General features: G+C 69.0%; 53 protein-coding genes (1 of these 53 only partly in view). 37 read left to right on the plus strand and 16 right to left on the minus strand.

What is annotated here, in order from left to right:
• Positions 1-195 precede the first annotated feature (195 nt).
• The 17 genes from AB0I71_RS18530 to AB0I71_RS18610 all read left to right on the plus strand — a co-directional run bounded on the left by AB0I71_RS18530 (position 196) and on the right by AB0I71_RS18610 (position 15,727).
• Entirely contained in the window at positions 196-525 is a 330-nt protein-coding gene (locus AB0I71_RS18530) for a hypothetical protein (protein WP_357586108.1), read from the plus strand.
• Between the two features lie 74 nt (positions 526-599).
• On the plus strand, positions 600-884 hold the full coding sequence (locus tag AB0I71_RS18535) for a hypothetical protein (protein WP_357586110.1): 285 nt from the start codon (positions 600-602) through the stop codon (positions 882-884).
• Between the two features lie 224 nt (positions 885-1,108).
• A complete protein-coding gene (locus AB0I71_RS18540; RefSeq protein WP_357586112.1) occupies positions 1,109-2,686 on the plus strand; it encodes a ParB N-terminal domain-containing protein in 1,578 nt (525 codons plus the stop codon).
• A gap of 505 nt (positions 2,687-3,191) precedes the next feature.
• A complete protein-coding gene (locus AB0I71_RS18545) occupies positions 3,192-3,824 on the plus strand; it encodes a DUF433 domain-containing protein (RefSeq protein WP_357586114.1) in 633 nt (210 codons plus the stop codon).
• Positions 3,825-4,181 carry a DUF5615 family PIN-like protein gene (locus AB0I71_RS18550; RefSeq protein ID WP_357586116.1) on the plus strand — a complete coding sequence of 119 codons (357 nt, stop codon included), beginning with the start codon at positions 3,825-3,827 and terminating at the stop codon, positions 4,179-4,181.
• Positions 4,182-4,259: 78 nt separating this feature from the next.
• The gene (locus AB0I71_RS18555) at positions 4,260-4,694 is read left to right on the plus strand and encodes a helix-turn-helix domain-containing protein (RefSeq protein WP_357586118.1); all 435 of its coding nucleotides are present in this window, start codon (positions 4,260-4,262) and stop codon (positions 4,692-4,694) included.
• A 489-nt stretch (positions 4,695-5,183) separates the two neighbouring features.
• A complete protein-coding gene (locus AB0I71_RS18560) occupies positions 5,184-6,104 on the plus strand; it encodes a hypothetical protein (protein WP_357586120.1) in 921 nt (306 codons plus the stop codon).
• A gap of 71 nt (positions 6,105-6,175) precedes the next feature.
• Positions 6,176-6,652 (plus strand): hypothetical protein, encoded by a 477-nt coding sequence (locus tag AB0I71_RS18565; protein WP_357586122.1) that lies wholly within the window; start codon positions 6,176-6,178, stop codon positions 6,650-6,652.
• A gap of 343 nt (positions 6,653-6,995) precedes the next feature.
• Positions 6,996-8,756 (plus strand): DUF2637 domain-containing protein, encoded by a 1,761-nt coding sequence (locus AB0I71_RS18570; RefSeq protein WP_357586124.1) that lies wholly within the window; start codon positions 6,996-6,998, stop codon positions 8,754-8,756.
• Positions 8,757-9,133: 377 nt separating this feature from the next.
• On the plus strand, positions 9,134-9,664 hold the full coding sequence (locus AB0I71_RS18575; protein ID WP_357586126.1) for a hypothetical protein: 531 nt from the start codon (positions 9,134-9,136) through the stop codon (positions 9,662-9,664).
• Positions 9,665-9,838: 174 nt separating this feature from the next.
• Positions 9,839-10,069, plus strand: coding sequence for a helix-turn-helix domain-containing protein (locus tag AB0I71_RS18580; RefSeq protein ID WP_018790599.1), 231 nt, complete (start codon positions 9,839-9,841; stop codon positions 10,067-10,069).
• A gap of 19 nt (positions 10,070-10,088) precedes the next feature.
• Positions 10,089-11,501, plus strand: a complete 1,413-nt coding sequence (locus AB0I71_RS18585) for a hypothetical protein (protein ID WP_357586128.1) — start codon at positions 10,089-10,091, stop codon at positions 11,499-11,501.
• A 36-nt stretch (positions 11,502-11,537) separates the two neighbouring features.
• Positions 11,538-12,518 (plus strand): hypothetical protein, encoded by a 981-nt coding sequence (locus AB0I71_RS18590; protein ID WP_357586130.1) that lies wholly within the window; start codon positions 11,538-11,540, stop codon positions 12,516-12,518.
• Complete coding sequence (locus AB0I71_RS18595) at positions 12,515-12,973, plus strand: DUF4913 domain-containing protein (protein ID WP_038849187.1); 459 nt, start codon at positions 12,515-12,517, stop codon at positions 12,971-12,973. Before AB0I71_RS18590 ends, AB0I71_RS18595 begins: the two co-directional genes overlap by 4 nt.
• Complete coding sequence (locus AB0I71_RS18600; protein WP_357586133.1) at positions 12,973-13,797, plus strand: phosphoadenosine phosphosulfate reductase; 825 nt, start codon at positions 12,973-12,975, stop codon at positions 13,795-13,797. The genes AB0I71_RS18595 and AB0I71_RS18600 overlap by 1 nt, the downstream gene beginning before the upstream one ends.
• Before the next feature lie 122 nt (positions 13,798-13,919).
• Positions 13,920-14,312, plus strand: a complete 393-nt coding sequence (locus AB0I71_RS18605; RefSeq protein WP_357586135.1) for a hypothetical protein — start codon at positions 13,920-13,922, stop codon at positions 14,310-14,312.
• The gene (locus AB0I71_RS18610) at positions 14,309-15,727 is read left to right on the plus strand and encodes a hypothetical protein (protein WP_357586137.1); all 1,419 of its coding nucleotides are present in this window, start codon (positions 14,309-14,311) and stop codon (positions 15,725-15,727) included. Before AB0I71_RS18605 ends, AB0I71_RS18610 begins: the two co-directional genes overlap by 4 nt.
• 99 nt (positions 15,728-15,826) lie before the next feature.
• Here AB0I71_RS18610 and AB0I71_RS18615 read toward each other — a convergent pair whose 3' ends face one another.
• From AB0I71_RS18615 to AB0I71_RS18650, 8 genes are read right to left on the minus strand one after another with little or no spacing between them, the layout of a single operon-like run.
• A complete protein-coding gene (locus AB0I71_RS18615) occupies positions 15,827-17,896 on the minus strand; it encodes a toprim domain-containing protein (protein WP_357586139.1) in 2,070 nt (689 codons plus the stop codon).
• Positions 17,886-18,092 (minus strand): hypothetical protein, encoded by a 207-nt coding sequence (locus tag AB0I71_RS18620; RefSeq protein ID WP_357586141.1) that lies wholly within the window; start codon positions 18,090-18,092, stop codon positions 17,886-17,888. The genes AB0I71_RS18615 and AB0I71_RS18620 overlap by 11 nt, the downstream gene beginning before the upstream one ends.
• Complete coding sequence (locus AB0I71_RS18625; RefSeq protein WP_357586143.1) at positions 18,089-19,960, minus strand: TraM recognition domain-containing protein; 1,872 nt, start codon at positions 19,958-19,960, stop codon at positions 18,089-18,091. Before AB0I71_RS18625 ends, AB0I71_RS18620 begins: the two co-directional genes overlap by 4 nt.
• The gene (locus AB0I71_RS18630; RefSeq protein WP_357586145.1) at positions 19,957-21,411 is read right to left on the minus strand and encodes a hypothetical protein; all 1,455 of its coding nucleotides are present in this window, start codon (positions 21,409-21,411) and stop codon (positions 19,957-19,959) included. The genes AB0I71_RS18625 and AB0I71_RS18630 overlap by 4 nt, the downstream gene beginning before the upstream one ends.
• A gap of 26 nt (positions 21,412-21,437) precedes the next feature.
• The gene (locus AB0I71_RS18635; RefSeq protein WP_357586147.1) at positions 21,438-22,934 is read right to left on the minus strand and encodes an SCO6880 family protein; all 1,497 of its coding nucleotides are present in this window, start codon (positions 22,932-22,934) and stop codon (positions 21,438-21,440) included.
• 5 nt (positions 22,935-22,939) lie between these two features.
• Positions 22,940-24,283 carry a hypothetical protein gene (locus AB0I71_RS18640; protein ID WP_357586149.1) on the minus strand — a complete coding sequence of 448 codons (1,344 nt, stop codon included), beginning with the start codon at positions 24,281-24,283 and terminating at the stop codon, positions 22,940-22,942.
• Positions 24,284-24,285: 2 nt separating this feature from the next.
• Entirely contained in the window at positions 24,286-25,059 is a 774-nt protein-coding gene (locus tag AB0I71_RS18645) for a hypothetical protein (RefSeq protein WP_357586151.1), read from the minus strand.
• Positions 25,056-25,352 (minus strand): hypothetical protein, encoded by a 297-nt coding sequence (locus tag AB0I71_RS18650; RefSeq protein ID WP_018790585.1) that lies wholly within the window; start codon positions 25,350-25,352, stop codon positions 25,056-25,058. Before AB0I71_RS18650 ends, AB0I71_RS18645 begins: the two co-directional genes overlap by 4 nt.
• Before the next feature lie 358 nt (positions 25,353-25,710).
• Here AB0I71_RS18650 and AB0I71_RS18655 point away from each other — a divergent pair, with 358 nt between their 5' ends.
• The 4 genes from AB0I71_RS18655 (at position 25,711) to AB0I71_RS18670 (ending at position 36,956) form a co-directional block, all read left to right on the plus strand.
• Complete coding sequence (locus AB0I71_RS18655; RefSeq protein ID WP_357586153.1) at positions 25,711-26,250, plus strand: hypothetical protein; 540 nt, start codon at positions 25,711-25,713, stop codon at positions 26,248-26,250.
• A gap of 5 nt (positions 26,251-26,255) precedes the next feature.
• Positions 26,256-27,374: a M23 family metallopeptidase gene (locus tag AB0I71_RS18660; RefSeq protein WP_357586155.1), complete on the plus strand. Its 1,119-nt coding sequence runs from the start codon at positions 26,256-26,258 to the stop codon at positions 27,372-27,374.
• Between the two features lie 1,003 nt (positions 27,375-28,377).
• On the plus strand, positions 28,378-28,632 hold the full coding sequence (locus AB0I71_RS18665; protein ID WP_357586157.1) for a hypothetical protein: 255 nt from the start codon (positions 28,378-28,380) through the stop codon (positions 28,630-28,632).
• 41 nt (positions 28,633-28,673) lie between these two features.
• Positions 28,674-36,956, plus strand: a complete 8,283-nt coding sequence (locus AB0I71_RS18670; protein ID WP_357586159.1) for an SNF2-related protein — start codon at positions 28,674-28,676, stop codon at positions 36,954-36,956.
• Between the two features lie 220 nt (positions 36,957-37,176).
• Here the strand turns inward: AB0I71_RS18670 and AB0I71_RS18675 are convergent, their stop codons facing one another.
• On the minus strand, positions 37,177-37,695 hold the full coding sequence (locus AB0I71_RS18675) for an SLATT domain-containing protein (RefSeq protein ID WP_357586161.1): 519 nt from the start codon (positions 37,693-37,695) through the stop codon (positions 37,177-37,179).
• 75 nt (positions 37,696-37,770) lie between these two features.
• Here AB0I71_RS18675 and AB0I71_RS18680 point away from each other — a divergent pair, with 75 nt between their 5' ends.
• The 4 genes from AB0I71_RS18680 (at position 37,771) to AB0I71_RS18695 (ending at position 40,441) form a co-directional block, all read left to right on the plus strand.
• Entirely contained in the window at positions 37,771-38,934 is a 1,164-nt protein-coding gene (locus tag AB0I71_RS18680) for a nucleotidyltransferase (protein WP_357586163.1), read from the plus strand.
• A gap of 13 nt (positions 38,935-38,947) precedes the next feature.
• Complete coding sequence (locus AB0I71_RS18685) at positions 38,948-39,355, plus strand: hypothetical protein (RefSeq protein WP_357586165.1); 408 nt, start codon at positions 38,948-38,950, stop codon at positions 39,353-39,355.
• An 82-nt stretch (positions 39,356-39,437) separates the two neighbouring features.
• Entirely contained in the window at positions 39,438-39,896 is a 459-nt protein-coding gene (locus tag AB0I71_RS18690) for a helix-turn-helix domain-containing protein (protein ID WP_357586227.1), read from the plus strand.
• A gap of 176 nt (positions 39,897-40,072) precedes the next feature.
• Entirely contained in the window at positions 40,073-40,441 is a 369-nt protein-coding gene (locus tag AB0I71_RS18695; RefSeq protein ID WP_357586167.1) for an ImmA/IrrE family metallo-endopeptidase, read from the plus strand.
• Between the two features lie 460 nt (positions 40,442-40,901).
• Here AB0I71_RS18695 and AB0I71_RS18700 read toward each other — a convergent pair whose 3' ends face one another.
• Positions 40,902-41,243 (minus strand): hypothetical protein, encoded by a 342-nt coding sequence (locus AB0I71_RS18700; RefSeq protein ID WP_357586169.1) that lies wholly within the window; start codon positions 41,241-41,243, stop codon positions 40,902-40,904.
• Between the two features lie 157 nt (positions 41,244-41,400).
• Entirely contained in the window at positions 41,401-41,718 is a 318-nt protein-coding gene (locus tag AB0I71_RS18705) for a hypothetical protein (RefSeq protein WP_357586171.1), read from the minus strand.
• 617 nt (positions 41,719-42,335) lie between these two features.
• On the opposite strand from AB0I71_RS18705, the gene AB0I71_RS18710 reads away from it, so the two are divergent.
• The 12 genes from AB0I71_RS18710 to AB0I71_RS18765 all read left to right on the plus strand — a co-directional run bounded on the left by AB0I71_RS18710 (position 42,336) and on the right by AB0I71_RS18765 (position 53,131).
• Positions 42,336-42,758: a hypothetical protein gene (locus AB0I71_RS18710; RefSeq protein ID WP_357586173.1), complete on the plus strand. Its 423-nt coding sequence runs from the start codon at positions 42,336-42,338 to the stop codon at positions 42,756-42,758.
• Complete coding sequence (locus tag AB0I71_RS18715) at positions 42,752-43,669, plus strand: hypothetical protein (protein ID WP_357586175.1); 918 nt, start codon at positions 42,752-42,754, stop codon at positions 43,667-43,669. The genes AB0I71_RS18710 and AB0I71_RS18715 overlap by 7 nt, the downstream gene beginning before the upstream one ends.
• Positions 43,666-44,328: an SAF domain-containing protein gene (locus AB0I71_RS18720; protein WP_357586177.1), complete on the plus strand. Its 663-nt coding sequence runs from the start codon at positions 43,666-43,668 to the stop codon at positions 44,326-44,328. Before AB0I71_RS18715 ends, AB0I71_RS18720 begins: the two co-directional genes overlap by 4 nt.
• 2 nt (positions 44,329-44,330) lie before the next feature.
• A complete protein-coding gene (locus tag AB0I71_RS18725) occupies positions 44,331-45,128 on the plus strand; it encodes a ParA family protein (RefSeq protein WP_357586179.1) in 798 nt (265 codons plus the stop codon).
• Entirely contained in the window at positions 45,115-46,644 is a 1,530-nt protein-coding gene (locus AB0I71_RS18730; protein WP_357586181.1) for a CpaF/VirB11 family protein, read from the plus strand. Before AB0I71_RS18725 ends, AB0I71_RS18730 begins: the two co-directional genes overlap by 14 nt.
• 2 nt (positions 46,645-46,646) lie before the next feature.
• Entirely contained in the window at positions 46,647-47,543 is an 897-nt protein-coding gene (locus AB0I71_RS18735; protein WP_357586183.1) for a type II secretion system F family protein, read from the plus strand.
• Entirely contained in the window at positions 47,540-48,427 is an 888-nt protein-coding gene (locus AB0I71_RS18740; RefSeq protein WP_357586185.1) for a type II secretion system F family protein, read from the plus strand. The genes AB0I71_RS18735 and AB0I71_RS18740 overlap by 4 nt, the downstream gene beginning before the upstream one ends.
• 21 nt (positions 48,428-48,448) lie before the next feature.
• Positions 48,449-48,658 carry a hypothetical protein gene (locus tag AB0I71_RS18745; RefSeq protein ID WP_357586187.1) on the plus strand — a complete coding sequence of 70 codons (210 nt, stop codon included), beginning with the start codon at positions 48,449-48,451 and terminating at the stop codon, positions 48,656-48,658.
• A complete protein-coding gene (locus AB0I71_RS18750; RefSeq protein ID WP_357586189.1) occupies positions 48,655-49,092 on the plus strand; it encodes a TadE family protein in 438 nt (145 codons plus the stop codon). The genes AB0I71_RS18745 and AB0I71_RS18750 overlap by 4 nt, the downstream gene beginning before the upstream one ends.
• Positions 49,089-49,517 carry a TadE/TadG family type IV pilus assembly protein gene (locus AB0I71_RS18755; RefSeq protein WP_357586191.1) on the plus strand — a complete coding sequence of 143 codons (429 nt, stop codon included), beginning with the start codon at positions 49,089-49,091 and terminating at the stop codon, positions 49,515-49,517. Before AB0I71_RS18750 ends, AB0I71_RS18755 begins: the two co-directional genes overlap by 4 nt.
• Positions 49,518-49,585: 68 nt before the next feature.
• Complete coding sequence (locus tag AB0I71_RS18760) at positions 49,586-49,945, plus strand: hypothetical protein (RefSeq protein ID WP_357586193.1); 360 nt, start codon at positions 49,586-49,588, stop codon at positions 49,943-49,945.
• A gap of 3 nt (positions 49,946-49,948) precedes the next feature.
• Positions 49,949-53,131, plus strand: a complete 3,183-nt coding sequence (locus AB0I71_RS18765) for a peptidoglycan-binding protein (protein ID WP_357586195.1) — start codon at positions 49,949-49,951, stop codon at positions 53,129-53,131.
• A gap of 17 nt (positions 53,132-53,148) precedes the next feature.
• Here the strand turns inward: AB0I71_RS18765 and purF are convergent, their stop codons facing one another.
• The 5 genes from purF to AB0I71_RS18790 all read right to left on the minus strand — a co-directional run.
• Positions 53,149-54,576, minus strand: coding sequence for an amidophosphoribosyltransferase (gene purF / locus AB0I71_RS18770; RefSeq protein WP_357586197.1), 1,428 nt, complete (start codon positions 54,574-54,576; stop codon positions 53,149-53,151).
• 74 nt (positions 54,577-54,650) lie between these two features.
• Positions 54,651-55,496 carry a class I SAM-dependent methyltransferase gene (locus AB0I71_RS18775; protein ID WP_357586199.1) on the minus strand — a complete coding sequence of 282 codons (846 nt, stop codon included), beginning with the start codon at positions 55,494-55,496 and terminating at the stop codon, positions 54,651-54,653.
• Positions 55,496-56,500, minus strand: coding sequence for a hypothetical protein (locus AB0I71_RS18780; protein ID WP_357586201.1), 1,005 nt, complete (start codon positions 56,498-56,500; stop codon positions 55,496-55,498). Before AB0I71_RS18780 ends, AB0I71_RS18775 begins: the two co-directional genes overlap by 1 nt.
• Entirely contained in the window at positions 56,497-57,498 is a 1,002-nt protein-coding gene (locus tag AB0I71_RS18785) for an aminotransferase class I/II-fold pyridoxal phosphate-dependent enzyme (RefSeq protein ID WP_357586203.1), read from the minus strand. Before AB0I71_RS18785 ends, AB0I71_RS18780 begins: the two co-directional genes overlap by 4 nt.
• On the minus strand, positions 57,491-57,671 hold the final stretch of the coding sequence (locus AB0I71_RS18790) for a radical SAM protein (protein ID WP_357586205.1). The gene runs 920 nt beyond the window's last position; only the last 181 of its 1,101 coding nucleotides appear in the window; the start codon falls outside the window, past its right edge; the stop codon is at positions 57,491-57,493. Before AB0I71_RS18790 ends, AB0I71_RS18785 begins: the two co-directional genes overlap by 8 nt.

The following is a 57,671-nucleotide window of genomic DNA, read 5'->3' on the forward strand; positions in this document are numbered from 1 at the left end:
GCGACGATCAGCGTCGCTTGCGGCGTGACGAGGAGAGGCCACGGGCGCCCGCCCGATCGGACCCGTGGCTCTCCTGCCGCGAATCGCCTCGCCGGACTCGCACCGACCCTGACTCTTCGACGTGTGGCCCTGGGTGTCGCTACCACCCGGCGCACGTCGTCATCGACAACCGCCAGATTGATCGAAGGAAGCTCCGTGACTGCCCAAGGCAAGAAGACCACGACCCGCTTGACGCGGGGCGATCGAGTCCTCATCACCGACGACGCGACCAAGGCATCGACCCGTAACCCGGGCACCTGGCACCCGAGCCGGGTCAAGACCGGCGCGACCGCTGCGACCGTCCTCGACAAGCAGGCCCTCTCCGGCCGGCGCACCCGGTACAACGTCGTCACCGACACCGGCACGGTCCTGGACCTGTCCGGCGGACAGACGTTCCTGCTCGCCCCGCCAGCCCACTCACCTGAGCCGGCTGAGGCGGCAGCGGAGGCTATGACCGATGGCGAACAGCCCGGCGGTGCGCAGTGACCGGCCAGCAGCCGGGCGACGCCGGGAACCCGGGCCTCGTGTCGGTCGAGAATCCCACGCCCACTCGGCAGTCCGTGGCCTACATCGTTCTGACCACGCTGCGCCCCGACTCTGGCCTCATCCTCGGAGGCGTGCGGGCGGTCGCCCACGCGGAGATCTCTCGACGGCTGGGTGGCCCAGGCGGCCGTGACGCGCTGGTCGCTGCCTACGTCCGGCTGGCCGACGAACTGGTGCCGGTCGATGTGGAGACCATCGAGCTACCCGCTGTCGATGGGCTGGCCCGGTACCAGATTCGTACGTGGCTGGGACAGCAACTGATCAGTCAGTGCGAGCTGGAGACTCCGTTGCGCCGGAGGTGACAGCGCCGGCCCGCGCGGTCTCGTGCCACGCGGGCCGGCCACCGGGGCTCCAGGCCGCTACAACCCGAGCCCGACGTACCGCCAGACGGTCCGCACCGGCCAGCGTAGCCGCTGCGGCTACCCGTAGCGCCGCTCGTCGCCGAACCACCCCTTTCACCAACCGCCGCCGACGCGGTGGGCCAGCCGTGCCCGCTGCTCGTACATCCCTTGGAAGGACCTTCACCGTGACGCTCTCTGCTCCCACGACGTCCACGGCCACCGCACCTCACGCCCTCGATGACGAGCAGTTCGAGGAGGAGCTACTCCGCGTCGACCCCGCGACACTAGTCGTGGGCGCCAACGTGCGCCTGGACCCCCGACTGCGCAAGACCTACGTCGACAACGTCCGCCAGCGTGGCGTGCTGGAACCGGTCATCGCCTACCGCGACGACAACGACCGCTTGGTGGTGCTGCGCGGGCAACGCCGGACCCTGGCGGCCGTGCAAGCCCAGCGCCCGTGGGTACGGGTGATGGTCGTTCCGAAGCCGGACGAGGCCGACCGGCTGACCGACCAGGTGAACGAGAACGATCACCGGGAACCCCTCACCGTCGCTGAGCGTGTGGCCGCGTACGACCAGCTCGCTCTGTGCGGTGTCCCGGCCGGGGAGATCGCCAAGCGGATGTCCACGAGCCGGCCCGTGGTCGACAAGGCGCTGTCGGTGGCTCGCAGCAAGCTCGCTCACGGCGCAACGAAACGGTGGGAGTTCCTCACCATCGACCAGGCCGTGGTGGTCGCGGAGTTCGAGGACGACGCGGAGGCGGTCAAGCAGCTCGTGGTCGCCGCCCAGCGCGGCGGGTTCGACCACGAGGCGCAGAAGTTGCGTGACGCTCGCGCGGAGGAGGCGGCGAAGGCCGAGACTGCCGCTGCCCTCGCTGCCGCCGGGATCAGCGTGGTCGACCGGCCAGTGTGGAACGACGAGAAGGTCAAGCGGCTGTCGGAGCTGAAGCACGGCGAGGAACAGCTCACCGAAGAGAACCACGCATCCTGCCCCGGGCACGCCGCCTTTCTCGACGACGAATGGGTCCACCCGGACGAGGGCGATACCGACGAGGAGGAGGACCCGTGGGGCGATGACACGTCGACCGAGGCAGACGAGGACGCGCAGGAGCCGGAGCCTGCTCGCCCGTACAGGATCTGGGTGCCTGAGTACGTGTGCACCGACTTCGCCGCCCACGGACACGCACTGCGCTGGCGGGGGCACGACTCCGGCAGCGGGCGCAAGACCGTCGCGGAGATGACCGACGCCGAACGGGAGGAAGCCCGCGCCCAGCGCCGTGACGTGATCCAGTCCAACAAGGCGTGGGACAGCGCCGAGACGGTACGCCGGAACTGGCTACGCACGTTCCTCGCCCGCAAGATCGCGCCGAAGACGGCCGCAGGCTTCATCGCCGGCAGCCTCGCCCGTGCCGACCACGCCGTCACGTCGGCGCTGACCGGCGGCAACCGGCTGGCCAATGACCTGCTCGGGCTGCCGGACCAGGCTCCCACGCTCGGCCGGCGAGCCCCGGCGATGGTCGAACTCGTCGGCAAGGCCAGCGACGAGCGCGCCCAGATGATCGCGCTGGGCCTGCTGCTCGCCGCGTACGAGGAAGCGACGAGCCGCAACTTGTGGCGCAGCGTCAGCGACAGCACCACCCGCTACCTGCGCTACCTCGAAGCCAACGGGTACGAGCTGGCCACGGTCGAGCTGCGGGCATGCGGTGAGGCACCGCTGCCGGCCACCGACACCAACCCCGCAACCCTCGCGGCCGACGAGGCATAGCCGACGCGACCCTCCGGCCGCCGCCGTCCGGCGGCGGCCAGAGGAACCGGCGACCAGCGCCGCGCCAATGGCGCCCAGGTCGACTTGCCCAGGGCGGCGACTCGCCCGCTCACACCCCTCGAACAGATCCACCGGGAAACACCATGCTTGAACAACTCTCCCTTTTCGACCCTGTCTTCTGCCAGCGGTGGCGGGGCGGGAACCACACTTGGCGGCTGGTGCACGAGGGCGGCTTCGACCACCGTCGCTACCGGCTGGAACCGGTACCGATGGCTGCGGCCTGAGTGACACCGCACCGGTCGGTGCGTCGGTACGGTGCCCCGACTGGCTCGACCCTCTCGCATCGTCGCCCTGGCCTCCGCTTGGCCCTCACGCTGACCGCCGACAGGCCGACCGGCGTATGCGGCACATGTGCCCCACGGCCGAAAGGCGGGCGCGAGAAGCTGATCTACGAATTGGCTGGAACGAGAGTTGAAATCTGTGGCGAATGTGCCACGCTTCGAACATGCGCGACGACCTGGACGACCTCATCGCCTTCCCAGAGAAGCGCGCAGCCGAGCTAGCGGGGGTCAGTGTCGGCAGGCTTCTGTACTGGGACCTGACGCAAGTGGTACGCCCTGGCATCCAGCGGCGACTCAGCCTCCGCACGAACGTGCGACTGTACGGCTTCGAGGACACCGTCGCCCTGCTCATTGTTGCCCAACTTCGAGCGCGCGGGATGTCGCTTCAAAACGTACGTAAGGTGGTAAACCACCTTAGATCGCGCGGTTACGAACGCCCCCTCAGTGAGCTGCGCTTCGCCACTCTCGGCAGAGAGATCTACTTCCAGCACCCGGACGGCACTTGGGAAGGCGGAGCGAAGCCCGATCAACTGGTCCTGCACCAGGTGCTTAACCTGGATGCGATCCGGAGCATTGTGCGAGCGGGCACCGGTAGGCCGGCCCGCAGCTACGGCAAGATCGAACGGCGGCGCAAGACGATGGGCAACAAGCCCGTCTTTGCCGGAACCAGGGTTCCGGTCGAGACCGTGACCCGCTGGCTTGCAGATGGTCGCACTACGGAGCAGATTCTGGCCGCATATCCAGATCTTGTGCCTGAGGACGTTGATCAAGCACGCCGGTATGCGGTGAGCGCCTGAGTGTTCTTCCTACTCGACCACGACGTCGATGCCGGCGTCGCCTCGGTACTTCGTCGCCGAGGGCACCGCTGCATCACGGCAAGCCAGGCCGGACTGGCCACCGCCGACGACGACCAAGTGTCAGTGTTCGCGGACAACCACAACGCCATCTTGCTAACACACGACAAAGAGGCGATTAGCCGGCGGCGCAAGAACACCTTCGGACGTCATGTGCTTCTGGCCTGCATCGACACGGAAGCCGTTACCGTCGTAACACAGCAGTTGGACGTCATCATCGAGATGATCGATACGAGGGACGCAATCGTCCTTCGCGTCTCCAAAGATGGCGTCTACCCGTATCCCAACCGGTGGAGCTGACTTAGAACCACGACCGTTCTACTCGGTATGACCTCTGCGCTAGATCCTCGTTCGCTGACCGCGCGCGAAGTTCACATCATGCTGATCAAGGTGTTCGACGAAGTCCACCGGGTCCTCTGGGAACGCAAGGAGAGAGAGGCGTTCGAAGAAGCTCGAGCGGCAGTACGGGCGGAGGTCGAGTCGCTTCTGCAACTCGCCGAGCATACCGCTGGCGAGGGCATCCCGCCCGCCGCCGAACGGCGCCGGAAGTTGCTGTACAACGCAAAAGAGGCCGCCGAACAGCTTGGCGGAATCAGCATCCGCACCCTGTACTCGCTGATGCGAGCCGGTGAAATCGAGTCGGTGACAATCGGTTCGCGGAGGATGTTCCCAGGCGAAGCGCTGGAGGCGTACGTGGAGAAGCTTCGGGCCAAGGCCGCAGAGGTGCTGCCCACTGAGCGTGAGATCGCAATGGCGAAGGTCGGCCAAAGGGTGATGAGACAACGGCAGCGGCGTCGGCCCACACGCGAGTGAGGGCGGCTACGCCGGCACGGTACGGCCCGCCAGGATCGAGAGCCGCGACGGCTACCGCCAGGCCCGCGAGTTCCACGCGGCGGGCGATTCGGCCCTGCGGACGGCGTACCCGCAGCCCCTTGCCTTTCGTTTCCGACATTGCCTGTGCCCTCCGATATAGAGCAGAGGCCGGGGCGGTGCGTCGTGTCAGCGGTGCACTGCCCCTTTCCGGCCCCCGCCAGACCTTGTTGCCCGGCGGAGCGATCAACGAAGGGGCATGTGAATGACGGTCGCACAGGCGGTGCGATGGTCACCGCTTGTCAAAGGAGCCTGCTTGCGCTATGTCCAGCCGATTGACGACGGGCGCGATCTGTACTCGATACCGCCGGCTGGGCGACCCTGGCGGGCCGCACCATGTTGGTGGTTACCAGTTGGTTCCTACCGTTTTTGTACATCACCGCCAAGGTCAGCGATGGTCTCGCGCAGCACAGGCACCAGATCGAATTACCCGTGCCGCTGTTCCTCTCGGCGACCACCCTCGCTCGCTACCGGCGGCGCGGCGACGACTTCCCGGTCCGGATGAACGGGGGACCGTGGGCCGGCGACTCCGGCGCCTACGCAGCGCTGATTCTGCGCGCCGACCCGGAGGGGCATCTCTGGTTCCCGCACCCGGACGAGTACGGGGCCATGTGGACCCGCTTCCAGGAGAACGTGGGACCGCCCGATGTCGTCGGCATCCAGGGCTGGCCCTGCGAACCGCAGTGCCTGCGCCGCACCGGAACCACCGTCCGGGAGCACCAGGAAGCGACCCTGACCAACTACCTCTACCTGGCCGAACAGTTTCCCCACGTCCCGTGGCTGCCGACCTTGCAGGGGTGGCATCCGTGGGAGTACGTCGAGCACCACCGCATGTACCAGGCCGCGGGGGTGGACCTGGCCGGCATGCGCGTTGGTGTCGGCAGCCTGTGCCGGCGCGGCTCCCAGCGCGAGGTTGCCCGCGTCCTGGGCACCCTCGCGCCGCTCGGCATGCGGATGCACGGATTCGGCGTGAGCATCAACGCGCTACGGCTCGTCGGCCCGCTGCTGGCCAGCTCCGACAGCCAAGCCTGGTCCGCCACCGCCCGACGGGAACGCATCCGCCTCCCAGGTTGCACGCACCTGAGCCGTCCGGACCCGCTGACTGGCTGCCGAGTTCCCACCGACTGCCGCAACTGCTTTCGCTACGCCCTGGTCTACCGGGAGGAGGTGATGGACGCCCTTCGGTACGCCGCACGCGCGCCGTCCGCTCCGCCGACACCGCTGGTCGACCTGCCGTCGATCCCGCCCGTGGCGCCAGCGAGCAACCGGTGTAGCGCGCCGGCCCGACGCTCCCGGGCTCCGCACCCTGACCAGCTCACACTTTTCGATGATCCGGGCGGCAACACCGACTAAGTGCGGTATCATTACAAGTCATGTCGGGCGATGCTGCCGGTGCCCGACGCCAAGTCCTCGGGAGAGAACTCATGACAACGCGCGTGACAAGCCACCTCGACGGGGCCGGCCGCCTCGGCGGTTGGCCCGGTGACCCGCTCGCTGCCGCCGACCTCGGTGAGGTGTGGCTGCACCTGCCGACCGGGGCCGCCGGCCTGATCGGCATCCGTCCCCACCACGACAACGGCCCGGTCCCGGCCTGCGGGTTCAGGTTGCTGGAGGCGACCACGCCGGTACCGCTGCCGGCCGGGCATCCCTTCGCCCGGCGGACGACGGCCGAGGTGGAGGCCGTGTTGCGGGCGGAGGGCTGGCGCATCATCAGTCGCGCCGACGCCGCCACCCGGCTTCGCGCCGCCGGGTACCGGCTCGGCACCCGCCGGGCCGCCGGGCACCTGCTCTACGACGATGACGCCGACGACACCACCTGGAGGGAGCACTGCTCCGGCTACTGCGTCAAGGCGTTCACCGCGCCGATCCACCCCCCGCCCGGCCAGCCGCCGGCGCGCTGAGCGGCGTCAACCGCTGCGTGCGGTCAGGGCGACCCGTCGGCCCCTGCCGGAAGGGAAATCCGAGCACCGTATACCAGGCGCGTTACCCGTAGCGCTGCCGATAACCCGTAGCTCTCACGATGAGCCGGATGATCACCCACCGTTGGTGCCCTATCCGGCCCGTAAACGCAGGCGGTCCCGGCCGGTGGAGGCAACCCACCGGCCGGGACCTTGATCGGACAACGGAGGTCCGACTGATGACAGACCTTACGGCGCCGATACCGCCGCGCCCTCGGCCCCGGACTCGCCACCTGCCGGCAGGGTCGGTGCCGACGCGAGGGGTGCTGGAAGGCCCGGTGGCGCGATGAGCACCGACCTGACCGACCTGGCCAGGGCCGACCGGCGGGTCGCCCGTGAGCTGGCGACCGCTGAGCGGGAACGGCTGGCCGGCGCGCAGCGGATCGCGGACGAGGACGCGGCGGTGCAGCGACGCCTGCGCGAACAGGAAGGGCGGCTGCGCCTGGACGACCAGCGCGATCGGCAGAAAGCTGACCGCGCCGAGCGTCGCCGCAAGGAACGCGAGAACAAGCGCGAGGCGAGGCGCAAGCGGCGGCAGGCCCGCCGGCAGGACACGGCGGCGTGGTACGCGCGTCGCGTCGAGTACGTACGGGCCAACGCCGCCGCGGTCTACTCCGGCGTGATCTACGGCCTCGCCGTAGCCGGCGCCGTGTATGGGCAGGTCGACGCTGCCAGGATCAACGGTCTGCCCACGCCGATCGGCGTCGTGGCGGCGGTCGCCATCGAGGGCACGGGCCTGGCGATGGCCCTGACCGCACAGCAGCAGCGCCTCGCCGGGGAGCGGGCGCTCGCAGCGCGGGCGCTGATCTGGATCTGCACGGCGGCGGCGGTCGCGATCAACGCCATCGGCCACCACACCGACCCGGTCAAGGCGGTCGGGCTGTCGTTCCTTTCGGCGCTCGGCATCATCGTGTACGAGGTCCGCAGCGGAGCCAAGCACAGGCCGACGCTGCGCGACCGGGGCATGCTGCCGCCACCGCCGGAGCGGTTCGGATGGCGGCGGTGGCTGGTGGCCCCCCACTCGACCCTCACGGCTTGGCGGCTGGACGTGCTGGACCGGCTGAGCCCCGGCGCGGCTGCCCTGGTCGCTCGTGCCGATGCCGCTCGCCGTGAGCGCCGCCGGCTCGCCGCCGTCGAGCGCGACCGGGAACGGCGGGAGGCGCTCGCGGCAGACGTGCGGAAGCAGGCGCGCACCGCCGCCCGCAACGCTGCCCGTGCCGGGGAAACCGGCAAGGCCCTGACGCTGCTGCTGCACCTCGCCCAGACCGGCACCTCGGTACCGTCACTGGCGCTACCCGGGCCGGCGCGTAAGGAGATGGAAGCGGCGCAGGAGGCTGCCCGCCTGGCCCGCGTGGCGCTGGGGGAAGCGGAAGCGCGGCTGGCCGCAGAAGCGACGCGGCGCGCTCAGGCGGAAGCGGAAACCCGGGCGGCTCGGCAGACGGCGGAAGCGGAAGCAGCGCGGCGAGCGGAAGCAGCCGAGGAGGCGCAACGAGCGACGCGGCGGGCGGAGCACGAAGCCGTCCTGCGGGCGGCGGCCGAGGAAGCAGCAGCGACTGCCCGAGCGGAAGCGGAGCAGGCGGCCCGAGGTCGGGGGCAGGCGGAAGCGGAAGCTCAGCAGTGGCGCCGGCGCGGCGAGCTGGCGGAAACGGAGGTCGCCAACGTCCGGCTCAAGGGCAGGGAGCAGGCGCGGGTACAGAAGGACCTGGAGGTGCGGGCGGCAACCGCTGAGCGTGCCCTCGCTGACGAACAGCAGCGCCGCGAGGCCGCGGAGGAGCAGCTTCGCGGGCTCATGGAGCGGATGTCGCCGCGCCGTCGCCGGACGACGTCGAACGCGCCAGCGGGCGAGCCGCTGATGTTCGACGGGCGGCCGGTACCGCAGGTCGACCGGGTCAGCCCTGCCACCGTCCTGGCGGTGCTCGAAGCGCACCGGGATCACCCGGACGCGAAGCAGCAGGAGTTGGCGACCTTGGTGGGCGTCACCGACCGGACGGTCCGGAGCGTGCTTTCTGCGGCATCGCGGAAAGAACTCGTCACCGCCGGCACCTGATCTGCAAGTCCCCGCAATTTGGCAACGCCTCCCGGTGTCAGTCCGGGAGGCGTTGCCCGTACTTACACCGAGCGCGGATGCCATCTCCTGCCCGCACAGCCCTCTTGCCCCACTGGATCAGCCGCCCGGCCACGCCAGAGCCGAACCTCGCCGGGCTCCTGCGGATGCTTATTGCACCTGCCCACGTTTGCAGAGGACGGTTCATGATGCGTACTGACGTGGTGCTTCCGGAAGCAGCGGAAGCAACCGGCGACGTTGCTGCCGGTACAGTGACCCTTACCCGCGACCGGAGCCGCCCGGCTGCGGCGAGCGGAAGCGGAAACGGCTGCCTGGCGGGCGACGCCGGGGCACATCGGGACGTGAACGCAGGGGGTTGCGTGGAGCTACGGGTGGTCAACGACCGCCTCTGTACGAACCGTCGCGGGGCCGCGGAGTACCTCAACCGGAGCCTGGAGACCATCAACCGGGTCGCCTCACCGAAGCATCGTCCTACCACCGGCTGGCGCGAGCCGATCGACGTGGTGGACGGCCAGGAGTGGTACGCGCTTGAGGATCTCGACGTGTTCAACGCCGCCTACTTCCAAGTGAAGCGGACCGCTCGTATGGCGAGGGTGCACCAGGTCAGCCTGGAGGGCGACCCGGACGAGTTGATCAACGCCAAGGAATTTCGCACCCTGATCCGAGTCACCCACGGAGCCTGGTCCAAGTACGTGGAGAAGAGCGTCCCGGCCTGGGAGCAGGACCGGGACGGCTACCTGATCAAGCCAGATCTGGAGGAGCCCGGCCGTCGCGGGATCATCCGCTCCTGGAAACGTCACCGTGTCGAAAGCTGGATCAACAGCCGCACTGGTTCAGCGTCGAGCACCGGTCGACCGAAACAGGACGCGCAACCGGACGCCGGAGGATGAGCCCGAGCTACCCCTAACACCGCGGCTGGCTGGGATGCCGGCCCTTTGGCCCGGCTGCGCTACGCCTAGCGCAGGACATCGCAGGGGTAGCCCTGGCGCCACCCCGTCATCGGCACCGTCGCTGTTGTCGCAGACCCACAGGTCGGCACCAGACAGCAGCGGGAGGACTCACCGATGACGACCAGCACCGCGACCACACCGCAGTCCCAGGTCTGGACCGAACAGGCCGTGCGTGCCCTCGGCATGACCACCGACGTCGAGACCGCCGGGGAGATCCTCGGCATTGGCCGCACGAAGGCGTACGAGCTGGCCAAGACCAACGAGTTTCCGGTGAAGATCCTGCGCATCGGTCGCCGCTACCTCGTCAGCGTCCCGGCCCTGCTCAAGCTTCTCGGCGTCGACTAGCCGCGACCCGGATCACTCGATGATCATCCGAGTGCACGCCCGTGGCGCCCTCGTGGTCGCCGCGATCCGCCGCGCGTACGCCGCCCGCGCTGTGACCGACCCGGCACCCCAGTTGGTCGCCGCGTGGGCCGGTAGCGGCGAGCTGGCTGATTTGGAGCCGGCACCCCGACCAGGTGGGTACGACACCACTCGCCTGGCCGCACTGCTCGCCGAACCGATGAGGGCAGGCGCCACCACGCCGACCCGGCCCGTCTGGCGGTGCACCCTCGAACTCGACCCCACCGAACGGCGGCTCACTCACCAGGAGTGGGCCGCCGCCGTCCGGGATCTCCTCGACGAAGCCGGCCTGGCGCCCCACGGCGACCGCAACGCCGTGCGGTGGATCGCCATAGCGCACGGACACGCACGGGTCGACGTCGTCGCCACTCTCGTGCGTCAGGACGGCCGGACCGAACCGGCCAGCGACGACCGGCACCGGTGCGCGCACGCCACCCGCAACCTGGAACACCGATTCGGACTCGCAACACCTCCGCCGGGACCAGACACCACCACGCCCGGCACTCCGCGCGCCGCTGCGACTCGCCGGGCCGCGCCCCCCTCGGCCCGTGAGCGGCTGCGCCGCCAGGTCCGCTCAGCCGCGGTCGTCGCTACCGACGAAGACGACTTCGTCCACCGGCTACGGGCCGCCGGGCTGCGGGTGCGGCTACGGCGCAGCCGCGCCGACAACAGCGTCACCGGCTACGCCGTCAGCCGTCCCGCCCTGCCCGGCAGGGACCATCCGCCCTGGTTCGGCGGCGGTCAACTCGCCCCCGACCTGACCCTGACGCACCTGCGTGCCCGCTGGGCCCAGACACCCCGACCGTCCGAGACCTCCACACCCACCACGGCGGAGCAGCGGCAACACCTGTGGCAGGAAACGGCCGACGCGATCACCAACGCCGCCGACGACCTGGCCCGGCCAGCGCAACCGTTGTCCGCACAGGCGGCCCATGCCGTAGCCGACATCCTGACCGCCACCGCGATTACCGTCCCGCAACCGCAGGCACACCGCCTGGCCCACGCCGCAGAACTGCTCCACCGCGCCATCGGTGGGCGGCGGGAAACCCCGCTCCCGGCTGTGGATGCCCGTGCGGTGCACCTTCGTTCCCTCGCCCGGCTGGTCGGGCTGATGGGACAACTCAGCAGCGACCGCACCGGTGCGGCCGCGCTGCAACTCGTCTACCTGCTGGCCGGCTTCGCCGACAACCTCGCCGCTCTCCGGCAATCCCAGCAGCGCCGTAGCCAAGCTGCGGCGGCCTCCACCGCCGCCGCGCGCCTGCACGCCTCGGCTGGCAGGCACGGCCCTCCGCCCGCGACACCGGCACCCGACCAGCCGCTACCCGTAGCCCCGCTACGGTCGGCCCGGCCGTCCGCCCGTAGCCGCTCCCGGTAGCGCCGCCGACAACCCGTGCCCCGCAGCGTCGCCGACATGGAACCCGAGCATCACGATCCCTGGAGCGAGGGCAACCAGCGCGCGATGGAACGGCTCATGGCCCTCGGCGTACTCGTCGAGGCCGGGTCGCGGCTGGCAGCTGAGAACGCCCGCGCCAAAGCCAACCGAGCCGAACAGGAACTACGCGACCAGACACGCCGGAACCAGGACGAGCAGAAGGCGAACCGGAAAGCCGAGCGGCTCGCCGCAGCGGACGCCTCCCGGCGCAAGCGGCAATGGGCCCGTCTCGTCGGGGACGAGGGCCGGCTACGCGGCTACCTTGCGGACCTGCCCGTCGTGGAGGTGGCACGGCACTGGGGACAGGCGGCCCAGAACGCCGACCGCAATCCCACCGACGCCACCGTGCTGACCGCCGCCGAAGAGGAACTGCGCCGCCGCGCCCCGAGCCTGATCGACTTCTACCACCGGGGCCGCGACGCCGGCCTGTCACGCAAGGACGCGATGGCGGACGCGGCCCGCTACGTCTGGTCCGGATCCGGCCCCGCCCGGCCACATGGCGGCCGGGCGCCCACCGCCGGCGCGCTCACCCAAGTTGGTGAAGAACTCGACCAGGAAATCACCCGGCTCGCCGGCACGCTGGACCCGGTTGGCCGGGCCCGACTGCTGCGCAACCTCGAAGACAGCGGCTGGTCCGCGCAGTCACTCGCCCACATCGAGACCCTCCTCGACCGGGCCGAGGCCGAGCAGCGCACCGCGGCCACCACCGCAGCCACCCCTGACGACCCCGCCACCGCCGTCAACGAACACCAGACGGCTCGCGCCGCCGCCGCAGCGGCAACCGGCCGCGCCGGTGACCTCGCCGCCGATGCCAGCGCCCACGACGCAACCACGCCAGCAGCGGCACGGCTGGCAGCCGAGTCCTTCGCCCTGCCCGCGCAGCGGGCACTCACCGCTTACCCGAGCGCCATGCCAGCCCCTACCCCGACCGCGCATCCCGCCCAGAGGAGGACCCGGTGACCAGCCGCCGTGACGAGGACCTGGCCGGAATGGTCGCCGCCTTGCAGACCCAGGTCGCGGAACTCACTCAGCGGCTCGACGACCAGGCACCCGGTGCCACCGAAGCGCCGGCCGCCTTGAGGTTCCCGACCGTCGAAGCCTGGGTCACCGGCTTGTTCCTTCCGATGTTCGCGTGGCGCGTCGACGGGCAACGCTGGCACTGGTGCCCGCAGTGGTGGCGCCACGCAGAGGCCATCTGGCGCCTCGAACTGCTCTGGCGCTCCTGGGAAGTCAGCCGCCTCGCCCCGACCGGCATGTCCGGCTGGTCGGTCGAGGTCGACCGGCACATCCACGAACTACTCGGCGACGACGGACCTTTCAAACAGTGCCGGGCCGCCGACGAAGACCGCACAGCCCGTCACACCGAGCTGCCGTCGGCGACCGCCGACTCCGCCCCCGACGGGTGGTGGGACTGATGACCGCCCCGATCCGAGCGGTCGCGTTCGGCGGCGGCGTCCAGTCGACGGCGCTGCTGGTCCTCGCCGCCACCGGAAAGATCAACTTTCCCACATTCCTCTTCGCCAACACCGGTCGCGACTCCGAGGACCCAGCAACTCTGGAGTACCTCCAGCGGTACGCCAAGCCGTACGCGGCGGCGCACGGCATTGAGCTTCACGAACTGCACCGCACACGCCGCGACGGCACCGTCGAGACCCTGTGGGGCCGACTCACCCGCGAGGGGTCCCGAAGCCTGCCCATCCCGGTTCGCATGTCGAACGGCGCACCCGGCACCAGATCGTGTACCGGCGACTTCAAGATCAAGGTACTCGGGAAGTGGTTGAAGCAGCACGGCGCGAGCCGTGACAGGCCGGCGACGGTGGGCATCGGCATCAGCCTGGACGAGATCGAGCGGGTCAACAGACGCCAGGCGATGCCGTACGAGATCCCGGTGTACCCCCTGCTTGACCACGATCCTCCACTACGCCGCCACGACTGCGCGGGCATTATCGCCAGGGCGAACCTCCCGGTTCCGCCCAAGTCCGCGTGCTGGTTCTGCCCTCTCAAGACGCCCCGAGGCTGGGGCGAGATGCGGCGCGATCGGCCGAGCCTCTTCCACTCGGCCTGCGACCTGGAAACTCTCCTGAACGCGCGGCGGAGCACGCTCGGCAGAGATCCGGTCTGGCTGACGCGGTACAACCGCCCTCTCGCCGAAGCGATCCCCGAAGCGCAGCAAACCCTGCCAGGGCTCGACCTTGAACCTGGCGACGGCCTCTGCGACAACAGCTCTTGCTTCACCTGACCAGCGCCGACAACTGCTCGGTACGAGCACCTGAGGGCGGACGCGACGCCGCTTCGGTCGGTTATCCACAGGACTTCGCTGCCGTTGTGGACAGAGTTCTGGGCCGTGGGAAGGATCCGGGAATGGACTACATCACCGCGCTGCAGCAGGCCATTACTCGTGTGGAGGAACGGGGAATCGTCGACGAGACGGAGGCGCAAGCCGGCCTGCGACTGGCCTGTCTGGCCTTCGACTCTCCGGATGTGCCCTCCCAGCAGTGGGCACTGCTCGGGTTCGAGTTGCTCACCGCGCTCACCGAGCTGTACCCCGAACCGGCACCGATCGCCGTCACCGTCACCACGGCGCGGTCCTCGATCACGTCCACCACAACGCAACGGACCCTCATCCGCCTCGTCTCCGTGCTGGGGGATGGCTACGACCAGGCGAGCCAGCAGCCGGAGGTGTCGGCCCAGCGCCGCTTCGCCTACGCCGCGACAGCCGAGCGATTGAACGCTGCGGTGCGAGGTCTGGTGTGACGTACGGAAACTGGCTGTCGCGGGCGCACGACGAGCTCACCCGCGCGCAAGCACGCCTACCGTCCGATCCGGCGGTCACTCTCGACGACGTCGGAGCGACCGTCGTGGCCCGGCAGCGGGTCTATGCCCGGCTGGCCAAACTCGTGGAACTGGTCGTCGGCGGCCAACCGGCTCGTGCCGACATCGACCGCGGAACCATCGATGTCGCTCTGCGGATGCAGGCGGGGGATCACACGACACGGCTCTACCTGGGACTCACCGCTGCGGCTCGCAGCGACCGGCAGGCTGCCCCCGCCACGGCCCCGATCTGCCGGGTCGGGCGCCATCTGGAGTCGGCGGCGGAGGCGATCGCGGTGGCCGGGGAGATCCTGGCCGGTCACGCGCCGCCGGCCCGGGAGCCGCTGACGCCGGAGGGCGTGGCGATTCGTGCCGGTGCCGGGCGAAAAGCCGGCTTGGCCGACATCGCCGTACTGACCACCGACATGCTGGCCATCGACGCAGGGCTACCTGAGTGGCTGTCCGGCGGCCATCGACTCGCGTACGGCGCTTTCGAGACGGTGGCGGACGAGGCCCGCTGGACCAGCAACGGCTATCTGACCGAGGTCGTGCATCAGCTGATCTCGGACGCCGGCGACGCTCCATCACTGCTGCACCTGCTGGAACCGCCGCCACCGGTCCCGGTAGGTCGCCGGGCGATCAGCGATGGCGCGTCGGCGCTGCGCTCGCTGGTCGCGACGCGAGACTGGATGCACCGCAACCCCGGCGAGGTGCGCGTCATGCACCTGGCCAAGGCGACCCAAGCGGCACTCGCGGTCAGCGCACTCGCCTCACCCGGCGCTGTTGGAGCGGACTGGCGATCGTGGAGCGCAGCGGCCCACGCGGCCGGTCAGCTACACGGCACGCCCCCACACGGCCCGGCGGCAGCGCAGACAGCCCGTGAGCTTGATCTGGTGACAAGATGGGTCCGTCCCGGGCTATCGCGACCAGGCCATGTCACCAGCCGTGGGTCCCGACTCGAAGCGATCGACAAGCTGGCGGCGGTGCTCCCGTCACTGTCGGAGGTTCTGCGGGTGGCAACCCAGACGGCCGCTCGAAACCGCCACTTCTTCGTTCTCGGCCGCCGGGAACTCGAACGCGTGCCCAGGTCGCTCGTGTACCACGCTGTCGCCCGATGGTGCGTTGCGCAGCCAGACGACGAGCAGGTCTACCGGTTGAGGTCAGCGCTCGCCGCTGTGGGAGCCTCCGCACTCGCATCGACGCCGTCGCACCTACCCCGCGCCGCACCACGCCTGGCCAAGCTCGCCTTCGCGGCGCCGGTCGACGCCGAGCCGAGCCAGCAGGCGAAAGGCGCGATAGGCCGGGCTGCACGGGAGGTCCTGTCACGTCCGAGCCGCCACGATCATTCGCGCCGGTGAGTCAACGGCTAGGACGCCGGAAGCAAGGCGTCAATCGGTTCCTGGTCTTTCCCGGGGACCGATTGCGTTTTCCGATCGGACGCACAGGGCCGCAGTCGGTCAGCGTCGCCGGCCGGCGGCCGGCTGACCGAACCCTCGCACCGACTCGGCCTGCGGCGTCGTGACCGCCGCAGGACCGGTTCCTGCGTCCGTGAAGGAGGTCTTGGCCAGGGCCGCCGGGGATCCTGACGCCGTCACCGTCGCGTGGGCGTTGGTTCTGGTTGTGGTGACCAGAGCCGGTGGTGCGGATCGGGCGTGGATGAGTAGGACTGTCGCATCTCGCGCGTTGTGCTGCCCGACCCCGCGGGCGAGCCGGTCGGCGCTGGCTTGGGCATCGCTCATGCCCGCCAGCTCTGCCGCGAGCTGGCGCTCGGGGATCGCGCGGTGCACGCCGTTGTTGCACAGCAGCAGCGGCCCTTCGTCAAGAGGGCACACGCTGATGTCGCCGGCGCGGATGCTGGAGGTGAGCAGCACGTCCGCGATACCGGGCGACTGGTGCTCTCCCTGATCGCGGCGTTGCCGGGCGGCGGTGTGATCGGCGGTGACCTGGGCAAGTTGACCGGCGCGGATGGTGTAGGCGCGGCAGTCGCCGGCCCAGGCAAGCTCGAACCGTACGCCGTGACGGTGTGTCGGGGATGGGTACGCCGAGACGACGAGCAGGGAGGCGTCGCCCGCCTGGCTGGGGTGGACCCCGCTGTAGAAGGCATTGATCGCTGCCCGCGCGCCGTGCAGCCCGGCCGCTGGCGTGGAGCGCAGGCTGACCGTCGCCGCGATGTCGGCCGCCATCTGCGCGGCGGTCGCGGCCTGCGCGTGGCGGCCGATGCCGTCGGCAAGTGCCCAGACGGTGATTCCGCTGCTCGGGTCGTGGCGTGTGATCGCAGCAGTGGTGCCGGCGCGGCGACTCCCCGTGTTGTGAGCTGTGGCCGAGACGGTCATGTCTGTCTCGGTGGCTGGATGAGGGCTGATGGGAGTCGAGCCCTCGGCCGGCGGGCCTGCCACCGGTTCAGCGGCGGGAGCCGGGGCGGCTACGTCCGGAGGCGGGTCGGTTCCGCCGGGAGTGTCGGTGCGGGCACTCCATGCCTCGAAGACACCACGCGCGACGTCAGCGGAGTCCAGGCCGAGTTGCTCGGCGGCGGTCTCGGCCATGTCGCGGGTGGCATGTGGGGCGTCGACGAACAGCTCGGCGATAGCCCGGTAGGCGGTGATCCGATCTTCGGCGAATCGGACCGGATCGGTGATCCGCTTGGTGGCGAACAGCCGGTCGATCGTGTTGGTCATCTGGACTTGGGCGAGGGGTTGGATGGCGCCGGTGATCTCGGTAATCGCCCGCATGGGCTCCAGGGTGCCGAGCAAGTCGGCGGGGTCCTGTCCCTTCGGCAGGCGTACTCCGGAGACCTGGCCGGGCCATCGAGAGGCGACCGGGTACACCCGGTCGGCGGCTCGACGTCCCGCGTCGTCGCCGTCGAAGGCCAGGATCAGGTGGGCACCTGGCAGGGTTTGTTGGATCAGGTCGAGCTGATCTCGGGTGAGGTTGGTGCCACACGGTGCGACCGCGTACAGCGGCTGTGTTTGGGGGATAGCGGCGTGCGTGGCGGCCATGCGGTGCATCGCGAGGACATCGGCGGCGCCTTCGACGACGAACACGCTCGGGTCGCCGATACCGGCGGGCCGGTTCGCGAGCTGCTGGCCGAGACCGTACAGCAGCAGGCGTTTGCGGTAGATTGCCGTCTCTGGCGTGTTCAGCCACTTGGCCTCGGCGCGTCCGCCCAGGTCGCGGGCGGTGAATCCGACTACGCGGTTGTGCACGTCGGTGACGGGGAACATGAGCCGGTCGCGGAAGCGGTCCAGTAGGTGTCCGCTCCTGTTGTGGATGAAACCGAGACCGGCGCCGGTCACCTCCTCGTCAGTGAACCCTGCTGCCCGCAGGTGGGTGGCCAGTTCGGTCCACCGTCCCGGGGCGTAGCCGACCTGCCATGGGCCGGTGGGGTCCGCTGCGGTGTCGATGCCGTGGCTGTGCAGGTAGCGGGCCGCCTTGCCTGAGGCGGGCAGCTGGCTGGCGTAGAACTGGGCGGCGGCGGCGTTGACCGCGTAGAGGCGTTCCGGCGGCGGGGCGGGCCGTTCACCGGGCATCGTCGGCCTCCGTGGGCGTGGCCGGCGCGACGGTGCTGTCCGTGTCCGCCCGCAGCGTTGCGAGGGTGTGCACATGCACGAGGTGGGACAGCGCCCGCAGCTCACCGGCAAGCTCGTCGATCTGCCGTTGCAGGTCGGTGAGCATCGCCTCGACCCAGCGCAGGTCGGCCGACAGTCGGGCGGAGTGGCCGCTCATGACAGGTCTCCGCGGTTGGTGGACGTTGTTGTGTCCGAACTCGACGGACCGGGGTGGTTGGTGGCCAGGTCCGCGCGGGCGGTGCGGGTGATGGCCTCGACGTTGGCGGTGGTGTCGGCGCCGATGATGTCGGCGTGGTCGCCGCGGTACCACGGCATCAGGTCGATCATGGCGGCTCGGGCGCCGGTCGCTAGCAGGATCGCCCGCCCCCGCTTGAGGGCGCGGAGGTCGCCCGGTTCGAGGATCCGGCGCCGTTGGGTGCTGGTGGAGTAGCTGGTGTGACCGTTGCCGTCGCGGTTGATCGAGGTCGTCGCGACGTCGTGGTCGCCGATCAGGCGGGAGATGTCCTCGGCGTGGCGGGCGTCGTCCAAGCCTGCGCCGATGACCTTGACGGTGGCGGCGGACCAGAGGGCCGTCATGCCGCGCTCGCCCCATACGCCTTGGCCTTGGGCGATGTTCTGGATGATGGTGATCGGGATGACCCCTCTACCGCCGAGATGGCTGTAGAGCTGCGGCAAGTCATTGATCTTGCAGATGTTGGCCGCCTCGTCCAGTACCGCCAGGACGGGCGGGTCGATGCGGCCACCGGCGGCCTCGGCGTGGACGACAGCGGTGCGGAACACGGCGTCGGTGAGCGCGGCGACCAGGGGAGCGGCGGCACCCGCGCCCTCCTTGCTCAGGAGGTAGAGGGTGTCGCGGGAGCCGGGGAACGTGGTCACGTCGAGCCGGTCCAGGGCGCTGGTCGGCGGTGTTACCCAGGCCATGATTTCCGGATCGGACAGGCACCGGGCGGCCGTACGCGCGGTTTCGTAGACGCCGTCCCTGGTTTCCGGGGCCCCTCCTTGACGGCCGGCGAGCGCACGGGCGGCCTGGGGGTACCCGGCGGCGCGCAGCAGCGTGACCGGCTCGCGGCTGGTCACGTCGGACAGCCAGGCTTGCACGTCGGTGAGCGTGCCGCCGGAGTTGGCGGCGGCGAGGAAGAGACACATGAGCAGGTCCCCGGCGGCCAGCGGCCAGAACGGGTCGGAGGAACCGACGCCCCGGATCTCCTGGATGAAGTGGTCGGCGAGCCGTGCGGCTTCCTCAACTCCGTTGATGGTGGCCAGGGGGTTCCACCAGAGGGTTTGAGGTTGCCGGGTGACCCGCTGTGGGTCGAACGTCCAGACCCGGCCGACCCGCTCGCGGGCTCGGGCGGTGGCGGCCCACAGGTCGGAGCGGTTGCTGGTGGCGAGCACCGGTCCCGGGGCGTCCAGGATCGGGGGCACGGCGAGGCTGGTCGTCTTGCCGGCCCGGGGCGCCATCACGGCGAGGAGCACGTCTTCCCAACTGGACCGCAGGACCGGCCCGCGGCGGCGGCCCCCGGTGACGAGTCGTCCAAGCGCGATGCCGATCGCGGTGGTGGGCACCTGCTTGGGTGCACGTCCGGCGAGGCTCGGCCGTAGCCGCTGTGCCCGCGCAAGCGCGGTCGCGCCGATGAGTTCGTCGACGTCGCGGGTGCGGGCGAGGGACGGCAGTGGGTCTCCGGCCTGCGGTCGGCGGGCCTGCCACCACGCCCACGCCCAGAAGCCGGGCACGACCGTCGTGGTGAGCAGTAGCGCGTAGAGCAGCGCTACCAGTAGCGGTGGCACGCCGGGCCACAGATGCTGCCAGTCCTGGTCAAGCAGGCGCTTCGTGAACTCCCAGCCGAAGGATGGGCCGGTGTCCCAGGGGCGGCCGGCGGTCACGGCGGCGAGGCGGCCGGCGATCCACGCCAGCCAGGTCAAGGCCGCGGTGGCGGCGCAGGCTCCCAGGATCAGCCACGGGGCTAGGGGGTATCCGCCGGCGCTACCGCGTGGGTAGATCGGCTGTTGGTTGCGGATGCCGCTCATCGGGCACCTGCCCGTACGGCGGCGTCGGTGTCGTAAAGGGCGAGTTCTTCGCCGACCAGGTGCAGCGCGACGGGCATTCCCGCCCGCTCGCCGGTCTTGACGAGGTACTTTCCGCGACCGGGATGCATGGCGCCGGGCACCAGTGCTTCGGGGGCGGCCCAGGACGCGACCATGTCCCGCTCGGGCACGGACAGCCGGACCATCTGGCTGATCCGGTCCAGTTCCCGGCCAGGCAACGCGGCCAAGACCTTGATGGCGCACCGTTCGGCCATGCCGCGTCCCTTGGCGCGGTCCTCGTCGCTGGCCAGCGCGTCCAGGTCGTCCAGCGAGTGGGTGAGCATGATCTGTGCGACGCCGAGGTTGCGCGACAGCCGGGTGAGCGCGTCGGCCGGCTCGACCAACCCGGGCGCTCCCCGGAGCGCCCGCCACAGCTCGTCCATGATCGCCAGATGTCGCCGCCGGGGAGCGAGGCTCTGGTCGGCGAGCACGGCGGCAGCGTCGATGACGGCGTACCCGTAGCTCCAGGTGGACAGCATCGCCGCGGCGACCAGCTTGTCGCCGGCGGCGGCCACCCGGGAGATGTCGATGCTGACCGCCTTGGCGGACAGGTCGATCGGGGTGGAGGTCGGTGCGTCGAAGACACCGGCGAGCGTGCCCTCGCACAACAGGCGCAGGGTGGCGACCAAGTCGTCGATCCGGCGGCGGTAGTCGGCCGCCGAGGTGGCCCGCGCCGCGGCGCGGATGGTGTCCGGCCCCTGATCAAGCACCGCGAGCACGTCGGGGATCACCGGATCTCCGGTGCGCCGTTCGGCGAGCAGGTCGACGACCCTGCCGAGGACGACCTCCTCGGTGTTGCTGACCTGCCCGCCGTCTCGCACAAGCGTGCACAGGGCGATGAGCAGGGTCAGCCGCCGCCCGCGTACCTCCAGGCGGAGCTGGTCGGCGTCGGGTCCGCTCATCCGTGACAGCACGGTGCCGAGCGGGCCGGCGTCGAGCGGGTTGATCCGGTCCAGGCCCCTGCCGACCCGAATGACCTGGCCGTCGAGGTGCTGCACGACCCGGCTGTAGTCCGGCTTCGTGTCACCGAGAATCAAGATCTGGGTGCCGGTGGCGGCCATTCCCATGACCAGCCGCTTGGCCAGTGCGGACTTGCCGGCACCCGGCTGGCCGAGCACGAAAACACCGGTGTTGGTGATCAGTCCGGCGTTGAGCCACTCGAACGGGTCGAGCAGCACGGACTCACCCCAGAGCTGGTGGCGGCCGATCGGCACGCCCAGCAGGGGGGCGCCGCTGCCGGCGGTGAACGGGTACAAGCCGGCGGCCTGCACGGTCGTGGCCTGGTACTCGGTACCGGCCGTTACGTGGACGGCGCGGCCGGCGCCCGGTCGACGCCATCCCCAGGCCGGGGGGATCGGGCCGAGCGCGGTCACGTCAATATCTGCGAATGCCATGGGAGTGCTCCTGGAGAGAGGGAAGATCAGTTCGGCCACTGCTGGGCCAGCACCGGCGGGCAGATCCCGGCCGGGAGGGTGACGGCGAACCCGGCCGCCTGGGAACGCCACAGGCGGCGAAGCCGCACCTTGCACGTCTCCGCGCGGCTTTCCACATCCGCGACGGCCCGGCCGAGGTCGGCCGGATCGAGCACGGTGGTGGTCACCCAGAGGCTGATCAGGCCGACACCTGCGCCGAGCGCTTCTTCTCGTGCGGCTTGCGCGGCCTGCTCGTGGTCGGCGATGTCCCGGGCGGTCGGATCGAGCTTGCGGGCTCGCCGGTAGGCGGACCGGAACTGGGCGGCGTTGACCTGCCGCTCGACCTCGCCGGCAGCTTGCCCGGCGGTCATCGGGCGGTACAGCAGCGTGACCCGTTTCGGCTGCTCGCCGGGGGCGAGCAGCCGGGCGAGCACGTGGTGCGTGACCGGCTGACGCGGTGCCTCGTGCCACGCCCAGGTCACACTGGTGGCGCCGTCGTGCTCGTAGCGATCGGTGTGCTCCTCGGCGGCGACCGGGCCGGCGTTGCTCCAGTCCAGCAACTCGGCTGCCGCGTCCGGCGCGGCGCTGAGCAGCCGGGTCACCTCGCCTCGACTGGTCGGATCGAAGGCGTGCCGCACGATTCCGGCGATCTGCGCCGCTGTCGCCCGACCCAGCACCGTCAGCCCGCACCCGGCCAGCGCGTCCTGCAAGCCGGGCAAGGCGCGATCGACCTCCGCGAGACAGTCCGGCACCGTCTTGGGACGGGCCGGCGACGCAGCCGGCTCGAAGGTGATCGACACGGTCGTTTGCACGTCAGCGGCGGCCTGTGGTGCGGAGGCGATGAGCTGCTGGATCACTCGCACCGCTGCCGCTGGCCCGTCCGGTGCCAGCCGGCCGGTGATGTAGTCAGCCAGTCGGGTGCCGGATTCCGGCGCGGTGTCCACCGTGACCGCGACCCATCGCACGATCGGCACGTGACCGAGGCCGGCCAGCCAGCCGCCCCAGTTCGACACCCAGGCGGTCGCCGCCTCCGGGTCGGCCAGCCAGGTCGACTGGGCGGCGCACCGCAGCGTGACGGTCATGGTCCTGAGCCGGCGATGCCACACCACGCCGTACGTGCCGCCGTGGCCATCATCGACGGACAGCAGGACGGTCGGGGCGAGCACGCCCGGCAGTTGCCAGGCGTGTTCCTGCGCCGACATCACGCCGCCGCGGAAGCTCGTGCGGCCACGGCCGGAACCGGCGACCCAGCGGAAACGCTGCACGAGCGCCTGCGCCAGCGACACACCGTCCCACTGAGCAACGTTGCCGACGATGACGATCAGGCAGACGGGGCCGACCACCGCGAGAGCGGTCAGGCTCACCGACACCGTGATCAGCGCGACGGTCATCGCCGCGAGCACCACCATCGTCTGACCGAAGCCGAGCCCGAACATGCCCAGCGGTCGAGCGCGACGCCAACCACCGTAGGTGCGTGTCTCCTCGGCCTGAGCCTTCGTAGACATCCCGATCACCCGCTCTCGGTCGATCGGGACGCGGTGCTCGCCGCGGACTTGACTGCTGCCCCCGCCACCTGGGCGCCGACAACGACACCGGCGACGACAGGTGCGGCAGGGCCAGCGGCGGCGGACGCCCCGACCGCACCGGCGCCTGCGGCACCAGCGCCCGCACCCGCTGCGGCGCTACCGCCCGCGGCCGTCGTCGTCGTAGCGCTACCGGCTGAGGCGCTCGCGGTGGTGGTCGTCGCGGTACTTGCCGAGGGGGCGGCACCAGCGGTGGGGGAGGGGCCGGTGAATACCGGTGGGGTCGGTCGAGGCGTGCCCGATCCGCTGTCGCCGCCGCTGGGCTGCGGCGGGTGGCGGCGGTCCATATCCCGGGCATAGTCCGTCGCGGACATGCCGGATGAGCCGCGTCTCGACGCGACCGCGTGCAGCCCCGCTGCGCCCGCCGCAGCCAGCATGCCGGCGGAGTTCCCGCTGGTTTGTACCGCGCCGACGGTCCAGTTGAAGAACCGCATCATGGCCGGCAACGCCACGAGCGTCATGCCGAGCATCCCGGCGCCGGTGAACCACGTCGAGATGTCCCGGTTCTGCGGATCGCCGACGAGCATGAACGCGACCGCGTAGCTGGTGGCGGCGAACGGCTCGTAGAAGACCATCGCGAGCAGCCAGCCGAGCACCCGCTTCAACCAGTTACTGGTGGCTGCGGTGAAGCTGCCGCTGGCGGCGAGTTGCAGCATTCCGGCGAGGATGATGATGGCGCCGTTGCGCAACAGCAGCAGCATCGCCTGCACGATGCTCGCCACGAGCACGACCATGCCCACGACGACCACCAGGACGCTGCTGACACTCGGTCCCGCCGGAAGCAGCAGCATCTGCATCCGCGCGGCCAGCGCGTTGGTCTTGCAGCCCGGGTCGACGCCGAGCCCTGGCGCGCAGTCCATGCCCCAGGTGAGGACCCACTCGGTGTAGGACTCGCACGCCCGCAGCAGCATCTGCGTGCCGGTGAGGCTTACCGCGCCGAACAACGCGGTCGTGAACAGCCCTTTCACCACCGCGACGAGCGGTTCCCCCTTGCGGTTGATGATCAGCAGGAGGGACTGCCACATGATGCCGCCGACCGAGACGATCAAGGCGAACGGCAGCATCCACCGCTGGAGAGTCTGTGCCGCTGGCGCATGCTCGACGTCGACCGGCGGCAGGTACAGCCACCACGTCACGGTCGACGTGATCAGCGTGGACTGCGCATGGCTGATCAGGTCGGCCAGTTGACCGATCATCGTCTCGGCCACGGCGCCAGCGACCTCGGTCGCGCCCTCTTTGAACTGGCATTTGAGATCCCATGCGTCGCACATGACTACCTGCCCGGCAGCGGCGTGTAGCTGCGGACGACGGCAGGGCCGACCAGGGCGCGGACCGTGGACCAGTCGCCCCGGGGCGGGGCGATCAGACCCCAGTCCGTGCCCGTCCATGAGACCTGCACCACCGTGGCCGCGCGGGCGACGCCACCGTTGCCGTCCGGCGCCTCGATGAGCAACCGCAGGCTGGCCGCCTGCGGGCCGTACGAGTCGATGCGGACCCCGGCGATCGAGGCGTAGATGGGAGACAGCGGATCGCCGTAGGGAATCTGCAACTGCTCCTGAGCAACGGCGTAGTCCTGGGTCACCGCGTCGATGTATGCCGCAACATCCGGCCCGACGACCTGCTCACGCAGCGTCGGTTCCCAGATCCGGGGCCCCACCTGCGGACTGGTCCGCACCAGCAGGTGCAGTGCGGCGAGAACGGCACCGGACGGTGTCTGTGCGAAGCCTCGCGCTCGCCCAGCGGAGGAGTCGCGTGGACCCGCGGTGGCGGAGACCGGCAGATTCAGCCCCGCCACGGTGGTCCAGGTCAGGTCGGTAGGCCATGAGACCTCGACGGCCACCTGCTGAGGTACGTCGGACGCCGGAGCGTCCGCCGGCGCATTTGCCTCGGTGAGTGGCTGCCCAGGCGAGGCGTGATCGTTCCGGGTGTCGTCGCCACTGCGGGCGACCGCAACCGAAGCCAGCACAAGCAGTGCCAACCCGACGGCGGCGACGACCATGGGACGGATGCGGCGGCGGGGCGCCGTGTGCGAGATGCGGCGGTTCACGTGAGTGCCACCCCCGCGATGCCGGCGGCCAGACTGGTCAGCGCCAGTCCGGCGAGCACCCAGGGCACGCCTGCGGCGCCATCCACGGCGGTCTGCGACCGATTACGCCGTCCGATGATCATCATCCCGGCGCAGATGAAGAAACCGAGGACGCCCGCGACCAGCAAGATCCACTTTCCCCAGCTGAGGAAGCTGGTGGCTACCGCCTCCATTCCGGGCGGTGCCGACGGCGCCGGATTCGGGGCGTTCGCGGCGAGCGCCGCTTGGCCGGCAACGACGAGCTTGAGGACCATGTCGATCTCCTCCGACAATCGAAATGCGGCCCGGTCGGGGCCGCTGCCGGAGACGTTCGTCGGGGTGCGGAGCCGTTACGGTTACCGCCGACGTTGACGGGAGCGCTGCGGGCGCTACGGGTAGCGGCGGTCCGCAACTGCTCCCCGCTGCTGCGCGCGGGTGTCCGGCGCGACAGGGCTCATCCGCGATCTGTTGAGCAGGCCGGTCCCGTGGCTGGCTCTCCGCGCGTCGCCGAACCGATTGATGTCGGCGAGGCGAATCCACGCCTCGGGCTTCCCTCGTTTCGGGGCGCGGAGCCGGTGGCGTTACGGTGCTACGGCAGCGTCGCCGCCTACGGGCTGACCCGAGCGTGACAGCATGATCCGCTCCAGTCGCATTCCCGCCCTACTGGCGGTCGTACTCACGGCCGGGCTGCTCGGCGCCTGCTCGGCAACGACCCCTGAGCCTCGTCCGCAGCCCTCCGCGGCGGCGTCGACCCAGCTCGTAGACCCGTCGGTGAACTACCACGACCCGCACGCGGTGTGCGCGGCGTTCGCCGTCGCCGCGCACCGCGTGGACACCGCCGTCGATCGTGATCGCACCGACGCCTACCGGCGGGCCGCAATGTACCTGGACGCCAGGTTGGCTGCGGCGGCGGTCGACCAGGACTCGGCACGCCAGACCCCGCAATGGCAGGAACTGGTCCACCACCGCGCCTACACCGACGTTCAGCTCGGCCCGTACGCCGGCGACGCGCTTCCGCCCGACACCGCCGAACAGCGGCACGTCGGCGCACTCGTGATAGTGCGACCGATCGGGCGTGACGGCTGGCGAGGCACGCTCGAACGCCACACCGTCGTGTGCGGCCTGCGGCCGAGCACGGTCGGGTGGCGGATCAGCGAATACGAGATCGGCTGATCGCGATGACCAGCACGAACGGACAAGCCAGCCCGACATCGGTGCGCGCCCTCGTACTGCTGCTCACCGGCGTGGTGGCCATTGCGGCCGGTCTGGTCGCCTTCGTGGCCTCGGGCGCCGCCACCCTGCTCGCCGCGAGCCCGGCGCTGGTCGCCGCCCCCGCCAGCGGCCCACTCAACGTCGACGCCATACCGCCCCATGCTCGTTACCTCGCTCCCTGGGTGGTCCGCGCCGGATCGATCTGCCCCCAGATCACGCCGCCGATGATCGCCGCGCAGATCGACCTGGAGAGCAGTTGGCGTGCCGACGCCGTCGCCGACAACCCGCCCGAGCGCGGTGGGCCTGCCATCGGCATCGCGCAGTTCCAGCGCGGCACGTGGGCGAACTGGGGCGACGACTACGACAACGACGGGCGCAACGGGCCGGACGACCCCGAAGACGCCATCTACGCGATGGGTCGCCTGATGTGCGACCTCGTCGCGTGGGCCTCCCGCAACATTACGGCGAACGTGCTGAACGGCGACCCGCTCGACATCGCCTGGGCCGGCTACTTCTGTGGCCGCGGCTGCATCGCCAGCGCCGGCGGGGTACCGGCTGCGGGCAAGGCACACGACTATCCCCAGCAGGTCCGCTCCCGCATCGGCAAGTACACCCTTGAAGCAGGAGGCACTGGCGCCTGGCGCCTTCCGCTACCCGCCGACAGCTACCAACTCGTCAGCAGGTTCCGGCCGCCATCGCGGCCCAGCCACGACGGTATCGACCTCGCCGCGGCGACCGGAACTCCGATCTACGCCGCTGCGGCTGGCGTCGTCCTAGCCGCCCGGTGCGACAGCGCGTACTGCGACCGGCCCGGAAACCCGAACCTGTCGGGCTGCGGGCTGCTGGTCAACATCAACCACGGCAACGGCATCGCCACCCGCTACTGCCACGCGGTGCGTCTCGCCGTCTCCGCCGGCGAGCAGGTCCAGGCCGGGCAGCTCATCGGCTGGGTCGGCAGCACAGGTCGCTCCTCCGGTCCACACCTGCACTTCGAGGTCCACCGAAACGCGCCGCCGCTGACGGCTGCCAACGCGGTCGACCCGCTGTCCTGGTTGGACTCGGTGGGGGTGCATATCCGTCGATAAGCAGGAACTCGGCATTTCCGACTTTCTTGTCGCTGGTTCCTGCTGGCGCTCCTAGCGAGCCCGGCCATTTCTGGAGGCATCACCAATGTTGGTAAGTGCTTACGACTCTCAGTCCTCGCGACAGATCGCCGGCTCGATCACGGTACGGGCGGTGGGCCGAGCTGCTAATCGCAGTCATCTGGCCGAAACGCGCGTCATCGACGTCGGCGGCGGGTGGCACGCGGGCACCTGGCGTGTCGACCTACGACGGCTTGCCGACCGGGCCCGCGTGACGGCACTTGCCCTGCGTACCCAACCCGGTGAACGCCAACTCTCCGACCACGACTGGTCGGAGATAGTGCGCGGCATCGCGGACCGTATTGGTCTCGCGGACCGGCCATGGGTGGCTGTGCGAACCAACCCGACCACGCTCACCCTGCTCACCGACGCCACCAACGGGCCACTGCACACCGAGGCCGCACGGGCCTATGCCCGTACGCCAGCAGTCACCTCCCGAACTACGCCCACCCATCCACGACCGGCGTCGGCAACACCCACCGCCGCTGCCGACCCGAGCACCGCCGGGACGGCCCACCCGGAAGCTCCGCCTAATGGCGTTGCCCAGCTGAGCTTTGCGGCCCCGCCCGCTGCCGCGCCGGGCGCTGCCGCTAGCTCCCCGGCCCACCAGCCCGGTGGAGCGCCGATCCACGGGGCAGTCGCCCGTCCGCACACCAGATAGACGAGGAGCCGCAGCATGACCGCCCCGCGCCGACGACGCCATCCTCCGCAAGCCACCGTCACGAACAGGCCACCCGAGGCCCCATCGGTGGCCCAGAACCACCACAACGACGGCCTGGATAAGGGCGACCGCAGGCACCGGGGGATGTGATTCCATTGGCCAGGAAGCGCAGGGAGATAGCCGGGCAGCTGTCGTTCGACGACTACCTCTGGGCGCGTGCGTCGGAGCCGGACGACTTCGACGAGTTGGAGGTGGAGACGAGTGAACCAGTACGCAGCGCAAGCAATGAGTCACTGGAGGAGCCACCTGCCGAATCGGTATCGGCAGATCGAGGACCCGGACGAGTTCTTCACGGAGTTGGGGGAGCAGATCGCCCAGCAGATCGAGGACCTGAGCAGGACGCTGGCAGGCCCGGACCCGGAGCAGGAGACGTACCTGAGCAAGGTCGGCCGGCTCAACAACGCCAGACTGAGCGCCGAGGGCCAGGTGCTGAGGGAGATGCTGCCCGACCCGGCAACCGACCTGAGCCCGATCCGCTAGAACCTGCCGAACCGCCACCGGGGGCTGCGTTACCGCCTCCGGTGGCGACGGCTTCACCCGACTCCACCGCACCAGACATCGTCCAACCCGCCCAGCGGCCGACGAACATCCCGACCGCGGCCACCGACCTGCTTGGCGAACTGGCGGACCTGCCACACCCCGCGCCGCCCGTACCCCCAATCGAGCCGGAGAACGATCCCGTTCCTTCCGCCCGCTCCTCCGGCTTCGAGGCGCACGACGCCGAGGCGGCACCGAGCGGACCGAGGTTCCGGCCTGCGGATCAGGCGGACCTTGCCCCCTCCGGGGAGGCCGCCCGAATCAAGGCGAACATCGCCGCGCTGCGGGTGCTGCGCACGCTGCAAGCCGACCAGCGGCCCGCCACCGACGACGAGCAACAGGTACTCGCCCGCTGGTCCGGATGGGGTGCCGTCCCCGCCGTCTTCGACCCGGACCGCGACGACAGCACCTACGTGTGGGTGCGGGAGCAGCTTGCCGAATTGCTCGACGAGACCGAGTGGCGTGCCGCGCGACGGACGACGCTCAACGCGCACTACACCGACGCCTCCGTCGTCCAAGTCGTGTGGGACGCCGTGCAGCAGCTCGGCTTCACCGGTGGCGACGTACTCGAACCGGGATCCGGCAGCGGCAACTTCATCGCCTTTGCGCCGGAGCATGCGCAGATGGTCGGTGTCGAGCTGGACCCGGTCACCGCAGCCATCTCTGCGGCCCTCTACCCGGACGCCCGGATCCTCAATGAGAGCTTCGCTGACACCCGCCTTCCTACGGGCGCCTTCGATCTCGTCATCGGAAACCTTCCCTTTGGCAAGGTCGCATTGACGGACCGCCGGCACAACCCTGGCGGCCATAGCATTCACGACCACTTCATGATCAAAAGCCTTCACCTGCTGCGGCCAGGCGGGCTCATGGCGGTGCTCACCTCGCACTTCAGCATGGACCGGGCGAACCCCGCGGCCCGCCGGGAGATCACCGGACTCGCCGACCTGATCGGTGCCGTTCGGCTGCCCTCTAAGGCCATGGCGAGAGCTGCTGGCACCGACGCCGTCATGGATGTACTGATCCTGCGCCGTCGTGAGGAGGGCCGCCCCGCCACCGCCACCCGGGAGTGGGAAACCACCCGGCGGATCACCTTGGGCGAGGATGAGGTACGCGTCAACGCCTACTTCCTCAACCGCCCCGGGCGGGTGCTCGGCCGGCTCGGCACCGGCGGCCTCTACAGCGGAGACGAACTGGCCGTCGTCGGTGACCGCGACTGCGCCCCAGCCCTGCGCGCTGCATTGCAGGAGATCGTGGCGGAGGCGCAAGCCCAGGCGCTCACCTACAGCCCCGCCCGGCAGGCCACGCAGTCGCAGCCGATCGCGTTCGTCGCCGCGGCGGAGCAGCAGCCCGATGGCTACCTGACGCTGCGCAACGACGGCACGTTCACCCGGATGATCAACGGCCAGGCCGAGCCGTATGCGCCGCCGAAGACGCAAGGCGACGAACTGCGAGAGCTGCTGCGACTGCGCAACCTCGCCATGCGGCTGCTGGAGGCCGAGGCGGCGACGCTCGACGACACCGAGGAAATCGACCATCTGCGTGCCCAGCTCGGCCGCCGCTACGACAGCTACGTTTCCCGGTTCGGGCCGATCAACCGCTACAACACCTACGAGACGGGCAAGGTAGACGAGGAAACCGGCGAACCGATCTTGCGGCGGGTCGCCCCCGCGCAGGGCGGATTCCGTGCCGATCCGTTCTCCAACCTCGTCTACGCCCTGGAGCGCTTCGACGAGGCATCACAGGTCGCCTACAAGTCCGACATCTTCACCACCCGGGCGATCGCTCCTCGCGCACCGAAGCTCGGCGCGGAGACGCCCGAGGACGCCCTCGCCGTCTGCCAGGACGTGTACGGCCAGATCACGCTGGAGCGGGTGGCGTGGCTGCTCGGTGTAGACCAGGACGAGGCCCGTCAGCAACTGGGCACCCTGGTCTTCGACGAGCCCGGCACCGACCGGCTCGTCCCGGCGGCGGAGTATCTGTCCGGCAACGTGCGGGTCAAACTGGACCAGGCCCGCGCCGCGGCCGAGCAGGACGAGCAGTACGCGCCCAACGTCGAGGCCCTGACCGCTGTGAAGCCCGTCGACCTCACGCCGGAGGAGATTCGCGTACGGCTGGGCGCGAGTTGGGTCAGCGGTGAGACGGTGCAGCAGTTCCTGCAAGAACTCCTGGATGACCCCACCCTCGCCGTCGAACACGGCGTCGGCGGAGCCGACTGGACGGTCACCTCGAAGCGGCGCGCTACGACCCTCGCCACAAGCACGTGGGGCACCGAGCGGAGATCCGCCGTCGACATCGCCGAGGACCTGCTGAAGCAGCGGCCTGTGCGCGTCTACGACGTCGATCCCGTCACGGAAAAGCGCCGGTTGAACGCCGACGCCACACTCGCGGCCCAAACCAAAGCGACCGAAATCAACGAACGGTTCAGCGACTGGCTGTGGGGAGAGCCGCAGCGCGCCAACGCCCACCTGGCCATCTACAACGAGCGATTCAACTCGCTCGTCCTGCGCTCCTACGACGGGGCAAAGTTGACCCTGCCGGGCCTGGCTCTCACCTTCAAACCACACCCGCACCAGTACAGCGCCGTGGCTCGGATCGTCAATGAGCCGTCGGTCGGACTCTGGCACGAGGTCGGTGCCGGCAAGACCGCGGAGATGGTCATGGGGGCGATGGAGTTGCGTCGCCTCGGTCTGGTGCGCAAGCCGATGATCATCGTCCCGAATCACATGCTGGAGCAATTCAGCAGGGAGTTCCTCCAGCTGTACCCCCAGGCACGGCTACTTTCCGCCAGCAGCGCGGACCTGACCGCGGACCGTCGCCGGCTGTTCCAGGCCAGGGTGACGACCGGGGCGTGGGACGCGGTCATCATGACCCACCGCGCGTTCGAGCAGGTGGCCATGTCGCCGGAGTACCAGCGCACGTACCTGAAGTCGAAGATCGAGAAGCTTGAGCGGCGGCTGGCGTCGGCGGACGCCGCCGGTCAGAAGCGGCTCGTCAAGCAACTCGAAGGGGCCATCAGTCGGGCCGAGGAACGGATCAAGAAGAAGCTCACCACGAAGAAGGACCCCGGCCTGACGTTCGAGATGATGGGCGTCGACTACCTGTTCGTCGACGAAGGCCACCTGTTCAAGAACCTGGAGCGGCCGAGCCGAATCCCGGGCATGGGCATCCCCGGATCCAACCGGTCCACCGACCTGGACATGAAGCTGCGGTGGCTGCGCGAGACCCACGACCGGGTGGGCACCATCGCGACCGCGACCCCGGTGGCGAACTCGCTCGGCGAGGTTCACACCATGCTTATGTACCTCGCCCCGCATCTCATGCGTTCACTGAACATCGACGAGTTCGACGCGTGGGCGGCGACATTCGGCGAGACGGTCGAGGGAATCGAAGTCGTCCCCGAAGGCGGCGGCCTACGCATGAACAGCCGCTTCGCCAGGTTCTACAACGTGCCCGAGCTGCTGCGGTTGCTGCATCAGGTCGCAGACGTCAAGACGGCCGAAGACCTAGCCCTGCCCGTACCAGCGCTCACACAGCGCGAGGGCGGCCAGCGGCTGCCCCGCACGGTCGTCATACCCGCCAGCGACGGGCTGAGCGACTACCTCACCGCCCTGGTCGACCGGGCCGACAAGGTCCGGCGCGGCGACGTCGACCCCACCGACGACAACCTGCTGAAGATCACCCACAACGGCCGCTCCGCCGCGATGGACCTGAGGTTGGTGCCGCCCACAGCGGACGAGATCGCCGACGTCCTGCGCCGCTTCGAGGTCCTCGAAGACGAGCAAGCCGCCACCGCCGTGGCGGCGAACCTCGCCGCCCTGTGGTCCCGGCAACGGCCCAACCCATTGGACCCCACTACTGCCGCATGGCCCGGCGAGGTGTGGCAGGACGAGGGCGAGACGCTGTGGTCGGGGCAGTTCGACCACGCCACGGAACAGGCCCTGCTGCACCTCTCCGACAGCCACGATTGGAGCGCCGGCCCGCTTTCGAGCAGCCAGGTCCTTGACGCGCTGACCAACTACGACGGGCTCGGTGCCCCCGACGTCCGGCAGCGGGTGGCCGAGCACCTGATCGACCACTGGGCGACCGAGCCACCGCTCGGACAAGCCGGAAGGAGCGTTATCTGGCCCAACCGCGTTGAGGACGCCACCGGCCGCGTGGTCTGGAGCGGAAGCCTGCCACACACCCTCAGACAGGCCCTCGCCTTCGCACACCTGGAGGCAGACGCCGGACATCCCGTGACCGCGGACCAGCTCGCCGAGCTGATGGACACCTACGACCGCCTCGCGGACCCGGCGATCCGCCAGCGGCTCGCGGGCGAACTCGCCAGCCTCTGGAGCGAGCAGCCTCCACCAGGAGTAGTCGCCGGCCACGACGGGCAACGGGCGGCGGCGACGGCATGGCCAGGTCCAGTCGTCGCTCCGCCTGGGCTGCTGTGGTCCGGGCCGTTCAGCGAGGAAGTCCAGTCCGCGCTGCTCGCCATCCGCGGCATAGACCCCGAAGCGCCGAGCAAACTGGCCGCCGCGGCGGAGACCATCGCCCGGATTTACGCCGAGCACCGCGATGACATCTTCAGCGACAACGACGGCCAGCCGCACCCGCGACCCGGTTCGCTCCAGATCGTCTTCAGCGACCTCGGCGTACCGGCGGCCGGCTGGAACGCCTATGACGAGCTGCGAGAGCAGCTCGCTGCTCGTGGCGTGCCCCGCGGGCAGATCCGGTTCATGCATGAGGCCGGCAACGACGCGGAGAAAGCGGCCCTGTTCGCCGCCGCCCGCGACGGACGCATCAGTGTCCTGATCGGCAGCACCGAGAAAATGGGCGTCGGTACGAACGTGCAGCAGCGCGCGGTCGCCCTACACCACCTGGACTGCCCGTGGCGGCCAGCGGACCTCCAGCAAAGAGAAGGCAGGATCCTCCGACAGGGCAACCAAAACGCTGAAGTCGAGATCGTCCGATACGTCACCGAAGGCTCCTTCGATGGGTTCATGTGGCAGACGGTGGCGAGAAAGGCCGAGTTCATCGCGCAACTCATGCGCGGCCGGCTCGACGTCCGCGAAATCGAGGACATCGGCGACGCCGCACTGTCATACAACGAAGTGAAAGCGCTGGCGACCGGCAACCCCCTGCTGCTCGACCAGGCAGCACTGCAAGCCGAGGTGACGAAATTGGAGCGGATGGAGCGCTCGCACCACCGGGAACGCGATCGGATGGCCTGGGTCCGGCGCGAACGTGAACAGGACATCACCATCCTGCGGACCGAGATCGAGGAAGCCACCGCAGCTCGCGCCCGTCGCATCGACACGGGCGGAGACAAGTTTCGCATCACCGTGCTCGGCCAGAGCACCGGAGAGCGCAAGCAAGGCAACCTCCTCCTACGCGACGCGCTCAAGGCGCTCACCGCCCCGCCCCCGCGCGACGAGCAGGAGGTCGCCACCATCGGTGGATTCCACGTCGTCGCCGAACATCGGTGGATCGAGGCCCAGAACCGGCGCCTGCTGTACGTCAGCCTGCCCGACCTGCCCCGAGCCGAGTTCGCTCTCTCGCCCGCCGAACTGGACAACGCAGACCTGGTCAACCGGTTGGAAAACCGGCTACGTGGACTCGACGCCATCGTCGGGCAACTGCAACGCGACCTCACGGCCAAGGAACAGGACTTCGACCGGATCACGAGCGGTCTGGAGGCGCCCTTCAAACACGCCGACGCGCTGCGCACCGCCCTCCTCCGGCTGGAGGAGGTGAACGCGCAGATCGCCGACGCGAGCAAGTCCCAGTCGTCAACGACGCCGGCTGCCTCCGCCGAGGCCACAGCGGCACCGAAGCACGTCGACCCGACCATCATCCGCACCGGCCGTCCCGGACACCCCGACGGCAACGACACGATGCAGGTCCTCACCCTCACCGCCGCCGCCATCCAGACCTACGGCTGGGTGTCCCGCCGGGACGCCGACGCCAGCGACGGCAAGCTCGTCCCGACCGCCGCCATCGTCGACACCGCCATCAACGGCGACGGGTACGACGCCACCGGGCTGCGGCAGGAACTAGAGGCCGCGGTCACCGACGAAACCCGCGCCTACGCCGTGGCGACACGCGAGTACGCAATCGCGCTATCCGAACGCGACGTGAGCGACTACGCCTACCAACTCCGGCTCGCCGCCACGGAAGACACAGTCGGCCCACGCCACTTCGCCACCCTGGTCTCCGCCGTCTCCAGCTACCAGCGGCACCTGCAAGACCAAGCCATCCGCCACACCACGGCAACGTCCACCTGGCAGGGCCAGAAGGGCGACAAGGTCAGCTTCGACGCCCGTGTCCTCGCCGCTCGCAGCTACAACCGACACCGACGTGGTGGCGGCCAGTCCGCCGCCACCACGCTCTACCTCGCCGACGCGTCCGGAAGCCTGTGGACGTGGCGGGCACCCAACCTCAACGCCTTCCGCGACGGCACATACGTCCACGTCAACGGCAAGATCAAGGGCCACGACACCACGGACGGCCACCGGCAGACTGAACTCGGCCGATGCGTTCTCACCCCGATCGACCAGCCCGCAGACTGGCCCGGGGCACACAAGGACACCACCGACCCGCCGACAGAAGCCGCCCCACCCCCCGCTGAACCTGAACCTCGCCGTGCCGAGCCGCCGCCGGACCGGGCGCAGCAACTCGCCGAGACACCTGAACCGTCGGCAGAGTCCGCGGGTACACCGCCAGCTGCCACCGTCGCCGTGACGGCACCGGTCAACCTTGATGCCTGGGCTGCCGGCCGCGGGACACGCGCGAGCGCAGACGACATCACCTGGCTCTCCGACGTGCTGACCAGTCTGGCCAACGATCCCCAGACGCAGATGTGGGCGCTGGCCAACTCCCTGGACAACTTCGCGCACCCGTTCGCCAACATGCTCGCCGAGACCTTCATGGACGCCTTCGAGGAGCGCATCGACCTCCTCCGGTGGGCCTACTTCGGCGACGAGCAGGACCAAGCCGCGTTGCAGGAAGCCGCCACCGAAGCAGTCCACGCCGCAGTTCGGTCCGCGGCCGGTGTTCAGGCCATCGCCGCTCGGGCTGAGGCGGAACCGGAGGCAACCCAGCCCGCCGGCATACCGGACGACGATGAGCCGCATGTCGATCCCGACCACACCGCAGAGCCCGAGCGCGGTGCGGGTACGCCGGGTCCCGACCAGGCAGAACCTGCAAGCAGCGATGACCTCGATCAGCGGGAGCAGCAGATCCGTCATCGCCAGATCGCACTGAAAATCGAGGAGCACGCCGCCGGATACCACCGGAGCACCGGATCAGCGCACCGCTACATCGCCGAGATGGTCGGCGCTACCCCAACCGAATTCGAGTGGATCAAGACCTACATCGCCGACCACCCCGAGGTCCTCGAACTTCCGTACCGCACACCGGCGCAGTGGGACCAGGTCCGGCAACGGCGGGGTGAAGAGGCGTTCCAGCAGGCTGAGGCCGCCCACGCCGCAGGCGACCTGACCAGCGCACTGGATTGCCTCGATGAGGCACGCGCCTGCGGTGTGCTCTCCCTCGCCGAGTGGCACGCGGGCCGCGATTACGTGCTGACCCACTCCACCAACGAGATTCCGTCCCCGCCGACCCCGAGCCCCGAGGCTCCGGATCGTCGCGAAGAACCTCAGCAGCAGACGCCCCACGACGTCGCTCTCACGGACCGGCAAACCCGGGTACGGCAGCGCCAACTGGTACTCGCGCTCGAACAGTACGTCTCCGGAGACGAGCAGAACCCAGGCGACGGGCTGCGGTGTGCCGCCGAAACAGTGCGCGCGACGGAGCAGGAGCGCAAGTGGATGGCCGACTACGCACAGGCCAACCCCCAGGTGCTGAAGGGCGAACGCCTCGGCGACGCGCGCATCCACGACATCAATCGCAGGGCCGGACGGAAAGCATTCGCGGCTGCCACCGAAGCGATGAGGCGCGGCGACTTCGACCTCGCCCTGGCGCGGCTCGACGACGCCGAGGTGCACTGCCCGGAAGGCCACCCGGACCGAGGCGGCACCTGGGATCACTACCGCCGTATTGTGCGATCCAAGGCAGGGGCCTCCGCCGATGGAGAGTCGGGCACAGTCGCTCGCTCGGGATCTGGGCGGACGGACTCGGCGATACAGGGACACTCAGGGCCGGCAGCCCTGGCGCGGGCCGGCCACGCAGCATTGCGGCCCGCGCCGATGGCCGATATCAGCCGGGCACTGGCAACTCCGGCTCCACCGGCGAATACCACGGGCAGTGCGCATGGGCGTTGACGGATCGGTGCCATCAGGAACGGCTGGGCGCTCGGATCGAGCCAGATCAGGATGCGTGCGTAGGGATTCCTGCGGGCCGAAGAAGTGCCTGATCTACGGTCGACCGCACCTCAGCCTTTCCTGCCTGGACGCGTCGCCAGCGTCAAGCTCGACACCACGTCGCGGCTGCTGCCGACTGGGCGCAGCGCTACGACCTCATCCCGAGCGAGACCGTTGGCGGTCATCTCGCTTGTCGGTGGCCGGGTCGCTCGAACGAGAAATCGCCTCGCGTGATCCGCCTGCCGGCCCATCTGATGCTGAGGTTAGGGATATGAGGAGCTGATTCGTCGATCTCCGCTTTGGTGCATGCGACCTGAGCGACCCGCGCTCGCAGTTCTTTGATCTCCTCGGCCGGTGCGTCGATGGTAAGGGTCTGGCGGATGTCGACGACCAGGGCGTTGAGTCGGCGTCCCGTGTTCAGGTGCCGGCTGGCCGCTTCTTCGGGTTTGAGGAAGGTGAGCAGCCCCGAGAAGAGGGCGCTGACAAGCGCGAAGACCCCAGCGACGCCTGGTTTGTCCGTAAAGATGGTGGCTGCGGCGACCGAGGCGGCCGCAGTCGCAATGACACCGAGGGTCAATCGCAGACCTCTTAGGACACTTGCGCTGGCGAAATGACCCTTTTCGGTCCATCGCACGTCATTCAGTAACTGCTCCAACTCGCCGACGATTGCCGCTCGTGCATCGTGCGGACCTGCTGCCATAGAACCCTCCAGGGAGGAGCGACAGAGCCGTGGAACGCCGAGATACACTTGTATCAGAAGTGGTACGCTACGGCGGTGACGACGACAGTGGCCCACCGTGTGGCGGGCAGCCTCGATACTCTCATCCACGACGGACTGCGCGCCCTGGACATCACGGCGACCGAGCGTGAGCGGGTCGTGTCGCGCTACACCCAACTCGGCGAGGCCCTCGACGAGCACTGGATCGCCACCCGGGGCGACAACTCGATCTCGCCGCAGGGTTCGTTTGCCTTGGGAACCGTGGTCCGCAACGTCCACCGCAGCGACGACATCGACATCGACTGCGTCGCGCTGAAGGATGTAGCCAAGGCCTCGGTAGGCCAAGCCGAACTTAAGGCCGACGTGGGAATCGCCGCCCGTAAATATGCGCGGAGCGCCTGCAGTGGCGGCCCCGAGCTGTCACAGTGCTCGCGATGCTGGACGCTCAGTTGGCCCGGCATGCACCTGGACATCCTGCCCGCGATACCGAACGACGATGCCGGTGGAAGCAATATCTGGATTACCGACCGCGAGGTATCGCGCTGGCTCCCGTCCAATCCGGGCGGCTACGCCGACTGGTTCCGCGGTCGCATGCACGCCCAACTCCTCCACGAACGGGCCGTGGAGGCCAAACGCCTCGAAGTCGAGGACGTCCCGGAGTGGCAGGTGCGCACGGTTTTGCAGCGTGTAGTGCAGGCACTCAAACGCCACCGCGACATCTACTTCTCCGACCGCCTGGACGAGCGACCCTCCTCCATCGTCATAACGACCCTCGCCGCGCACGCCTACACAGGTTCCGGAGACCTGTACGAGGTGCTGCGAAACCTGCCGGCTGAGATGGCCAGGCATCTCACGCGAGTCCAGGGCAGGTGGACGCTGCCGAACCCCGTGCAGGACGGTGAGAACTTCACCGACTCCTGGGCGTCTGAGCCCGAGCGGGCCGAGTACTTTTTCGAGTGGGTAGAGGAGGCCGAGCGAACTTTCCGCAGTTTCGGGATGTCGAAAGGCTTGGAGCGCACCCTGCCCTTGCTGGAAAGTGCGTTCGGCAGCCGGTTCGCGACGGCCGCGAGTGCCTCATTAGGGCAGTCGCTGTTCGGCGCCCGGCAGCGGGGCCAACTCTACGTAGGAAATCGGGGGACGCTGTCTGCCGCTACCGGTGGAGTTGCGGCCGGTAGCTACTCAGTGAAGGGCCACAGGTTCGGTGGCGGGCCGACGCGCTGATTTGAGCCTGTCGATGCAGGCGCTGGCGCTGAGAAGCGTCGTGCCGGACGGCAGGACTTCGCTCACCCCTCGCCAGCTGATCTGGCGTGGGCGGGTGCGCCCTTTGCTCCAGAGCCAGACTTACGAACTCCATCTGACTGCCCGGCCCGCCCGGCCGCCAAAGGTCACCGTGACGGCACCCGCCCTGCAACCCGACGGCGCCGGCCGCCTACCCCACGTATATGATGACGGTAGCCTGTGCGTATCGCAGTTCGGCGACTGGCAACCTCACATGTTGTTCACCGCAACCTTCCTGCCCTGGTCGTGTGAATGGCTGGTCTATTACGAGCTGTGGCTTGCGACGGGCCTCTGGTTCGGTGACGGCCCTGACCGTCTCGACCAGGCTTCGCAGGCCCAGATCCTGCATCCCTTCCGTGCGTAGATTCGCTCGTCGCTGTCGGCCGGGGTGGCGGCGCCGGAAGCGACAGGTACTCTGATCGCTAGAGGCAAGGGGTGAAGTGACGATGAACCTGGGTCAGCCGACCCTGAGCCAGCCGGCTCTAGGGGAGTTGCTCAGGGCGCAAAGGCGTCGTCGTCGGCTTGCATTGCGCGACCTGGCGGACGAGATCGGAGTATCGTTCAACACTCTCTCCCGGGTCGAGCGTGGCCATCTTCCCGACCTCACGAACTACGAGCGCATCCTCTCCTGGCTCGATGCCCCTGAAAATCCGGTCCAGCCCGCAGTCGACGCTCCCACGACGGCATTGATCGCCAGACACCTCTACGCCGACAACCGGCTCAAGCCTGAACACGCGAGCACAATTGTGCGGCTGGTGCAAGATCTCTACGAGAAGCTGGCAACGCCTACCCCACCTATCGCCGTGCACCTGAGATCAGGCCAGACGTTCCTCCCTGAGGCCGGTTCCCTGCTCGCAGCGGCGCTGCGTGACATGCACGATCGCCTCACACAGGAGAGCTCGTAGAGGTGCGCCGAGGATTCAAAGCAGAAGCCGAAAGAATCAGCGCCAGGATTCGTCAGGACGTCGGCGTCGCTGCGACCGCTGCCCTTCCCCTCGATCGAGCATGCGCGTCGCTCGGGGTCGAGGTCAGGTCAGCCGGGGACCTAATCGACGTCGATAGACTCGCCACGATTGAGCGAATGCAGCCCGGCGCGTTCTCGGCGTGCACCTTCGAGATAAGCGACCGCCGCATTATTGTGTGGAATCCCCTGTCCAGCTCGGCGCGCAGAAGCAGCGACATCGCCCATGAACTCGGGCACATTCTGCTTAAACATCAGGTGCAGAACGTTCATGTCGTCGGCGAAATGACATTTTTCGGATGCGACCCGGAGGAGGAGCAAGAGGCGAACTGGCTTGCTGGATGCCTTCTTCTCCCGAGGCAACTTCTCCTGACACACGTGCGGCGGGGAATGAGCGCCGAGGATATCGCCGAGGAATTCTTAGTCAGCGTACCCATGGTCAACTACCGCCTGCGAGTCACCGGGACCCTCCAACAGATAAGACGGTAACGACAGACCAGCCTTGTCCCGCGGTCTGGTGCCCGCCCATCCACGTCGCCGATCTTGGTGAGATACAGCCGGCAGCGGTCTCGGCCCAGGCCACGTACAACCTGTCAAACGGCCTGGTCCGGTGGAGAACCGTACAGTAATCGTCACAGGTCGACGAGCCGAGTCATCCCCGAACGTTCGACATGATCATCTTTAGCACCAACGGGCACGTGAGTGGCAAGCCGGGACGCCGCAGGGAACGATCGCCGGGCGGGTCGTCGACAGCACTCTCACCGGATCTGTGCGCTGGGAGAACGGCTGAGCTCAGCAACATCCCGTCACGCAACGTCACCGAGTTGGATTGTCGCTAAGCCGAGGTCCAGCCGCCGTGCGCAGGTCTAGGTCGGCGCGGTGTGCACTTGCGGCCGTACCTGCTTCTGTGCTCGGACCTGTACGCCGGTACCAGACCTCCGGCTGGTGGTCAGGAGGGCACTTCCTCGGGCTCGCCATCGTCGTCCCGTTCGAAGTTGCGCAACGTACGTCCCAGGGCCCGGATCATCTCCAGCCGGCACTGCCCCGCCCGGGTCAAGGTCAACGTCCGGTGGCCATCGACAAACGTCTCTTGGGCGAGTCCGCTCTCCAGTAGGCGGGTCACGGTCCGGGTGATCTCGCCGTCTCCGATGCGACTGCCGGTCCATCCGGTGATGGCGCTGCCCAGCTCGCTGTACCGCAGGGGTCGGCCTTCGCCCAGGCACACCAAGGCACCAATGACATACCGATGCTGGATAATGTCCCGAATCTCCAGAAGCTCTCCGAACTTCACCCCGCCCCCCGATGCCCCGCCGCTGGAGTCGTTCGATGTCGGTTACCCGACAGCAAGGCAACAGTGTGCCGCTGGTGGTGTACCCGGTGTCAAGGGAAATGAGCGGAGAGTCGAATCTTGCCGGGGGCATCTTCGGACAAAGCGGATCGAAGTAGGGTCAGCTGAGGGCTAGGTGCTCGGTGGCATGGGCGGGTGCCGTGAAGTCGATTACCTGACGCACCAAGTCGCAGACCTTGACGCCTTTGCCGGTGAGCGTGAGCAGGGGCTCTCCATCGTGGTCGGGCTCGGCCAGCTTGGTGACAACGCCTGCCTCCATCAAGGCCGCGATGGCTGCCTCGACGGCACCACTTTGGCTGCACATTGCGGGGAAACTCCGGGGAGATCGCCCATCTCGGACGGCAAAGAGTACGTCGGCAATCAATGGGACGGCGAAGAAGTCGACCACGGACTGTAGTTCGCTGCGTTTTTCGGACATCCCTATCTGTCTCCCAGCGGGTACCAGCGGCATTCGGCGTCATCGGAGGCCGAGGCGCGATGAGCACAGTGTGACTGCGAGGCGGGGGCGGTACAAGAGGCAAGGTCCTCTCTGTTGCCCGCTCGCGTGAGCTGCCGTGACACCACCAAGAGTGAAGATCCGTCGCGCGTGAGCTGCGGTACCGCGCATCGCTGCGGTCTGTTACGCACGCACCCGAGAGCACACACAGCTGAGTGCGTACAGCAGTGCTCGTGCAGCAGCGGCGCTCATTGCGGTGCGTAGCGGCTTCCGATCATTTGCGCTAAGACCAATGGGTGCGTCCTACCGGGTGGGGAGGTGACAGGGATGCCCACTGGCTCATGGCTCAGTCGTGGAACGAGGGCTCTCGGACTGCTATCCGTCGGACCCGCCGACGAAGCTGGTGAGAGGGCATCACTCCCACCGGTTGGTTCGGCTCTGTCGGGCCGTGCATGCAGGAAGGCGTCCAGATGACACGAATCGCCAAGATGAGCAGCTCAATCGTCCTTGCGCTGGGCTTGGCGTACGCGCTTGCGGGTTGCTCCGGTTCGTCGAGTTCGGGCCCGGACGCCACACCGTCAGCCGTCCCGTCCGCAGCGATGCCGTCTCCCGTGGACTCCGCTGAGGAGCAGGCTCGGCAGGATGTTATCGCCGTGTACGACGGCTATCTGGAGGCGTACGTCAAGGCGTCGGCCACCGCGGACTACCGCACGAAGGAGCTGGCCAAGTTCGTGGGTGAGCCGCTGCTGGGGCAGCTGCTCAACAACCTGCAGAACATGTCACGCAGCGGCGTACACAACGAGGGCCGCCCGACCTGGCGCCCGACGGTCACGGAGCTTCAGCTCGATGCAGGTGAGGCGGTGATCCGGGACTGCTTCGACTCGACGAATTGGAACGCCGTTGGCGGACAGGCCCCGCCCACCACCCAGGCGAAGCGGTATCCGGTGGTGGTGAAGGTCAAGCGGGTCAGCGAGAAGTGGTACGTGTACGAGTCGACAGCCCAACGAAGTTCTACATGTTGACGCCAATTCTGCGGGCCGCCGCTGCGTCCGGAGCGGCTCTCCTCCTGGTTGTCGGCTTGGCCGGTGCACCGGCCCGCGCCGACTACTGGGTCTGCCCGCCGATCGGGGACTGCTACGTCGAGGTCGAAGACCCTGGTGGTGGCGGTGCCGACAGCCCACCCGGTGCAGGTGAAGGCGGTGGAAGTCAGGAGTGCACCTCAAAGGGAGAGGCGGTCCCGTGCTGGCAAGCGGGGTGGGGGCACCTCAATCCGGCCGACGGTTGCTACTACATCGTCGAATCACCGCAGCCACCTGCCGGTGACCCGGCCTGGGAGGGCCGCGAGCCCGGTGACGGATCGGTCTATCGGCAGCGGTGCTACGGAGATCCCATCGGTGATCTGGTGTGGCGTGAGGACCCGCCGCCGGGAACGCCGGGCAGCTTGAGCCCGGCGCAGCTCGCGGCCCGGGCCATCAGCGAGCTGCCAATGCGTGGTGCCCAGATCGGCATCAGCCCGAACCCGGACGGCGCCGGGCTGGTGGGCCTGCCGGTCTGGCTTTGGACTGCCGTGACACCGCAGACCTGGGGGCCCGTCACGGCGACCGCCTCAGTTCCCGGGATGTCCGTCACCGCCAGAGGCCAGGCCACCCGGATCAGGTGGGACATGGGGAACGGGCAGTCCGTCGTCTGCGACAACCCGGGCACCCCGTACAGCAAGGCCAAGAACGGCGCATCGGCATCAACGACGTGCGGCTTCGACGGGTATGCGTTGCCCAGCCGGACCCAGCCTGGCGGCCGGTACACGATCACCGCCACGACGACATGGGAGATCGACTGGTGGGTCGCCGGTGGCGGTGTGACCGGGAGCGAGACGGTGACCCGTGAGGCGACGACATCCATCCGCATCGACGAGCTTCAGGTGGTGACCGGGTGACCTCCACAGCGACTGGTGACGTGTCGGGTCGTCCCACGGCAGCGATCCCGCAGCGACGGGTGGTCCGCGAACGCAGCGTACGCCGGGGTCGTCTCGGGGTGGCGGTGGCCCTGATGGCCGTGTGTGCCCTCGGCGCGGTGGCGCTGTTCGGGTACGTGAGCCGTACTCAGCCTTACCTGGCGCTTGCTCGGGACGTGCCGGTTGGTGCCCAGCTCACCGCCGCTGACCTGGTCACCGTGCATCTCAATCCGAGCCCGGGGATCGCCGGTGTGCCTCAGGACCAGGCGCAGGACATGATCGGCAAGTACACCGCGGTGGCATTGCTGTCCGGCACTCTGCTCCACCCGGGTGCCCTGGTCGACAAGCCGTTCCCTGCGCCCGGCGAGCAGGTGGTCGGGCTGTCACTCAAGGCGGGGCAGATGCCGTCGACGCCCCTGCGACCGGGCGCGACCGTTCTGCTCGTATCCACCGAGGAAGCGGCCCAGGGCGAGCCGGCTGCTGCGGCTCCTACGATCCGGGCGATGGTGGTGCACGTCATCGCGGGTACGCGGGACGGCGCGGCCACGGTGTCGGTCGCCGTGGGGCAGAACGACGGACCCGTTGCCGCCCGGCTCGCCGCGCAGGGACGGCTGGTCCTGACCCTCACCGCAGGGGAGTAGCCATGGCGCTGATCTCCCTTGCCAGCGCGAAGGGATCGCCGGGGGTAACGACTGCTGCTCTTGCTTTCGCCCTGACCTGGTCGCGTCCCGTAGTGCTGGCCGAGTGCGATCCGGCTGGTGGCGACATTGCATCCGGCTACCTGCGACACCTGGACCTGGACGGTGGACACGGTCTTATGCAGCTCGTGGTGGCCGAGTTGCGCGGCCAGGCAGGCGAACAGTTCTGGTCGCAACTGGTCGACCTCGACCCGCCCATGGCGCGGCGACTGCTGCTTCCCGGCATCGCGACGCCCGCGCAGGCGGCCAGTCTTGCCCCCAACTGGCACGGGCTCGCCGGCTTCTTCGCTTCGCTCGAACGTGGCGTGGGCTTCGACGTCATCGCCGACTGCGGACGGCTTGTCGCCCCGCACGCCCCGTGGCCGCTGCTGAGCCGCGCCGACCTGGCGCTACTGGTGGTCAGGCCGACGCTGACATCGCTCCGCCCGGCCCAAGCAGCGGTGCAGAACCTGCTCGCGGGCGCCGGCCCGGCGAGCGACGGTCGGATTGGGCTGCTGGTCGTCGGCGACGGGGATTACGACGACCACGTCGTGGCGCGGCACCTCGGGGTGCCGGTGATCGCCCATCTACCCGACGAGGCCCGTTCCGCCCAGGTGCTTGCGCGCGGCGGCACTGTCCGGACCAGGTGGCCGTTGCTCCGCGCGGCTGCCACGGCCGAGCAGCACCTTATGGGAGCCATCGCCCGCCGACGGGGCCAGGTCCGCCATCCCGGCAGCCAGGGGGCGGAACATGTCGACGTTTGAGCAGCCAAGGTGGCGCGTACCCGCCGACGGACCACCCTCGACGCGGCGCGTCCCCAGGCCGACGCCGCACAACAGTCACACCAATGGCAGTAGTGCCGCGCTCGCCGTACCGGTCTCACCGGGCCCCGCGCCCACGGCACACGAGCCCGACTACTCCGTCGTCCGGTCACTGCAGAACGCGGTCAGCGAAGAGCTGTCGCGGCTGCTGGCGGGACGCGAGTCCGTCAGCCCGGCCGACCGGGAAGCCGAAGGGCGGCGGGTCGCATCGCGACGGGTCAGCGAGTACGTCGATCAGCAGCGGGTCAACGGCACCCCGTTGAGCCGACACTACGAACAGCGGCTGCTCGACGGCGTACTCGCCGCGCTGCTGGGCCTCGGCCGACTCGACCGGCTGCTGCGCGAACCCTTCGACACCATCACGATCCTCGGCTGCGACGGCGTCCGGGTCGAGCGCCCGAACGGACGCATCGACCTCGCCGCGCCAATTGCAGACAGCGATGAGGAACTTGTCCTGCTGCTGCAAGCTCTGGCCCGTCGGGCCGGCGGTACGGAACGGGCGCTGACCAAAGACAAACCCACCCTGAGCATGGAGCTACCCGGCGGCCAGCGCCTCGCCGCGACGTACCTGGTGACGCAGCGGCCTGTCGCGGTCATCCGCAGCCACCAGATTCTCAAGGTCACCCTTGAAGAACTCGTCACGCTCGACCAGGCCGACCCGAACAAGAGCGCCATGATCGACCCACTGCTGCGTGACTTCTTTCGCGCCGCGATGCGGGCGGGCCTCAACATCATGGTTGCGGGGGTGCCCGGCAGCGGGAAGACCTCACTCCTGCGGGCGCTGGCCAGTGAGATCCCGGCCGACGAGTGGATGATCACCATGGAGGAGGCGCGCGAGCTTGGCCTGCACAAGACCGGACGGCACCCCTGGGCGGTCTCCATGGAGACGCGCGAGGGCCACGGTGAGCGCGGCCCCGACGGCCGGCCGGCTGGGGAGATCACTCTCCACGATCTGATCCCGATCGGGTTGCAGCTCAACGCCCGCCGCATCATCGTCGGTGAGGTCCGGTCCCGAGAGATCGTCGCCATGCTCCAGGCGATGGGCACCACCAACGGATCTCTGTGCACAATTCACGCCCGCGAGCCAGGCCTGGTCTTCGATCGTGTGGTGGAGCTTGCCCTCAGCCACCGCGACGAGCGATCAGACCGGCGGGCCTATCTGCAGGTCGCCAACGCGCTCGACCTGGTCGTCTACGTCTCCTTGATAGACGAGAGCGCGATCGGCGGGCGCAAGCACCGCTTCGTGTCCCATGTGATCGAGGTCGGCGGCCTGGTGGAGGACGGCCGACCACGTACCACCCAACTTTTCGGACCCGGTCCCGACGGCCGCGCCGTACCGATGCACCAGCCGGACCGGCTCAAGCAGCAACTCCTCCTCGCTGGCTACGACCCGACCGTCCTGACCACGTACCGCGGCCGGGGCGCCTGGCCCCGGCCGCTACCACGTCTGGCTGTATGACCATGAATCCCCTCCTTGTCGCGGGCCTGCTTGGCGCCGGTCTCGTCGCCAGCCTGGTGCTGGGCATTACGGCACTCACCGGCAGCTCCGAGCCGGACCGCCCACCCTCCCGTCTGGCAGGGCGGGCACGCTGGCTCTGGTACGGATCCGGCACCACCCGACAAGCCCAACGCCGCCACCAAGCCTGGGTCTTCGGCGCGCTCGGCGCGGGGATCCTCGCGTGGATCGTCAGCGGGCTACCCGTGGCAGCCCCACTGGTCGCCCTCGCCGTCCCCGGCGTGCCCTGGCTGATGTCTGCAGGCCAGGAAGAACAACGCGCCATCACTCGCGTCGAGGCGGTAGAAGCCTGGACCCGCCGGCTGCGCGACGTGGAAGACTCCGGCGTCGGGCTCCAGGAAGCCATCGTCGACACCGCCCAAACCGCGCCGACCGCGATCGCCACCGAGGTGCAACTACTCGCCGCGCGAATCCAGGCCGGATGGGATACCGAGGCGGCGCTCTACGAGTTCGCCGATGCCCTCCGCGATCCCGTCAGCGACCAGGTCGTCGTGGCGCTCGCGCTGCACCTCAGCGACCGGGGCGCCCGACTGACCGACGTGCTGACCGGCATCGCGGAGGCAGCGAACGACGAAGTCGCGATGCGTCGAGAAATCTCATCCAAGCGGGCCCGAGCACGGTTCCAGATCCGGTTCCTGACCATCGGGTCGGTCCTGCTGGTTGCGTACGGGCTGGCCAGTGGCCAGTACACCGCCCCGTACACCGAACCCCGAGGCCAGGTCGTACTCGCAGTCCTGGCATGCGCCTTCGTCGGCTGCCTCTGGTGGGCACGGACACTGAGCCTGCCGCCCGCAGAGGAACGCTTCATCGCGGCAGACACCAGCGCCCGGAGCGCGCCATGACAACCACCTGGATCGGCGTCACCGCCCTGCTCGGCGCAGGATTCGGCCTGGCCGTCTTCCTGGCCTTCCACGAGTTTCGTCCAGCCAGTCCGGCACTCGGCCCGGCCCTCGCCCGGCTCCAACCACCAACCGGCGATTCCGCGACCCCGACCGGAAGACCCAGCAGCATCAGCCGCCTCGCCGCGCGCCTGCACCACATCATCCCCGCAACCGATCTGCGGCTGCTCGGCCGTTCACCGGAGGAGTTCGTCACCAGCCTGATCGTCGCAGGACTCCTCGGGCTCGCCGTGCCGTCGCTCATGCTCGGCCTGCTGGCCCTGATCGGGCGGACCTTCGGCACCGGGCTGCCGGTATTCGCGGTGATCGGCTTTGCCGTCCTGCTCATAGTCATCGTCTACCGCGACGTCGGTCAGAAAGCTGTCATCGCCCGGCGCGAATGCCGCCGCGCCGTGTGCACATACCTCGACCTGGTCGCGTTGCAGCGGGCCGCCGGGCGAGGCACCGAGGAGTCGCTCACCCGAGCGGCAAGCAAGGGCAGCGGCTGGGTGTTCGCGCGCATCCGGCAGACCCTCCTGCACGCCGAGCTTTCGGTCTCCGCCCCGTGGGACGGGTTGAAGCGGCTCGGAAACGACCTCGGCGTGCCGGAACTCGGGGACCTCGGCGACATCATGCAAGCTGCCGGCGTCACCGGTGCCCAGGTCTACCGGACACTGCGTGCCCGAGCGACCTCCCTTCGCGCCCAGATCCGCACCGACGAGCTGGCCCGGGCCGAGCTTCGCACCTCCCAACTGGAGATCCCCGGTGCGCTGCTCCTTGTTGTGCTCATGCTGCTGGCCCTCTACCCCTTCGCGGCACGACTGCTCGACGCACCCACCGTCGACTAACCAACAGACCAGGAGGTCGCCATGAACGCGCCAAGGCAAGCCGTTTGGGTCGGGCACGTGCTGCGGATGCTCACCACGCTGCGCCGCGACGACCGAGGCGAGGTCGTACCGACCGCGATCATCTACGCCATCGCCGCAGTCGTCGCGGTCGCTCTGCTGACCGCCGCGTCCGACTACGTGTTCGGATGGATCGGACTCTGGCCGGACGCCGCAGCCCCGGCCACGCCATGACGAAACCTCGGACAGGGCTCCTGGGCCGAAGATTCAGCGGACCGGTGGCGGACCGAGGCTCGACCAACATCGAGATGGCGATCCTCTTCCCGATCTTCGTGGTGATGCTCCTCCTCGGCGTCCAGATCGCACTGGTCTTCTACGGCCGCACGGTCGCCCTGGCCGCCGCGCAGCAGGGGGCCGCCGCCGAGGCGGCCTACGGCGCACCGGACGGAGCAGGCCAAACCCAGGCCAGCGCGTACCTCACCCGCATGGGCGACGTACTCACCGACTGGGAAGTGACGGTCACCCCGGTTGCCCAGGGTGCCCCAGAGTCGACCGGGGTGCGGGTTACCGTCACGGGCAGGGCTCTCGGCTGGCTGGGCATGCAGTTCGAGGTCAGCCAAACCGCCTACAGCCCCGTGCAACGCTTCACTACGGAGAACGACTCGTGACGCGGGCCCGAGACCGCGGCTCGGTCACCATCGAGCTGGCCATCCTCGCCCCCAGCCTGCTGTTGGTTGCAAGCTTCGCCATGCTCGTCGGCCGGCTCGCCCTGGCAAACGCCGCACTCGACGCCGCGACCTACTCCGGAGCTCGGGCCGCATCACTGGCCCGGGACGCGGGCACTGCCCAGGGCCGGGCCGAGTCCTCCATCCGCGACACCCTCGATGCGCAGGACATCCATTGCCTCAACCTGCTCGTCAACGTGGACACCACACAGTTCACCCGTGACGTCGGCGAACCAGCAAGCGTCACCGTGACCGTCGAATGCCGCGTCGACCTCTCCGCCGGCGCCATGCCCGGCATGCCCACGTCCCGATGGATCACCGCCACCTACAGCTCTCCACTCGACCTGTTCCGGAGCAGAGCCGGATGACACATCGCCTTCTCGCAGGCCCCGCCGACCGTGACGCCGGCCGCATCGGGCTGTTCTACGCCATCATGATGCCCGGCCTGATCGCCATGATCGGACTCGCCGGAGACGGTGCCGGCTACGTCCGCATCACCCAACGCGCGAACAACATCGCCGCCGAAGCGGCGAGGGCAGGCGGTCAGGCCATCCGGCTTCCCGAGGCCATCAACGGCGAAACGAAGACGGTCGACACGACCAGAGCGATCGACGCTGTGTCCGACTATCTCACCACCGCAGGCATCACCGACTGGCAGGCGACCGTCGATGACGACGGTCAGCAGCTCACCGTCACGGTCACCGTGCAGTACGACCCGCTCCTGGTCGACATCCTGCCGGGCGTCACGACGATCCCCGCACACGCCACCGTCACCGCAACACTGCTGGTGGGATGACCGATGAACAGACATAGTCCCTCCGCCCGGCGTACCGGTGCCGGGATCCTCCACCGGCTCGGCGCTCAGCTGGGCATCCTGGCCACGCTCGGCGGCATCCCGTACGCGCTGTACGCCCTGGCCGGCAACCCCCTGCCCGACCACATCCCCAACTGGTCGCAACTGGGGGAGCTGCTCACCACCCGCGACGACGGCGGGCTGTTCCTGACCGCGATCGCCTGGGCCGGCTGGATCGGCTGGACATCCTTCGCCCTACCGCTGCTCGTGGAAATCGTCTGCCACGTCTTCCGCTGGCGACCACCCAGACTCCTCGGCCTCGCCTGGCAACAACGCCGCGCCGCCGCGCTCGTCGCCGCTGCCCTGTCCATCGGCGCGGCACCAACCGTCGCCAGCGCCAACGCGATCACGATGCCGGCAGCACCACCCGCCGCTACGGCGTACGGACAGAACAGCATCACGCTCACCTCCGCGCAGACCGTGACATCGGAGACTGCCGTCAACCACCGGCCCGCGACCGACAGCAGAGCAACCTACGTGGTGGCCCGCGGCGACTGGCTCTACTACATCGCCGAACGAACCCTCGGCGACGGCGACCGCTACGTCGACATCGCCGAACTCAACCCGGAGATGAAGAAGGCCGACCCTCGCTTCCCGGACCACATCGTTCCCGGGCAACGACTCCGGCTCCCGGCCGATGCCGACGACCGAGGCTCCCGCCGCCACGCCACCGGCACAATCCGGACACCCCCGAAACCACCGACGGCCGAAGAGATACCCCGTCGGGAGAGCACACCCGATCCGGCCACACCGCCACCACCGACCTCTGTTCCAACCCCTGAGGCGTCCATCGCGCCGACGGTGACCCCTGATTCGACGTCGACCACACCCACCGCATCCGCCGAGGAAGAGCCAGCAGACGACGACAGCGACTTCGATGCCGCACTACCCATCAGCGCAGCCCTCGCCACCGCCGGACTGCTCGCCGCACTCCTGCTGATCCGCCTCACCCAACGCCGACGCCGGCAGCGTCAGCACCGGCGCCCCGGGCGTCGCATTCCCGCAGCCCACCCCGTCACCGAACGACAAGTCCGCGCCGCAGCCCAACCCGTCGACGTCAACCGGCTCGACCACGCGCTTCGCGCCCTGGCTATCGGCCTCCGCGACTACGACCCGGTCGACCTGCCCGACCTTGCCGCCGCCTGGCTGTCCGGCGGCGACGTCCATCTCATGCTGGCCCAAGCCAACCCCTCAGCACCCCCACCCTTCCAGGCCGACAGCACCGCGATGAGCTGGATGCTGCCCGCCACAGCGGCCCTCCCCGACGTGGACGACACCCTGGCGCCCCTGCCGGTCCTCGTCACCGTGGCATCTCGACCCGTGGGCGACCACCTCCTCATCGACCTCGAACGCACCGGCCTACTCACAATCAGCGGCGAGCCCGAACGCAGCAGGGACTTGATCCGATACTTTGCAGCCGAACTGGCCACCAACCAGTGGAGCGACGACGCCGAAGTGGTACTCGCGGGCTTCGACCCCGTTGACGTCGACCACCTCCTTGCCATCGGCGGCAACCGGATCACCGCAGCCACCTCCACCGCCAATGCCATCGAGCGCGCCCGACGCCGCGCCGCAGCCAACGCCAAGGCAATGACCGACACCGGCATCACCACCACCTTCGCCGGACGGGTCGCCGACATCGTCGCCGACGCCTGGATGCCGCACGTCCTCCTCATCGCTGACACCACGAACGTCAAAGAACAACTCACCGCCCTCGCGGACGAACTCCGCCTGGCCGGTAGATGCGCCGTCGCGGTCGCCGCCGTCACAGAAACCCCGACCACCTGGCACGTCGATGTCAGCGCAGACGGCAGCCTGGCCATCGACTGGCTCAGCATCACCAACACCGCCGCCACCCGACTGCCCCGCGATCAACTCGCACGCCTCGCACCCGTCATGCGCGCCGCCCGCGCTGCCGCACCCACCGACGACCAGCCAGGTGACGAACCCGTTCCAGCCGCGACCGATCCGGATCCATGGGCCGAGGGCACCGACGCACACGGGCACCTCCTCGACGCCGACAGCGCACCGGATGACGTCGAGGACAACGAACCGGCTGACCCCGACCACCGGGCGGTACACGAGAACCCGACCAGCGCGGACTCAACAGCAGACCAACACGCACAAGAAAGGCGACCGGCCGTGCCCGAACCCGACCGCAGCACCCCGGCGCCCACCCAAGCCGGCACCACCGCGACGCAACCAGTCGACATCGCAGCTCTCACACCGATCACCAACGGAGCAACCTCCCGAACCGCACCCGCAGCCTCGAACCGGTCCCGCGAACCCCACGATCCAACCCTCGATGAGGACCTCGACGCCTGGTATCGACCGGACCCGCACCGCCCGCGCATCGCCATCCTCGGCCCCGTCGATGTCCAAGCGCCCGGCGAGATGCCTGACGAGCGAATCCGCTTCTACTCCGAGCTGGTCGTCTACCTAGCGCAACGCGGCAGAGCAGGAGCAACCGGCGAACAAATCGACGACGCCCTCTGGCCGGAGCGTGGCGTCAACGCGCGAAGCCGCCGCGTCGCCGTCAGCAAGGTACGCCGCTGGCTCGGGGAGACCGCTGAGGGCACCCACTGGCTGCCCCCTAACGCCGGGGCGGACCGGCTCTACCGCCTCACTCCAGGCGTCCTCCTCGACTGGCAACTGTTCCGTCGCCTCCGCGCCCGCGGCGAAGCCAGGGGAGTAGCGGGCATCGCAGACCTGCGCCAGGCACTCGAACTCGTCCGAGGCGAACCGCTCGCCGGTGCGGAACTGCCCTACTCGTCCGGCTACCGCAACCCCTACACCTGGCTACCGGGCAGCGACGTCCAACCGCACAACCTCGCCTCCGCTGTGGTAGATACCGCCCACCAACTCGTGGATCTGTATCTCGCTGTGGGAGACACCACCGGCGCCAGATGGGCCGTAGAACGAGCCTGGCTCGCAGATCCTGCCCGCCTCGATGACCATCCCTGGATCGACGCCATGCGAGTAGCACGCGCCGACGGCCGTTCAGCCGAACTTCGCGCGCTCCTCGACGACCTCGTACGCACCCGGGAGGCAGAGGTTCCGGAAGACCTGTCGCCAGACACGTACGCAGCCGTCCATGAGTTGGTTGGCGACCTTCTGAGGGCCGGATGACAGGAACTCGGTGCCCATCACCTGTCTTCCAGGACGTGCTTGCCGTTGTTGATATCTACCGGTATGGGGTAGTCGCCGGTCAGGCATGCGGTGCAGAAGGTACGGGGGTCGTTGCCGATGGCGGTGAGCATGCGGTCTAGTTCGAGGTAGGCCAGGGAGTCGACGTCGAGGTATTGGCGGATCTCTTCGACGGTGCGGTTGGCGGCGATCAGCTTGCTGCGGTCGCTGGTGTCCATGCCGAAGAAGCAGGGCCAGCGGTAGGGCGGGGACAGGATTCGTAGGTGCAGCTCGGCGGCGTCGGCCCGGCGGAGCATTCTCAGCGTCTCGCGCAGGGTGGTGGCTCGGACGATGGAGTCCTCGACGACGACGAGTCGTTGGCCGGCGACGTTCTCTGCGACCGGGTTGAGTTTCATGCGGACGGCGTTTTCGCGTAGTTCCTGGGTCGGGGCCATGAAGGTTCGTCCGATGTACCGGTTCTTGACGAACGCGTCGCCGTAGGGGATGCCGGATTGCTGCGCGTAGCCCTGGGCGCCGGGGATACCGGACTCGGGTACGGGAACGACGAGGTCGGCGTCGACGGGCGCCTGGGTGGCCAGGTGCATGCCCATCCGCCGCCGGGCGCCGTGGACGCCCTGCCCGCCGAGCCGTCCATCGGGCCGGGCGAAGTAGACGAACTCGAAGGAGCAGAAGCTGGGTTTGACGTTGCCAGAGAAAGGTTGGGTGCTTCGGACTCCAGCTTTGTCGATGATGACCATTTCGCCGGGGCTGATCTCGCGGACGGTGTCCGCGCCGACGGTGTCGAGCGCGGGCGTCTCTGAGGCGAGGATCCAACCGTGCGGGTGTCGGCCGAGGATCAGCGGCCGGAAGCCGTGGGGGTCGCGGACGCCGATGAGCCGGTTTTCGTCCATGATCACGAACGAGAATGCGCCGCGGAGGTGGGGCAGTACCTGGGTGAGCGCGTGTTCGAGCGGGTCGACGCCGGCCGGGGTTCCGTTGTTCAGTTCGGCGGCGAGGAGTTCGGCGACGAGGTCGCTGTCGCTGGTGGCCTGACCTGGGGGGAGGCCGTGGTCCTGGGCGAGTTGGGCGGTGTTGACGAGGTTGCCGTTGTGGGCTAGCGCGAAGTGGAGGTCGCCGGCGGATCGGTAGACGGGTTGGGCGTTGTGCCATTCGCTGGCACCAGTGGTGGAGTAGCGGGTGTGCCCGATCGCGAGGTGTCCCGGCAGTGCATGGAGACGGTGGGGGTCGAAGACCGAGGAGACCAGACCCATCTCTTTGTGTACGAGGATCTTCGTGCCGTCGGAGACGGCCATGCCGGCGGATTCCTGGCCTCGGTGTTGCAGGGCGAACATGCCGAGGTAGGTGAGGTGGGAGACGGGCTGGCCTGGGGCGTGGACGCCGAAGACGCCGCAGGCTTCCTTGATCACATCGGTGGTGTCGGGTGCCACTGGGCCGACTATACGGGTCTGGCGAACGGGACGACGTCGCCCACGTGCATGGTGGCGGATGGCGTTTTCGCTGCTCATGGCTGTTCCCTAGTGGCGGCGAAGGCGTAGACGGTGCGGGTTCGTGGTGGCAGTGGTGAGGTCAGGTCGAGTGCGTCGAGTGCGTCTCCGACCGTCTCGTGGGGGATGTTGGGGAAGACCTCGGCCGCGACGGCGGGTATCCGGAGGAACGAGACACGTTCGGTGGTGTCGCGGACGAGCCGTAGCGTGCCGGCGCAGCGGACAGCCATCCCGCAACCGGTGAACAGGGCGGAGAGGCTGTCGTCGGTGAGGATCTGCCGATCTTCGGACCGGGTTGTGATGTCGTGGCCTCGGCGGCGTAGCTCGGCGACGAGGAGATCCATGAGCGGGTCGGGACGCGGGCCGGGACTGGGCTGTTCCAGTGGCCATCGCGGCGTGGTGTCGGGCCGGAACACGGTGTCGTAGAGGCTGAAGACGATGGTGCCGTCGGCTGTCAGGAGACGGTCGAGTTCGGCGAGCAGGGTCTGTTTGTCATCGATGTGGAAGAAGGAGTTGCTGCACACGATCAGGTCACGTGGCTCATCGGTGCGGCCGGTCGTGATGTCCTGGCACCGGTATTCGATCTTCGCCTCGGCGGGCGTCGCTTGCTCGGCGATATCGATCATTGCCTGGGCGGTGTCGAGGCCCACGAGGTGCGCGTCAGGTAACTGGCGACGCAGTACTCGGGTGGAATTGCCCGGTCCGCAGCCGAAGTCGAGGACACGTGTCGGCTCCGTCGTGAGGGTGGAGATCAGCAGTGTGGTGATCTGCCGGTGGCTGGGGTGCTCGCGGGTGTGACGGTGGTAGGGCTGCGCGCTGACCTCCCAGAGGTGGGCGAGCCGGTCTGCCCGGGAGATGCTCATCAGCGCCTGCTTGCCGTCGCCGGATCGGTTGTCTCCGCGAAGGTCGGTCGGGGTTGGGCAACGAGCTGGCTGGCGTAGATCCGCTCGATCAACTGCACCCGTGCCTCCAGCGGCTCGGGCAGCGGGGTGCTGTCGGTGGGTGTGCGGCCGATGCGGTCGATCGTGGCGAACGAGCGGATGAGCCGGTCGCAGACGGCGGTTTTGCGGCGCATGTGCGGTCGTTCCTCGCGGTAGTCGAGGATCTCCGCGGCGCTGGTCGGGGTGTCCCCTGCGGAGGTCGCTGTCACCGAGCGGGCGTAGGTGGCCATGGAGTACCCACCGATGTGATGCAGGTGCGGCGACTCGTGGTAGACGATCGGCAGACCCAGGTAGGTGTAGCCGAGGTTCAACACCTTCGGCGGCACGTAGCTGGCGCGGGCGAGGCCGAGGTTGTCCAGGAACGCCTGGAACCGCGGGTCGCAGCTGGTCAGGTCGGTGTACTTGTCGAGGGTCACCCGGCATTCCCGCATGACCCGGTCGAGGGCGGTGCGGTGGTACAGGCCGAAGTACGAGCTGCCCAGGGCGATGCCGGCGGCGGTGCGGTGGTGGGGTCCCGCGACCTCGGTCTGGTCGTCAGTGAGGATCTGGTCGCTGTCGGTGGCCCAGATCGGTGCGCCGGAGAAGACGGCTTCGTGTCGGTTCAGGAGGGGCTCGAACTCGCGGGCGATGTCGCCGGTGACGACGATGTCGGAGTCGGCGAAGGCGAACACCTCGTCGGAGGTGTAGGTGGCGGCCAGGGTGCACAGGGCCTTGCCCAGCGGCATCACCTCGTTGGTGGTGGGGAGCTGGTGCACGGTCAGCCTGCTGCTGCCCTTCGCGTGCCAGCGCAGCAGCCGTCGCTCCGCGGGGCCGCAGTGGTTGGCGATCAGCCGATACCGCCACGGGGTATGGCCGACCAGCAGCGGAATGAACCGCGACAGGGCATGCACCGTGCCGGGTGTGTAGATGACGTTGACGGTGATCATGACTGGTGGGGCTCCCTCACGTCGGACAGCGCCCGCGCGACGCGGGCGGGGGTGTCGGCGTTGTCGATGAACAGCTGGATATGGCCCGCCGGTACTCCGCTCGTGGACGGGCTGCGCAGGCTGCAGCCCACGCCGGTCAGCCAGTACGCGAGCTGGTTGGCGACCGGGCCAACGTTGATCAGGATCGAGGCGGACTCGCTGGGCACGAACGCGATTCCGGCGTTGGTGAGAACGGCGGCGAGCCGGCGGCGGGCGTCAGCGACGAGGCGTCGGTTCGCCTCGACGGTGGCGTGGTCGGCGAGGCTGGCCGCGGCGGCGGCCTGGGTGAGTGTGCCGACGTCGTAGCGCAGCACGATCGGCCCGAGCGTCTCCAGCAGTGCCGGGGCGCCGATCATGTAGCCGACCCGCAGCCCGAACAGCCGGTGGGCCTTGGAGAAACTGCGGCAGACCACGATCGGAGCTCCACACTCGATGAGCTCGCCGAACCACCGGTCGATTACGTCGTTCTGGAACTCGCCGTAGACGTTGTCGAGCACGACGACGGCACCGTCGGGCACCGTCTCCGCGAGGGCGATCACCTCGGGCAACGACGTGGTGGTGCCGGTGATGTTGTGCGGGCTGTCCAGCAGCACGATCCGGGTCCGGTCGCAGACCGCGCCGGTCAGCGCCGCAAGGTCATGGCGGTAGGCGCGCAGCGGCACCGCCCGGCCCGTCAGCCCGTAGTCGCGGGTGAGACTGGCGTACAGGTGAAACGACGGATCGGAATACACGGTCTCACCGCCGCCGGAGGCGGCGGTCCGGGCGACCAGGTGGTGCAGCAGGCTCGCGGTGCCCGGGCCGACGACGAACGCCTCGGGCGGTAGCGCGTACCGCCGCGCGAGGGCCTCGCACAGCCTCGCGGAGTGCGGATCCGGCGCGGCGCTGAGGTCAGGCACCCGGGTGATGGCCGCGAGCGCGGCGGGCGACGGACCGAAGGACCCAGTCCGGGGTTCAGCCATGGTCGCGCTCCGAGGCCGTTACCGGCGTCAACGGGATGGTCGCCCGGTGGTGCGCGTCGGCCAGGCCACGGCGGCGCAGGAATTCGCTGAACGAGTTCTCGACCCGCCGGGTGGAGGTCAACTCCTGTAGCAACGGCCGCAGCCGAGCCTGGGCATCGTGCTCCGCGAGCCCG

It is taken from the genome of Micromonospora sp. NPDC049891, assembly GCF_040660295.1.
Lineage (GTDB): Bacteria > Actinomycetota > Actinomycetes > Mycobacteriales > Micromonosporaceae > Micromonospora.

Excerpts from the sequence above, each read along its gene's own strand:
- AB0I71_RS18545 (WP_357586114.1), top strand. The coding sequence starts at position 3,192 with ATGCGCGACGACCTGGACGACCTCATCGCCTTCCCAGAGAAGCGCGCA.
- AB0I71_RS18555 (WP_357586118.1), top strand. The coding sequence starts at position 4,260 with ATGCTGATCAAGGTGTTCGACGAAGTCCACCGGGTCCTCTGGGAACGC.
- AB0I71_RS18565 (WP_357586122.1), top strand. The coding sequence starts at position 6,176 with ATGACAACGCGCGTGACAAGCCACCTCGACGGGGCCGGCCGCCTCGGC.
- AB0I71_RS18570 (WP_357586124.1), top strand. The coding sequence starts at position 6,996 with ATGAGCACCGACCTGACCGACCTGGCCAGGGCCGACCGGCGGGTCGCC.
- AB0I71_RS18580 (WP_018790599.1), top strand. The coding sequence starts at position 9,839 with ATGACGACCAGCACCGCGACCACACCGCAGTCCCAGGTCTGGACCGAA.
- AB0I71_RS18585 (WP_357586128.1), top strand. The coding sequence starts at position 10,089 with ATGATCATCCGAGTGCACGCCCGTGGCGCCCTCGTGGTCGCCGCGATC.
- AB0I71_RS18590 (WP_357586130.1), top strand. The coding sequence starts at position 11,538 with ATGGAACCCGAGCATCACGATCCCTGGAGCGAGGGCAACCAGCGCGCG.
- AB0I71_RS18600 (WP_357586133.1), top strand. The coding sequence starts at position 12,973 with ATGACCGCCCCGATCCGAGCGGTCGCGTTCGGCGGCGGCGTCCAGTCG.
- AB0I71_RS18605 (WP_357586135.1), top strand. The coding sequence starts at position 13,920 with ATGGACTACATCACCGCGCTGCAGCAGGCCATTACTCGTGTGGAGGAA.
- AB0I71_RS18615 (WP_357586139.1), bottom strand. The coding sequence starts at position 17,896 with ATGCCCGGTGAACGGCCCGCCCCGCCGCCGGAACGCCTCTACGCGGTC.
- AB0I71_RS18620 (WP_357586141.1), bottom strand. The coding sequence starts at position 18,092 with ATGAGCGGCCACTCCGCCCGACTGTCGGCCGACCTGCGCTGGGTCGAG.
- AB0I71_RS18625 (WP_357586143.1), bottom strand. The coding sequence starts at position 19,960 with ATGAGCGGCATCCGCAACCAACAGCCGATCTACCCACGCGGTAGCGCC.
- AB0I71_RS18630 (WP_357586145.1), bottom strand. The coding sequence starts at position 21,411 with ATGGCATTCGCAGATATTGACGTGACCGCGCTCGGCCCGATCCCCCCG.
- AB0I71_RS18635 (WP_357586147.1), bottom strand. The coding sequence starts at position 22,934 with ATGTCTACGAAGGCTCAGGCCGAGGAGACACGCACCTACGGTGGTTGG.
- AB0I71_RS18640 (WP_357586149.1), bottom strand. The coding sequence starts at position 24,283 with ATGTGCGACGCATGGGATCTCAAATGCCAGTTCAAAGAGGGCGCGACC.
- AB0I71_RS18650 (WP_018790585.1), bottom strand. The coding sequence starts at position 25,352 with ATGGTCCTCAAGCTCGTCGTTGCCGGCCAAGCGGCGCTCGCCGCGAAC.
- AB0I71_RS18655 (WP_357586153.1), top strand. The coding sequence starts at position 25,711 with ATGATCCGCTCCAGTCGCATTCCCGCCCTACTGGCGGTCGTACTCACG.
- AB0I71_RS18660 (WP_357586155.1), top strand. The coding sequence starts at position 26,256 with ATGACCAGCACGAACGGACAAGCCAGCCCGACATCGGTGCGCGCCCTC.
- AB0I71_RS18665 (WP_357586157.1), top strand. The coding sequence starts at position 28,378 with ATGAGTCACTGGAGGAGCCACCTGCCGAATCGGTATCGGCAGATCGAG.
- AB0I71_RS18675 (WP_357586161.1), bottom strand. The coding sequence starts at position 37,695 with ATGGCAGCAGGTCCGCACGATGCACGAGCGGCAATCGTCGGCGAGTTG.
- AB0I71_RS18685 (WP_357586165.1), top strand. The coding sequence starts at position 38,948 with ATGCAGGCGCTGGCGCTGAGAAGCGTCGTGCCGGACGGCAGGACTTCG.
- AB0I71_RS18690 (WP_357586227.1), top strand. The coding sequence starts at position 39,438 with ATGAACCTGGGTCAGCCGACCCTGAGCCAGCCGGCTCTAGGGGAGTTG.
- AB0I71_RS18695 (WP_357586167.1), top strand. The coding sequence starts at position 40,073 with ATGCAGCCCGGCGCGTTCTCGGCGTGCACCTTCGAGATAAGCGACCGC.
- AB0I71_RS18705 (WP_357586171.1), bottom strand. The coding sequence starts at position 41,718 with ATGTCCGAAAAACGCAGCGAACTACAGTCCGTGGTCGACTTCTTCGCC.
- AB0I71_RS18710 (WP_357586173.1), top strand. The coding sequence starts at position 42,336 with ATGCCGTCTCCCGTGGACTCCGCTGAGGAGCAGGCTCGGCAGGATGTT.
- AB0I71_RS18715 (WP_357586175.1), top strand. The coding sequence starts at position 42,752 with ATGTTGACGCCAATTCTGCGGGCCGCCGCTGCGTCCGGAGCGGCTCTC.
- AB0I71_RS18725 (WP_357586179.1), top strand. The coding sequence starts at position 44,331 with ATGGCGCTGATCTCCCTTGCCAGCGCGAAGGGATCGCCGGGGGTAACG.
- AB0I71_RS18730 (WP_357586181.1), top strand. The coding sequence starts at position 45,115 with ATGTCGACGTTTGAGCAGCCAAGGTGGCGCGTACCCGCCGACGGACCA.
- AB0I71_RS18735 (WP_357586183.1), top strand. The coding sequence starts at position 46,647 with ATGAATCCCCTCCTTGTCGCGGGCCTGCTTGGCGCCGGTCTCGTCGCC.
- AB0I71_RS18740 (WP_357586185.1), top strand. The coding sequence starts at position 47,540 with ATGACAACCACCTGGATCGGCGTCACCGCCCTGCTCGGCGCAGGATTC.
- AB0I71_RS18745 (WP_357586187.1), top strand. The coding sequence starts at position 48,449 with ATGAACGCGCCAAGGCAAGCCGTTTGGGTCGGGCACGTGCTGCGGATG.
- AB0I71_RS18750 (WP_357586189.1), top strand. The coding sequence starts at position 48,655 with ATGACGAAACCTCGGACAGGGCTCCTGGGCCGAAGATTCAGCGGACCG.
- AB0I71_RS18760 (WP_357586193.1), top strand. The coding sequence starts at position 49,586 with ATGCCCGGCCTGATCGCCATGATCGGACTCGCCGGAGACGGTGCCGGC.
- AB0I71_RS18765 (WP_357586195.1), top strand. The coding sequence starts at position 49,949 with ATGAACAGACATAGTCCCTCCGCCCGGCGTACCGGTGCCGGGATCCTC.
- AB0I71_RS18775 (WP_357586199.1), bottom strand. The coding sequence starts at position 55,496 with ATGAGCATCTCCCGGGCAGACCGGCTCGCCCACCTCTGGGAGGTCAGC.
- AB0I71_RS18780 (WP_357586201.1), bottom strand. The coding sequence starts at position 56,500 with ATGATCACCGTCAACGTCATCTACACACCCGGCACGGTGCATGCCCTG.
- AB0I71_RS18785 (WP_357586203.1), bottom strand. The coding sequence starts at position 57,498 with ATGGCTGAACCCCGGACTGGGTCCTTCGGTCCGTCGCCCGCCGCGCTC.